The sequence below is a fragment of the Streptomonospora alba genome (assembly GCF_000826685.1).
Classification (GTDB): domain Bacteria; phylum Actinomycetota; class Actinomycetes; order Streptosporangiales; family Streptosporangiaceae; genus Streptomonospora; species Streptomonospora alba.
The window spans coordinates 1-57671 of record NZ_JROO01000043.1; the positions used below are offsets into that span (position 1 = coordinate 1).

General features: G+C 71.6%; 46 protein-coding genes and 3 tRNA genes (1 of these 49 running past the window's edge). 24 read left to right on the forward strand and 25 right to left on the reverse strand.

From position 1 onward, the window contains the following. The 8 genes from LP52_RS21030 to LP52_RS21065 form a co-directional block, all read right to left on the reverse strand. Positions 1–189: polyketide synthase docking domain-containing protein (locus LP52_RS21030; protein WP_040276097.1), on the reverse strand; the 189-nt coding region annotated here is incomplete at its 3' end. 102 nt (positions 190–291) lie between these two features. Next, positions 292–9945 (reverse strand): type I polyketide synthase, encoded by a 9654-nt coding sequence (locus LP52_RS21035; RefSeq protein WP_202966149.1) that lies wholly within the window; start codon positions 9943–9945, stop codon positions 292–294. A 589-nt stretch (positions 9946–10534) separates the two neighbouring features. Beyond that, positions 10535–11797 carry a styrene monooxygenase/indole monooxygenase family protein gene (locus LP52_RS21040; protein ID WP_040276098.1) on the reverse strand — a complete coding sequence of 421 codons (1263 nt, stop codon included), beginning with the start codon at positions 11795–11797 and terminating at the stop codon, positions 10535–10537. 61 nt (positions 11798–11858) lie between these two features. After that, positions 11859–12416 carry a GTP-binding protein gene (locus LP52_RS21045; RefSeq protein WP_040276099.1) on the reverse strand — a complete coding sequence of 186 codons (558 nt, stop codon included), beginning with the start codon at positions 12414–12416 and terminating at the stop codon, positions 11859–11861. Between the two features lie 13 nt (positions 12417–12429). Beyond that, positions 12430–12789, reverse strand: a complete 360-nt coding sequence (locus LP52_RS21050) for a DUF742 domain-containing protein (RefSeq protein ID WP_084723379.1) — start codon at positions 12787–12789, stop codon at positions 12430–12432. Positions 12790–12837: 48 nt separating this feature from the next. Beyond that, positions 12838–13263, reverse strand: a complete 426-nt coding sequence (locus LP52_RS21055) for a roadblock/LC7 domain-containing protein (protein ID WP_040276100.1) — start codon at positions 13261–13263, stop codon at positions 12838–12840. An 81-nt stretch (positions 13264–13344) separates the two neighbouring features. Then, positions 13345–14778 carry a sensor histidine kinase gene (locus LP52_RS21060; RefSeq protein ID WP_052810096.1) on the reverse strand — a complete coding sequence of 478 codons (1434 nt, stop codon included), beginning with the start codon at positions 14776–14778 and terminating at the stop codon, positions 13345–13347. A gap of 605 nt (positions 14779–15383) precedes the next feature. Then, on the reverse strand, positions 15384–16430 hold the full coding sequence (locus LP52_RS21065; RefSeq protein ID WP_040276101.1) for a LacI family DNA-binding transcriptional regulator: 1047 nt from the start codon (positions 16428–16430) through the stop codon (positions 15384–15386). Positions 16431–16706: 276 nt separating this feature from the next. Between LP52_RS21065 and LP52_RS21070 the strand changes: the two genes are divergently transcribed. The 9 genes from LP52_RS21070 to LP52_RS21110 all read left to right on the forward strand — a co-directional run bounded on the left by LP52_RS21070 (position 16707) and on the right by LP52_RS21110 (position 28536). After that, complete coding sequence (locus tag LP52_RS21070) at positions 16707–18227, forward strand: sugar ABC transporter ATP-binding protein (protein ID WP_394298220.1); 1521 nt, start codon at positions 16707–16709, stop codon at positions 18225–18227. Further along, positions 18224–19333, forward strand: a complete 1110-nt coding sequence (locus tag LP52_RS21075) for an ABC transporter permease (RefSeq protein ID WP_084723380.1) — start codon at positions 18224–18226, stop codon at positions 19331–19333. The genes LP52_RS21070 and LP52_RS21075 overlap by 4 nt, the downstream gene beginning before the upstream one ends. Beyond that, positions 19323–20396 carry an ABC transporter permease gene (locus LP52_RS21080; RefSeq protein WP_040276102.1) on the forward strand — a complete coding sequence of 358 codons (1074 nt, stop codon included), beginning with the start codon at positions 19323–19325 and terminating at the stop codon, positions 20394–20396. Before LP52_RS21075 ends, LP52_RS21080 begins: the two co-directional genes overlap by 11 nt. A gap of 61 nt (positions 20397–20457) precedes the next feature. Beyond that, positions 20458–21531 (forward strand): rhamnose ABC transporter substrate-binding protein, encoded by a 1074-nt coding sequence (gene rhaS, locus LP52_RS21085; protein ID WP_202966150.1) that lies wholly within the window; start codon positions 20458–20460, stop codon positions 21529–21531. A gap of 88 nt (positions 21532–21619) precedes the next feature. Next, on the forward strand, positions 21620–21937 hold the full coding sequence (locus LP52_RS21090) for an L-rhamnose mutarotase (protein ID WP_040276103.1): 318 nt from the start codon (positions 21620–21622) through the stop codon (positions 21935–21937). A 127-nt stretch (positions 21938–22064) separates the two neighbouring features. Next, a complete protein-coding gene (gene rhaI / locus LP52_RS21095) occupies positions 22065–23231 on the forward strand; it encodes an L-rhamnose isomerase (RefSeq protein WP_040276104.1) in 1167 nt (388 codons plus the stop codon). 2 nt (positions 23232–23233) lie between these two features. Then, positions 23234–24688, forward strand: a complete 1455-nt coding sequence (locus LP52_RS21100; protein ID WP_040276105.1) for a BNR repeat-containing protein — start codon at positions 23234–23236, stop codon at positions 24686–24688. Between the two features lie 37 nt (positions 24689–24725). Continuing rightward, complete coding sequence (locus tag LP52_RS21105; protein WP_040276106.1) at positions 24726–26780, forward strand: bifunctional rhamnulose-1-phosphate aldolase/short-chain dehydrogenase; 2055 nt, start codon at positions 24726–24728, stop codon at positions 26778–26780. 298 nt (positions 26781–27078) lie between these two features. Next, the gene (locus LP52_RS21110) at positions 27079–28536 is read left to right on the forward strand and encodes a rhamnulokinase (RefSeq protein WP_040276107.1); all 1458 of its coding nucleotides are present in this window, start codon (positions 27079–27081) and stop codon (positions 28534–28536) included. 79 nt (positions 28537–28615) lie between these two features. On the opposite strand, the gene LP52_RS21115 is transcribed toward LP52_RS21110, so the two are convergent. Then, on the reverse strand, positions 28616–29248 hold the full coding sequence (locus LP52_RS21115) for a TetR/AcrR family transcriptional regulator (protein WP_040276108.1): 633 nt from the start codon (positions 29246–29248) through the stop codon (positions 28616–28618). A 206-nt stretch (positions 29249–29454) separates the two neighbouring features. Here LP52_RS21115 and LP52_RS21120 point away from each other — a divergent pair, with 206 nt between their 5' ends. After that, positions 29455–30630, forward strand: a complete 1176-nt coding sequence (locus LP52_RS21120) for an acyl-CoA dehydrogenase family protein (protein WP_040276109.1) — start codon at positions 29455–29457, stop codon at positions 30628–30630. A 61-nt stretch (positions 30631–30691) separates the two neighbouring features. Here the strand turns inward: LP52_RS21120 and LP52_RS21125 are convergent, their stop codons facing one another. Together LP52_RS21125 and manA are read right to left on the reverse strand one after the other, a co-directional pair. Continuing rightward, complete coding sequence (locus LP52_RS21125; protein WP_040276110.1) at positions 30692–31066, reverse strand: FKBP-type peptidyl-prolyl cis-trans isomerase; 375 nt, start codon at positions 31064–31066, stop codon at positions 30692–30694. A 93-nt stretch (positions 31067–31159) separates the two neighbouring features. Next, the gene (gene manA, locus LP52_RS21130; protein ID WP_040276111.1) at positions 31160–32347 is read right to left on the reverse strand and encodes a mannose-6-phosphate isomerase, class I; all 1188 of its coding nucleotides are present in this window, start codon (positions 32345–32347) and stop codon (positions 31160–31162) included. A 474-nt stretch (positions 32348–32821) separates the two neighbouring features. Here manA and LP52_RS28505 point away from each other — a divergent pair, with 474 nt between their 5' ends. Together LP52_RS28505 and LP52_RS21135 are read left to right on the forward strand one after the other, a co-directional pair. Beyond that, positions 32822–32884 carry a hypothetical protein gene (locus LP52_RS28505; RefSeq protein ID WP_238581035.1) on the forward strand — a complete coding sequence of 21 codons (63 nt, stop codon included), beginning with the start codon at positions 32822–32824 and terminating at the stop codon, positions 32882–32884. A gap of 126 nt (positions 32885–33010) precedes the next feature. Then, on the forward strand, positions 33011–33817 hold the full coding sequence (locus tag LP52_RS21135; RefSeq protein ID WP_238581028.1) for an ISAs1 family transposase: 807 nt from the start codon (positions 33011–33013) through the stop codon (positions 33815–33817). A 116-nt stretch (positions 33818–33933) separates the two neighbouring features. Here LP52_RS21135 and LP52_RS26820 read toward each other — a convergent pair whose 3' ends face one another. From LP52_RS26820 to LP52_RS27460, 3 genes are read right to left on the reverse strand one after another with little or no spacing between them, the layout of a single operon-like run. Beyond that, positions 33934–34596, reverse strand: coding sequence for a glycosyltransferase (locus tag LP52_RS26820; protein WP_084723381.1), 663 nt, complete (start codon positions 34594–34596; stop codon positions 33934–33936). Next, complete coding sequence (locus LP52_RS27455) at positions 34578–35078, reverse strand: hypothetical protein (protein ID WP_157036419.1); 501 nt, start codon at positions 35076–35078, stop codon at positions 34578–34580. Before LP52_RS27455 ends, LP52_RS26820 begins: the two co-directional genes overlap by 19 nt. A 10-nt stretch (positions 35079–35088) precedes the next feature. After that, positions 35089–35859 carry a hypothetical protein gene (locus tag LP52_RS27460; RefSeq protein WP_157036420.1) on the reverse strand — a complete coding sequence of 257 codons (771 nt, stop codon included), beginning with the start codon at positions 35857–35859 and terminating at the stop codon, positions 35089–35091. 1216 nt (positions 35860–37075) lie between these two features. On the opposite strand from LP52_RS27460, the gene LP52_RS21145 reads away from it, so the two are divergent. Beyond that, positions 37076–38572, forward strand: a complete 1497-nt coding sequence (locus LP52_RS21145) for a GntP family permease (protein ID WP_040276113.1) — start codon at positions 37076–37078, stop codon at positions 38570–38572. A gap of 32 nt (positions 38573–38604) precedes the next feature. Here the strand turns inward: LP52_RS21145 and LP52_RS21150 are convergent, their stop codons facing one another. Beyond that, positions 38605–39324 carry a FadR/GntR family transcriptional regulator gene (locus tag LP52_RS21150; RefSeq protein ID WP_040276114.1) on the reverse strand — a complete coding sequence of 240 codons (720 nt, stop codon included), beginning with the start codon at positions 39322–39324 and terminating at the stop codon, positions 38605–38607. A 118-nt stretch (positions 39325–39442) separates the two neighbouring features. On the opposite strand from LP52_RS21150, the gene LP52_RS21155 reads away from it, so the two are divergent. Continuing rightward, positions 39443–39979: a gluconokinase gene (locus LP52_RS21155; protein ID WP_040276115.1), complete on the forward strand. Its 537-nt coding sequence runs from the start codon at positions 39443–39445 to the stop codon at positions 39977–39979. A gap of 26 nt (positions 39980–40005) precedes the next feature. Here the strand turns inward: LP52_RS21155 and LP52_RS21160 are convergent, their stop codons facing one another. After that, positions 40006–40884, reverse strand: coding sequence for an IclR family transcriptional regulator (locus LP52_RS21160; RefSeq protein WP_084723386.1), 879 nt, complete (start codon positions 40882–40884; stop codon positions 40006–40008). Positions 40885–41373: 489 nt separating this feature from the next. Beyond that, positions 41374–41955, reverse strand: coding sequence for a TetR/AcrR family transcriptional regulator (locus LP52_RS21165; protein ID WP_040276116.1), 582 nt, complete (start codon positions 41953–41955; stop codon positions 41374–41376). Between the two features lie 95 nt (positions 41956–42050). Here LP52_RS21165 and LP52_RS21170 point away from each other — a divergent pair, with 95 nt between their 5' ends. Further along, the gene (locus LP52_RS21170) at positions 42051–43616 is read left to right on the forward strand and encodes an MFS transporter (RefSeq protein WP_040276117.1); all 1566 of its coding nucleotides are present in this window, start codon (positions 42051–42053) and stop codon (positions 43614–43616) included. Between the two features lie 100 nt (positions 43617–43716). Here LP52_RS21170 and LP52_RS21175 read toward each other — a convergent pair whose 3' ends face one another. The 3 genes from LP52_RS21175 to LP52_RS21185 form a co-directional block, all read right to left on the reverse strand. Beyond that, positions 43717–44685, reverse strand: a complete 969-nt coding sequence (locus LP52_RS21175; RefSeq protein WP_052810099.1) for a LysR family transcriptional regulator — start codon at positions 44683–44685, stop codon at positions 43717–43719. A gap of 450 nt (positions 44686–45135) precedes the next feature. Beyond that, the gene (locus LP52_RS21180; protein ID WP_052810100.1) at positions 45136–45897 is read right to left on the reverse strand and encodes a GntR family transcriptional regulator; all 762 of its coding nucleotides are present in this window, start codon (positions 45895–45897) and stop codon (positions 45136–45138) included. Between the two features lie 399 nt (positions 45898–46296). Further along, entirely contained in the window at positions 46297–47517 is a 1221-nt protein-coding gene (locus tag LP52_RS21185) for a molybdopterin molybdotransferase MoeA (protein ID WP_238581029.1), read from the reverse strand. A gap of 201 nt (positions 47518–47718) precedes the next feature. On the opposite strand from LP52_RS21185, the gene LP52_RS21190 reads away from it, so the two are divergent. From LP52_RS21190 to LP52_RS21200, 3 genes are all read left to right on the forward strand, one after another. Then, positions 47719–47790 (forward strand) — tRNA-Gly (locus LP52_RS21190). A gap of 41 nt (positions 47791–47831) precedes the next feature. Beyond that, positions 47832–47902 (forward strand) — tRNA-Cys (locus tag LP52_RS21195). A gap of 14 nt (positions 47903–47916) precedes the next feature. After that, positions 47917–47993: transfer RNA gene (locus LP52_RS21200), tRNA-Val, on the forward strand. Positions 47994–48089: 96 nt separating this feature from the next. Here the strand turns inward: LP52_RS21200 and LP52_RS28510 are convergent. Continuing rightward, positions 48090–48269: a hypothetical protein gene (locus LP52_RS28510; RefSeq protein WP_238581030.1), complete on the reverse strand. Its 180-nt coding sequence runs from the start codon at positions 48267–48269 to the stop codon at positions 48090–48092. A gap of 596 nt (positions 48270–48865) precedes the next feature. Here LP52_RS28510 and LP52_RS21210 point away from each other — a divergent pair. Next, positions 48866–49765, forward strand: a complete 900-nt coding sequence (locus LP52_RS21210; protein ID WP_052810101.1) for a phosphotransferase enzyme family protein — start codon at positions 48866–48868, stop codon at positions 49763–49765. 1 nt (position 49766) lies between these two features. Here LP52_RS21210 and LP52_RS27465 read toward each other — a convergent pair whose 3' ends face one another. The 3 genes from LP52_RS27465 to LP52_RS21225 form a co-directional block, all read right to left on the reverse strand. Then, positions 49767–51143: a hypothetical protein gene (locus LP52_RS27465; RefSeq protein WP_157036422.1), complete on the reverse strand. Its 1377-nt coding sequence runs from the start codon at positions 51141–51143 to the stop codon at positions 49767–49769. Between the two features lie 196 nt (positions 51144–51339). Further along, complete coding sequence (locus LP52_RS21220; RefSeq protein WP_040276120.1) at positions 51340–52230, reverse strand: phosphotransferase family protein; 891 nt, start codon at positions 52228–52230, stop codon at positions 51340–51342. Between the two features lie 12 nt (positions 52231–52242). Next, on the reverse strand, positions 52243–53040 hold the full coding sequence (locus LP52_RS21225) for a hypothetical protein (protein WP_157036423.1): 798 nt from the start codon (positions 53038–53040) through the stop codon (positions 52243–52245). Positions 53041–53975: 935 nt separating this feature from the next. Here LP52_RS21225 and LP52_RS21230 point away from each other — a divergent pair. After that, positions 53976–55400 carry a cytochrome P450 gene (locus LP52_RS21230; RefSeq protein WP_238581031.1) on the forward strand — a complete coding sequence of 475 codons (1425 nt, stop codon included), beginning with the start codon at positions 53976–53978 and terminating at the stop codon, positions 55398–55400. 71 nt (positions 55401–55471) lie between these two features. Here LP52_RS21230 and LP52_RS28515 read toward each other — a convergent pair whose 3' ends face one another. After that, positions 55472–55759 (reverse strand): hypothetical protein, encoded by a 288-nt coding sequence (locus LP52_RS28515; protein WP_238581032.1) that lies wholly within the window; start codon positions 55757–55759, stop codon positions 55472–55474. 329 nt (positions 55760–56088) lie between these two features. Here LP52_RS28515 and LP52_RS28520 point away from each other — a divergent pair, with 329 nt between their 5' ends. The 4 genes in view from LP52_RS28520 to LP52_RS27470 are tightly spaced (at most 52 nt apart) and all read left to right on the forward strand, a layout consistent with a single transcriptional unit that may run on beyond the window. Continuing rightward, a complete protein-coding gene (locus tag LP52_RS28520; RefSeq protein WP_238581033.1) occupies positions 56089–56478 on the forward strand; it encodes a cytochrome P450 in 390 nt (129 codons plus the stop codon). A gap of 24 nt (positions 56479–56502) precedes the next feature. Then, positions 56503–56637 (forward strand): hypothetical protein, encoded by a 135-nt coding sequence (locus tag LP52_RS28785; RefSeq protein WP_274518830.1) that lies wholly within the window; start codon positions 56503–56505, stop codon positions 56635–56637. After that, positions 56634–57209, forward strand: a complete 576-nt coding sequence (locus tag LP52_RS21240; protein ID WP_040276121.1) for a hypothetical protein — start codon at positions 56634–56636, stop codon at positions 57207–57209. Before LP52_RS28785 ends, LP52_RS21240 begins: the two co-directional genes overlap by 4 nt. A 52-nt stretch (positions 57210–57261) precedes the next feature. Continuing rightward, positions 57262–57671 carry the 5' end (the start) of a cytochrome P450 family protein gene (locus LP52_RS27470; RefSeq protein WP_040276122.1) on the forward strand. Its footprint extends 967 nt past the window's final position, so only the first 410 of its 1377 coding nucleotides appear in the window; it begins with the start codon at positions 57262–57264; its stop codon lies off the right edge, out of view.

Sequence of the window (57671 nt, forward strand, 5' to 3'; positions counted from 1 at the left end):
CGGCGAGGCCACACCCCCCGGCAGCCGGCAGCCGATCCCCACGATCGCGATCGGCTCCGCGGCGGCGCCGGTGAGCCGGCGGTTGTCCTCCTTGAGTCGCTCGTTGTCCTTCAGCGCCGAGCGCAACGCGGCGACGAGGCGTTCGGTGGCCTGCGGCTGCGACCGGTCGTGGGTGTTGGACGCGTTCATCGCGGACCTTCCTTGTCGTACGAGCGTGAGGGGCGGCGTCTGTCGACGGGGCAGGCCGCCGGCAATGGAGGGTGCTTTTCGGCCGCAGCGGCGCTACGGGCGTCAGCGCAGTTCGTCCTCGGTCAAGGCCAGGCCGACGAGGTCGTCGACGCTCATGGACTCGATCTGCGCACCGTCGTCGGAGACGGGAGCTTCTCGAGCCGCTCGTGTTTCAGGTCCGGTGCGGGCCAGATCGAGCAGCGATCCGGCGATCCCGCTCTCGCGCAGCCGGTCCAGGGGCACGGTGCGCACCGCGTCCAGCAGTCGGGTGAGAGTGTCTTCGCCGCCGCCCTGGCCGGCATCCGCTCCTTCGGCGGCCGAGACCGGTACCGCGGCGGCCGGCGGCGCGGGCTCGGCGCTCCCGCGCTCGTCGGGGCGCAGGCGGGCGGCGAGCTGGGCGGCGAGGGCCTGCGGAGTGGGGTGGTCGTAGAGCACTGTGGCCGGAAGCCGCAGACCGGTGGCGGTGTTGAGGCGGTTGCGCAGCTCCACCGCGGTCAGCGAGTCGATGCCGGCCTCGGTGAGCTGCTTGTCGGGGCGCAGCGCGGTGCCCGAACCGTGGCCCAGCACGGCCGCGGCGTGCTCGCGCACCAGATCCAACAGCGCGGCCCGCAGCTCGTCGGCGGGCAGATCGGCCGACACGAACTCCGACCGGTGCGCGGCGGTGCCGGCCGGGGCCTGCGCTGCGGCGCGGCGCGCACGGTTCCCGCTGCGCGCGTCCTGGGGCTTGTGCTCCGAGAGTCGGGCGGGCACCAGGTGCGGGCGGTCGAGGGCGAGAGCCGCGTCGAACAGCTCCAGTCCGCGCGCGGTGCTCATCGGCTCCACGCCGAGGCGGCGCATGCGGGCGAGTTCGGCCGCGCCCATCCGCCCCGTCATCGTGCTGTCCTGCTCCCACAGGCCCCACGACAGTGAGGTCGCCGCACGACCGCGGGCGTTGCGGTGGTAGGCGAGGCCGTCGAGGAAGGCGTTGGCGGCGGCGTAGTTGGCCTGCCCCGCGCCACCGAGCGTGCCCAGGGCCGAGGAGAACAGCACGAACGCCGACAGGTCGGCTCCGGCGGTCAGCTCGTGCAGGTGCCAGGCGCCGTCGACTTTGGGGGCGAGCGCCCGGTCCAGCTGCTTCGGCGTCAGCTCCCCCAGGGTGGCGTCGTCGAGCACGCCGGCGGCGTGGACCACGGCGGTCAGCGGCCGCGCCTGGGGGATGTCCTCCAGCAGCTCGGCCACCGCCGCCCTGTCGGTGACGTCGCAGGCGCGCACCTCGACCTCGGCGCCGAGCCCGGTCAGTTCGCAGACCAGGTCCATGGCTCCCGGGGCCATGGGCCCGCCCCGGCTCGTCAGCAGCAGCCGCCCGGCCCCGTGGGCGGCGACCAGATGCCGGGCGAGGGCGGCGCCCAGGGTTCCGGTGCCGCCGGTGACCAGGACGGTCCCCTCGGGATCCAGCGGTCGGGGCAGGGCGAGGACGGTCTTTCCGACCGTGGCGCCCTGCTGCAGTTCGCGCAGCGCAGCCGGCGCGTCGTGGAGGGCCTTGCGGCGCAGCGGCGGTTCGGGCCCCAGGCGCCCCGCCTCCAGCAGGTCGACGACCTCGCCGAGTATCCGCTGGATTCGCGTGGCGGGCACATCGGGCAGGTTGAAGGGCAGGTAGGCGCGTCCCGGATGCCGGGCCGCGACCTGCTCGGGGCGGCGCAGGTCGGTCTTGCCCATCTCCACGAACCGCCCGCCTTGGGCCAGCAGGCCCAAAGACGCGTCGACGTAGTCTCCGGCCAGCGCGTTGAGCACGACGTCGACACCGCCGGAGGCCGCGAACCGCTCGGCGAACTCCCGGCTCCGCGACGAGGCGATGCGGGAGTCGTCCAGTCCCATGGCCCGCAGCAGCGGCTGCTTGGCCGGGGAGGCCGTGGCGAAGACCTCCGCACCCAGGTGGCGGGCGAGGGCGACGGCGGCGGTGCCCACTCCCCCGGCCGCCGCGTGCACGAGCACGGACTCGCCGGGCCGCACCCGGGCGAGGTCCACCAAGGCGTAGTAGGCGCTCAGGTAGGCCACGGGTACCCCCGCGGCGTGCGCGAACGACCAGTCCCGGGGCATCGCAGCGATGTGCGTCCGCTCCGCGACCGCCTGCGGGCCGAACGCGCCTTCGAACATTCCCAGCACCCGGTCGCCGACCGCGAGGTCGTCCACCCCGGGGCCGACCTCGGTGACCACCCCGGCGCCTTCGCTTCCCATACCGGTCTCGCCGGGCAGCAGCCCCAGCGCCACCACGACGTCGCGGAAGTTGACTCCGGCGGCGCGCACGGCGACGCGGACCCGGCCGCGGCCGAGGGGCCCCTGCGCCCCGGGCGCCGGCTGGGGCCCGACGGCGTCCAGGGAACCGGGCTCGGCCACGTCCAGGCGCCAGGGGTCTTCCTTGGGCGGCGCGGCGGCGGGCGCGGCGGCCGGGACCAAGCGGGGGACGTAGATCCGGCCTCCACGCAGCGCCACCTGCGGTTGCCGCGTCGCCGCGGCGCGGCGCAGCACGTCGGCCGGGTGGCCGGCCGCGTCGTCGTCGACCAGTACGAACCGGCCCGGGTGCTCGCTCTGGGCCGTGCGCACCAGGCCCCACGCCGGGGTCTGGTGCAGGCCCTCAAGCCGGTCCGCGGCCGTCGCCGCCACCGCCCCGCGGGTGCGCAGCACGAGCACGGAGCCGGCGAACCTGGCGTCCTCGACCCATTCCCGCACCACGGCCAGGACCCGGTGGGCGACCTTCGTCGCGTCCCGGTGCAGCTCGAAGCGATCGGCGCCGGGGCACTCCGCGACCACGGCCGAGGGCGGCGGGGCTCCCGCGTCCAGCGCGCTCCGCAGTTCGTCGAGGTCGGCATAGGCGGTGTCGGCGGCCGAGGAGGCCGCGAGGCGGCCGGCCACCCCCAGGAACGCCCAGGCCGGCTCCTGATCGGGGGCCTGCGACGCGGGCCCCTCCGCGGCGGTCCATTCGAACGCGTACAGCTCTCCGGCCCGCGACAGAGGGGCCTCGGGCATCGGCCGCAGGGTGACCCGGTCGAGTTCCGCGACGAGGGCGCCCTGGGGGTCGTACATGTCGACTGCCGCGCTCGCGCCGTCCCGAGGCGTGATCCGCACCCGCAGGGAGGTGGCGCCGACCGCGGCGATCCGGAATCCGGCGACGGTGTGCGGCACTCGGGGAGGACCGTCTACGGGCGCTGCCGCGGCCAGGGCCTGCAGTGCGGCGTCCAGCAGAGCCGGGTGCAGGCCGAATCCGTGCGCCGCCTGGCGGTGCTCCTCGGGCAGCGCGACCTCGGCCAGGATCTCGTCCCCGCGCCGCCACAGGGCGCGCAGGCCGCGAAACGCCGGACCATAGGCGTGGCCCCGTGCGGCCAGGGTTTCGTAGGCGCCGTCCACGTCGACGGGGTCGGCACCGGCAGGCGGCCAGGCCCCAAGACCGGCGGCCGCGGCCCGTCGCTCGGCATCCGGCGCGGCGGCAGGACGCAGGCTGCCGCTCGCGTGGCGCCGCCAATCGCCGTCGGTTCCCTCGGGCCGGGAGTACACGCCCACGTCGCGGCGCCCCTGCTCGTCGGCGGGCGCCAGCACGACCTGGAAGGCCGCCCCGTCGGCGGCGGACTCGCCCAGGACCAGCGGCTCCTCCAGGACGAGTTCCTCCAGGTCCGGGCATCCCGCGCGGTCACCGGCGCACACCGCCAGGTCGGCCACCGCTGCACCGGGCAGCAGCACGCGTCCGCCCACCGCGTGGTCGGCCAGCCACGGCGCCTCGCGCAGCGCCAGCCGCCCGGTGCAGACGGCACCGCCGTCCGCGAGGTCGACGACGGCGCCCAGCAGCGCGTGACCGGTGCCCGCTTGCCCGAGGGAACCGGGGTCGGCGTCGGTGCGCGGCTGGGCCAGCCAGTAGCGCGTGCGGTGGAAGGCGTAGGACGGCAGGTCGACGCGGCGTGCGCGGCCGCTCGACGCCAGGGCCCCGAAGTCGACGGGTACACCGCGGACGAAGGCCTCGGCGAGAGAGGCCAGCAGCCGGCGCGGCCCGCCCTCGTCGCGGCGCAGGGTGCCCAGGGCCGCGCCGTCGGCGTCGCCGGCGGCCAGGGTGTCCTCGATGGCCGCGGTGAGCACCGGGTGCGGACCGGATTCGAGGAACAGGCCGTGTCCGGCGGCGATGAGCGCCTCGACGGCGGATCCGAACCGCACGGGCTCGCGCAGGTTGGCGTACCAGTAGTCGGCGTCGAGCGCTCCGCCGTCGAGTTCGGCGCCGGTCACCGCCGAGAAGAAGGGAACCGTGCCGCTCCGCGGCGCGATACCGGCGAGGTCGGTCCTGATGCGTTCGCGAGCGGACTCCACGTGCGGGGTGTGCGACGCGTAGCCCACCTCGATCATCCTGGCGCGCACCCCTTCGGCCTCGGCTGCGCCGACCAGCTCGGCCACCGCCTCGGCGTCTCCCGCGACCACCGTGGCGGCGGGGCCGTTGACCGCCGCGATGTGGGCGCGGCCGGTGCGCACCGCCGTTCGCTCGGCCGTGCGTTCGGGCGACTCGCCGAGGAAGCCCATGGCACCGCCGCCGACGAGCTCGCCGACGGCGCGGCTGCGCAGCGCCACGACCGCGGCCGCGTCCTCCAGCGACAGGGCGCCGCTGACGCAGGCGGCGGCGACCTCGCCCTGGGAGTGGCCGACCACGGCCGCCGGTTCCACCCCCGCTGAGCGCCAGACGTCGGCGAGGGCGACCATGACGGCCCACAGCGCCGGTTGGACGACGTCGACCCGGTCGAGGGAGGGAGCGCAGGGCAGCCGGCACAGTACGGCGCCGAGTGAGAAGTCGACGTGGGGAGCCAGTGCCTGCTCGCACTCGGCGATGCGCGCCCGGAAGACCGGGGAGGAGGTCATCAGCTCGGCGCCCATTCCCGGCCACTGCGCCCCCTGTCCGCCGAAGACGAAGACCGGTGCGCCCGGCCGCTCGGCGCTGCCCTGGACCACCAGCGCGTCCCCCGCCCGGCTCGCCCCCTCCTCCAGCGCGGCCAGCCCGCCGCGGAAGCCGGCGTGCTCGGCGGCCAGGACGACGGCGCGGTGCGCGAAGTGGGTGCGGTGCCGGGACAGGGTCAGACCGATATCGGCCGCCCGCGCGGCGGGATCGCGCTCCAGGGCGCTGCGCAGCCGTGCGGCCTGGGCGCCGAGGGCGTCCGGGGCCGCGGCGGTGACCGGCCACGCGACCAGGTCGGTCTGCAGCCACGGGTCCTCGGCCGCGCCCTCCGGCTCGGGGGGCGCGCCGGGCGAGATCGCCCGCGCGCCCGGCGGCGCCGCCGGTGCGCCGGCGGCGAAGTCGTAGGCGAGTTCGCGCGGGGGCTCTTCGATCAGCACATGGGCGTTGGTGCCGCTGATCCCGAAGGAGGACACGCCGCCGATCCGCACCCCGCCCCGGCGGTCGGGCCACGGCCGGGGCCGCGCCAGTGCGGGCTCGACTCCCAGGCCGCTCCAGTCCACCAGCTCCGAAGGCCCGCCGCCGGCTCCCGGCATCGCGGGCACCATGCCGCGGCCCATTGTCCCGACCAGGCTGATCACGCCGGCGACACCCGCCGCCGCCTGCGTGTGGCCGATGCCGGCTTTGACCGAGCCCAGAACGACACCGGGTCCGGCGGCGCCGTAGACCGCACCCACGGCCCGCGCCTCGATGGGGTCTCCCAGCCTGGTGCCGGTCCCGTGGCCCTCGACCACGCCGACCGCCTCCGGACCGATGCCGGCGTCGGCCAGCGCCGCGCGCAGCACCCGTTCCTGTGCCCTGCCGCTGGGGGCCGACAGCCCGTTGCTCGCGCCGTCCTGGTTGACCGCCGAGCCGCGCAGCACGCCCCACACGGTGCGGCCCGCGGCGGCCGCGTCGGCGAGCCGCTCCAGCACGATCAGCCCCGCGCCCTCGGACCACCCCGTGCCGTCGGCGCCGGCGGAGTAGGGCTTGCAGCGGCCGTCGGGGGCGAGTCCGCGCTGTGTGCTGAACTCGGTGAACACCCCGGGGGACGCCATCACCGTGGCCCCGCCGACCAGGGCGATCTCGCACTCGCCGCGCCGCAGCGCCTGCATCGCCTGGTGCAGCGCCACCAGCGAGGACGAGCACGCGGTATCGACCGTCACGGCAGGGCCTTCGAAGCCGAAGGTGTAGGCGATCCGCCCCGAAGCCACGCTCGCCAGGCTGCCGGTGAGCAGGTGCCCCTCCGATCCCGCTACGGGCTCGTGCAGCCGGGGCCCGTACTCCTGGACCATGGCTCCCACGAACACGCCGACGGAGCGGCCCCGCAGCGCGGAAGGGCGGATCCCGGCCCGCTCCAGCGCCTGCCAGGCGGTCTCCAGCAGCAGCCGCTGCTGCGGATCCATCGCCTGCGCCTCGCGGGGGGAGATCCCGAAGAAGCCCGCGTCGAACTCGTCGGCGTCGTGGACGAAGCCGCCGCGGCGCACATGGCTGCGGCCGGGAGCGCCCGGGTCGGGGTCGTAGAGACCGTCGAGGTCCCAGCCGCGGTTGCCGGGAAACTCCGAGGTCGCATCGGCCCCGGCGCTCACCAGGTCCCACAGCTTCTCCGGTGTGTCCACGCCGCCGGGCAGCCGGCACGCCGCCCCGACGATCGCGATGCGGTCGCCGGCCTCGTCCGAACGCCGGGCCTCGGCCCCCGCCCGAACGGCCCCGGGCCGCGCCGGCTGTTCATCCCGCAGCCGGAAGGCGACCTGGTCGGGCGTCGGCGCGTCGAACAGCAGCGTCACCGGCAGGTCCCGGCCTGTCGCCCGCGTCAGCCGGTTGCGCAGCGCGACGGCGAGCATGGAGTCCAGCCCCATGTCGTGGAAGCTGGCCGCGGTGTCGACGGCTTCGGGCGAGTCGTGGCCCAGTACGGCGGCGGTTTCGGCCTGGACCAGCCGCAGCAGGGCGCGGTGTGTATCGGCGCCCTCGTGGGCACCGGCTGTCTCGGGCCCCGCAGCGCGCGCCGGGCGTTCCTCCTCCGCCGACGCCGCGGTACCGGCCTCCGGGGCCTCGGGCCCCAGCCCGAAGGCGCGGTGCCGGAAGGCGTAGGTGGGCAGCTCGACATGCCGGGGCGCGGCTCCCAGCATCGCCTGCCAGTCAGGTTCGATCCCGTTGACGTGCAGTCCGGCGACGTACTCGGCCGCCGCACGTTCTTCGGCACCGGAGCGCAACCCGGACAGGAACGCCGCGCCGCCTTCGCTTCGGGCCTCCTTCCGCTCTTCGGCGCGGGCCGCGACGCAGTCGCGTGCCGCCTCGGCGATCCCGGAGCCGGGCCCGAGCTCGCAGAAGACGCGCGCGCCGCGCTCGTGCAGCGCCGCGACGCCGTCGGCGAGGCGCACGGCCTCGCGGGCGTGGCGGGCCCAGTGCTCCGGGTCGGCGAGTTGCTCGGGTCCGACGACGCCGCCGGTGAGCCCGGAGACCGGTTCGGGACCACACGCCGGTCGGACGTCCAGGCCGCGGGCCGCGGCCAGCAGGTCCTGCACCGCCCGCTCGGTCCGGGGAGCCGGCAGGATTCCGCCCGGAGTCGGGTCGGGGGCCTCGGCGCCGTGGGCGGCCAGCAGCCGCACAGCCCGGACCGTGCTCTCCCGGTCTCCTGAGAGGACCACCTCCCCCGGGCCGCCGACCGCGGCGACGGCGACCCTGCCGTCGAGTCCTTCGGATGCCAGCAGCGCGGCCGCGGCGGCGGCGTCGGCACCGACGCCGGCGTGAACGGCGTCGGCAAGCCCGTCGAGCTCGCGGGCCCCGGCGGCCACCAGCGCGCAGGCGTCGGCGAGCGGGAGCATCCCGGCGGCGTGAGCGGCGGCGGCCTCACCGGTGAGGGAGTGGCCGGCGACGAAGTCCGGACGCACTCCCCAGGCCTCCAGCAGCCGGTAGAGCGCCGTGCCGACGGCGAACAGGGCGGGTTGGGCCCACCCGGCGCGCTCCAGCAGCGCGGCCTGCGCGCTGCCCGGCCTCGCCCACACCACATCGCGCAGCGGGCGCTCCACGAGCGGGTCGAATCCGGCGCAGACCTCGTCGAAGGCCCTCGCGAACGCCGGGTGGTGCGCGTGCAGGCGCCGCCCCATCCCCGCGTACGGCCGTGCCAGACCGGAGAAGAGCATCGCGGCCCCGCCGCCGCGGGGCATGCCTCGCCGCACGGTGGCGGCGGTGGATCCGCGGGCCACGGCCGCGAGCCCGCCGGCCAGCTCCTCGCGGTCGGCGGCGACCACGGCGGCACGCCGGGCGAGCGGTGAGCGGGTGAGAGCCAGCGCGGCGGCCAGCTCCGGCAGGTCCGCGTCGGCGGCGTCGGCGACACGCGCGCCCAGCTGTTCGGCCTGCCCGCGCAGCCCCGCACCGCCGGCCGCCGAGAACACGAAGGGCAGCGGAACCGGATCGGTCCCGCGGCCGGCGCCGCGAACGCGGACGGCGCGGCCGGAACCGGTCTCCCGGCGCGTCCCCTCCGGGGCGGCCAGCACGAGGTGGCAGTTGGTTCCGCCGATCCCGAACGAGGAGACCCCGGCGACGGGTCTGCCTGCCGCCCGCGGCCAGTCCGCGCGTTTCAGCTGGACACGCAGCCCGAGCCGGTCGAGTGCGATGTCGGGGTTGGGCGCGGTGAAGTTGAGGCTGGGTACCAGCTCGGCGTCGCGCACGCCCAGGGCCGTCTTGATCAGCCCGGCGATCCCCGCTGCCGCGCCGAGGTGGCCGATGTTGGTCTTGACCGACCCCACCGGCAGCGGATCGTCCGCCGCCCGCGCCGCGCCCAGGGCCGTGCCCAGGGCCGCCGCCTCGACGGGGTCGCCGGTGGGCGTCCCGGTGCCGTGCAACTCGACATAACCCACCGCCGCCGGGTCGATGCCGGCGTCGCGGTAGGCCTGGTGCAGCACGTCCTCCTGTCCGTGTCGGCCCGGCACGGTCAGGCCGCTGGTGGCGCCGTCGCTGTTGACCGCGCCGCCCAGGAGTACGGCATGGATGCGGTCGCCGTCCGCCAGGGCCGTCGGCAGCGGCTTGAGCACCACCGCTCCCCCGCCCTCGCCGCGGACGAAACCGTTGGCGCGTGCATCGAAGACGTAGCAGCGCCCGTCGGGCGAAAGCGCCCCCAGGCGTTGTTCGCCCGCGGCGCTCTCGGCCGCCAGATTGAGATGGACGCCGCCGGCCACGGCCAGCTCGGATTCGCCCCGGCGCAGGCTCTCCATCGCCAGCTGCACACTTACCAGCGAGGAGGACTGCCCGGTGTCGACGGCCAGGCTGGGGCCGTGCAGACCCAGCGCGTAGGAGACCCGGTTGGCGATGACCGCGCGGCTGTGCCCGGTGAGGGTGTGCGCGGTGGCCGCGCCGGGGCCTCGGCGGTGCCAGCGGGCGGCGAAGTCGTCGCTCATCGCGCCCACGAAGACACCGGTCCGGGTGCCGTGCAGATCCCGCACGGGAACGCCGGCGTTCTCCACCGCCTCCCATGCCAGCTCCAGCATCAGCCTCTGGCGGGGGTCCATGGCGGCCGCCTCGCGCGGGGCGATCCCGAAGGGCTCGGGGTCGAACGCGTCCGCGTCGACGAACCCGCCCGGGAGCGGCCCACCGGCGGCCTGAGGTGCGGTGGCGGCCCGTTCCGGCGGCGGGTCGGCGATGGCGCTGCGGCCCGCACGCAGCAGTTCCCGGAACCGTCCCGGGTCGGCCGCGCCGGGGAAGCGGCACGACATGCCGATGACGGCGATGGCGCGTGCGCCGGCCGCGGTGCTGCGCGGATCGGCCGGATGCGAGTGCGTCACCAGATCCCCCTGCTCGTTCGCCCGTCCCTCAGCGCGCTGCGCACGGGAATGCGCACACGCTGCTGAATCGGCTTCCACCTGCACATGCGCTGCGCATCGGAGTTTTCCGCGTTCGCCGAAACGATCTCGGCGTCAGACGTTCTGCGCCACCCGCCGGCGGCGCGCGGCACCAAAAGGGAAGCGGAGGCTTACCACGAAGACACACCCCGGAAACGGGGCGGCGATTCTTCCTGGACAGGCGCGGTAAAGGGGTGGGGAAGGTTCGGCGTGCCCTGTGCCATGGCTGTGCCTCGCGGTCGACGGGAAAACGGTACGCAAGAAGACCAGACCAAATGCCGCATACGGCCTCAGATGACCACATGCGCCACTTAGACGACGCAACAGAGTGATCGTAGCCGGACCCCATTTCTTCGGCAATAGCAGCAATGTTTCGGACGCAAACGCCGATTCACCGACAAGATCACAAAAATGGCCATGGCTATAAAAGATGCTGGTGTGACACAAGAGACGTTCGGCCCGGATCCTCCGCGGGGAGGCCTCCGGGCCGAACGGCCGATGGTGCTCTTTCCGGTTGTGTCCGGGCGGCGGTTTACTGCCGACCGTCGTGCGCTGCTGCGACCTCCGCCAGGTACGCGCGTGCGAGCTCGGGGTCGTAGAGCCAGTCCTCGTAGTCGGGCGGGTAGTCCCAGCCCTGGATCCAGCGGTCACCGATTTCCGGGTAGCTCGCGGCGGCGCCGAGGAGTTCCTGGAAGTGCGCCGGAAGCTCCTGGTCCCAGAACGTGGACTGGAGCTCGGCGAACCGCTGCACCGGCAGCCCGTACTGCCAGAACCGCTCGAAGGCCCCGGAGAGGAACGCCTCGTCGAACGGGCGATCGCCGTGCTCCACGATGCTCTTCAGGTAGCTGCGCGCGCACCGGGTGGAGTGGTTCCATCCCTGACCGACGAAGGGGTCCATGGTGATCACCACGTCGGCGATGCCCAGCACGAGACCGCCCGAGGGCAGCACGCCCACGGGATTGCGCACCTGCGGCGTGAAGTACTCCACCAGCGTGCTGTTGCCGTCGACCAGCGCGGCGTTGCGCACCCGCTCGTAGTACTCCGGAGCGTACTTGCGCAGCAGGTCCTGCATCCGCCGCCACTGCTCCTCGGGCTGGGGCCGGTCGGGCCAGGCGTCCATCGGGCCGCCGCGCTTGTCGCCGAGGAAGAGCGAGTGGCAGGGGCCGTCGGTGGTCAGGAACGGCACGAAGATCATGTTTCCGGCGTCCGCGGTGGACGCCGCCCAGCCGATGTTCTCGCTCTCGCCGGGGTCGGGCAGCACGTCGTAGATGTTGGCCTGGGCCACCACCCGCGGACGCGCCCCGCTGAACCGGCTCGTGTCGGCGTCGAACAGCGCACCCAGTTCACCGGAGCCCACCGCGACCACGATCAGGTCGAACATCCGCGAGAAGTAGTCGAGGTCGGTGAGCGTCACGCCGTGGATGACGACCTTGCCGCCGGAGTCCTCGAAGTACTCCAGCCAGTCGGCCATCTTGATCCGCCGGTCGATGGAGACCGTGTACCGGTCCCCCTTGCCCGTCCTGCCCTTCAGCGCGACCGGGTCCGCGCCCGGCGGATAGAGGTGGATCTTGAAGTCCGTCATCCGCGGGGCCTGGCCGGTCCAGAAGTCCAGGTGCAGCTCGCGTTCGTAGTCCAGGGCGGTCGGGAAGGTCACCTGGGTCACGGAGGGCCTGCCGGTACGGATCTCCTTCGAGCTCTGCCCGGTGATCACCGTGACGTCGTAGCCGTGGTTGAGCAGGCCGTGGGCCAGATGGAGACCCGAGTGCCCGGCTCCGACGATGAGGATCTTGCGCATCTAAGTGGTCCTTTTGGCGAAGTCTGCGGTATGCGCCGACCGGGAGGAGGCGGCGCTGCGGTCACCCGACCGGCGCAGCGGCGGCGTTGTTCGACAGCGCGTACCGGAGCAGCGTCTTGAGCACCGACCCGCTGGAGGAGCGGTCGCGGGCGTCGAAGTCGAGGATGGGAACGTCGCTGCTCACCTCGAGCGCCTCGCGGATCTGCTCGGTCGTGTATTCGAGCGCGCCGTCGAACTTGTTGAGCGCCACGACGTAGGGGATGCGCCGGTTCGTCTCGAAGTAGTCGACGGCCTCGAAGCTGTCGGCCAGCCGACGGCAGTCGACGACCACCACCGCGCCCACGGCCCCGCGCACGAGGTCGTCCCACATGAACCAGAACCGCGCCTGGCCCGGCGTGCCGAACATGTAGAGGATCAACTGCTGGTCGACGGTGATGCGGCCGAAATCCATTGCCACGGTGGTCGTGACCTTCTGCGGCGTGGCCGAGGTGTCGTCGTGCGGGACGCTCGCCTCGGTCATCACGGCTTCGGTTGTCACCGCCGGGATCTCCGAGACCGAGCCGACGAGTGTCGTCTTCCCCGCTCCGAAACCGCCGGCGATGACGATCTTGGTCGACATCTTGGTCTGGATGTCACTGGAAAAGTCGTTCGAGACCACGAAGCGCCCTCTCGAGAACCTGGTTTTCGGACGGGCTGTCGCCCGTGATTGTGGGATGGATGTATACGACCCCCAGTTCGGCGAGATCACTCAGCAGCACCTGCGTCACGCCGAGCGGGATCTTCAGCTCCGCCGACACCTCGGCGACCGAGCGCGTCTCCCGGCACAGCAGGTAGATCCGCTGCGACTCGGGCATGAGGTTCGCGGGAGCGTCGTTGCTCGGATCGGCGGTGGAGACGAGCGTCTGCACCATGAGGGGGTGGCGTGATCGGGTCCGCCCGCCCGTGAACGTGTAGGGGCGGATGCGCGAGCCCCTTCGCTTGCGGTAGCTCATGACTGTGGCAACCTCTTCATTCGCTCCCGGCCTGCCCGGCCGCCGGCTCTAGTTCCCGATCACTTCCCGCAGCTGGGACCGCAGCTGCGGGGTGAGGGCGTGGCCGACGTTCTCCACCAGCCGGGTCATCTGGTAGGCGACGATCTTCATGTCCGCCGACGGCGTGGTGAGGACCGCCAGGCAGGAGCCGTCGCTGATCGACATGACGAACAGGTGGCCGCGCTGCATGCGCACGATCAGCTGCTCGCACTCGCCTTTGGCGAACAGCTTCGCGCCGCCCACCGCCAGGCTGTGCATTCCGCTGGCGATGGCCGCGAGCTGCTCGGCGTGCTCCTCGGGAAAATCCTGAGAGGAGGTCAGCACCAGGCCGTCGGAGGAGACGACGACCGCATGGTCGACTCCGGGGACGTCGGCGACGAAGTTGTTGATCAGCCACGCGAAGTTCTCTGCGGTCACGGCTATCTGGTTGTCCATCGCTATGTTCCAGCTCTCTCGCTCGGCGTGCGGGGGTCGGGGACCGGAGGCGCGGGGCGCCGGCGGGCGCACCGCGGCGCGTCACGGCCCGTCCGCGCGGCCGTCCTCGCGGGCGGCGGCGCGCTCGCCCTCCATGAATCCGTCCAGCTCGTCGCGGATCCGCTCGGCTCTCTCGGTGGCGTCTTCGGCGGGCGGGGGACCGGGCGGCTCCTCGGCGGGCATCATCCGCAGCGGCGACGTGTGGGCTGTTCGGCGCGGCAACCCTGCGGAGGTGACCGCTGACGTGGCTTCGCTCTGGCGCGGGCCGCTCGGGGCGGCCGAGGCGCCGGTGTCGCCGGCGGTCTCCTGGGGTGCGGGATCGGCGCGGTGGGCACCGGGCTGGGCCGCGCCCGCGGAGGGCTGCGGAGCGGCGCCCGCCATCGCGGGCACCGCCTGCTGCGGCACCGCCGGCGCGGGGGTGGGTCCGGTGGCGCTCAGCAGCGCGGCGGGGACGACCGTGTAGGCGTTGACGCCGCGGAAGGCGCGGGCCTCCAGCTGCACCCGCAGGCCGTGGCGGTGGGCGATGCGGCTGGCGACGTAGAGCCCCATGTGCCGCATCACGCGCTTGTCCAGTACCGGGGTGCCCGCCAGGCGTGTGTTGATGTCGGCCAGCTGGTCCTCGGGGATGCCGATCCCCTCGTCCTCGACCACCACCAGCAGCGCGCCGTCGGGCATCATCTGACCGCTGATGACGACCTGGGCGTGGTCGGGTGAGTGGGTGGTGGCGTTGTCGAGCAGCTCGGCCAGCAGGTGGCTCAGGTCGTCGGCGGCCTCTCCGAGGACGAAACGGTCGGGCAGGCGGCCGAGCTGCACGCGGCCGTAATCCTTGATCTCGGACGTGGCGGCGCGGGCGACGTCGAGCAGCGCCACCGGCTCGATGCCGGAGTCGTCGCTCTCCTGGTCGGCGAGCACCAGCAGGTTCTCGCCGTTGCGCCGCATACGGGTGGCCAGGTTGTCGATCTCGAACAGCTTCGCCAGCAGGTCGGGGTCTTCGGTGGAGTCCTCCAGGCTGCCGACGATGTCCAGCAGCGACTCCACCATGGTCAGGTCGCGCATCGCCAGACCGGCGAGCGCCTCGGTGAGCAGGCCGGGGTCGGGTGGGGGCTCGGGCACGTGGACGGGCTGCGCCCAGGCGTTGTACCGGTGCGTGGCGCCGGGGGCGCCGTGCGCGGAGCCGTTGTAGGCAGGGCCGCTCCACTGGCCCGGTCCGACCGGGTGAGGGGCGGCCCGGTGGGTAGCGGGAGCCTCCGGTCGCCAGGGGGCGGGCCCGCCGGCGGCGGGTCCCGGTGCGGGTGCCGCGGCCTGGGCCGGGGTGCCCGGCTGGAGCCGCACCGGCTGCGACTCCACCTCCCGACGGCCCATTCCCAGTCGGCGAAGCAGCCGCCGGAAGCGCCCTCCGCGGGCGGGTGAGTCGTCGTATGCGGTCATACGCGTCGGCCGGTCGTCGCGGCCGGGCGGTGAGGGCGGCTGCGCCACAACACGCCTCCTCGAATCGTCTCGGTGACCGGGGGATTCCGGCCCTGAAACGGCACCGGAAACACGTCGGCGGCCTGGGACCGCCGATCGCCTCGGTGCCTTGGTCGCGCGCCGCCGCACACAGAGAACGCTCCTGCCGGGCAATTCGGTTCGGCGCTCGCACCGGCGGGGGCGGCCGCTGCGACACCTCACCCCTGAACAGGAGGTTCGTCGAGTGGATCGGAAAATCCGCGCGAAACCAGGTCATGTGCAGGTCTCACTTTTCGTCGGGATCGTCAAGTCCCTCCGAATCAACGGCGAGCCTAGCAAAGGGCAACGACGAAAACAGTGAATCCTGGAAAACGCCGCGAAGATACTTCGGGCGCACTGCCTGCGTTGAATAATCCGGCGCATGCGCAATGCCCGCTTCATGTTTGCATCGCCCGAATAGGTGCGGTTACCGAAAAGCGCGGTTCACCTCGTTCGGTGAACCGGCGTCCTGTTAGGGACTTTCGGCACTACGGCCCCGCGCACGCCGCCCGCGTCCCGCGATCAGCGAGAACGAGAGAAATGAAAGCAGGGACGGCGCCGGGCGGACACCCCGCCACGGCCGCCGGGCGCGGCGGCTACGGCCGGTAGGCCGCCGTGGATCCGCGCACGACCAGCTCCGGGGCGAACCGCAGGCGCTCGTGGCGGTGGTCGGGATCGCCGAGCTCCGACAGCAGCAGCTGCATGGCCGCCCGACCCAGCTCGTACTTGGGCTGGCCGACGGTGGTCAGCCCCGGGTGCACCAGCGCGGCGAGGTCGACGTCGTCGTAGCCCACCACCGACAGGTCGCCCGGTGCGCTCAGTCCGCGCCCCCCCAGCCCTTTGAGGACACCCACGGCCAGCTGGTCGTTGGTGCAGAAAACCGCCTGCGGGCGGCGCTTGGGCCCGCCCGCCAGGACCTCCTCCACGGCCTTCTCGCCCGATTCGGCGTTGAGCTGGGCGGTGCGGATGACGCGCACCGCCTCGTCGGGATCGGATCCCGCCTCGGCGACGGCGGCGCACAGGCCCTCCAGCCGTGTGCGGCACTGCTCGAGGTCGGCGGGGCCGCCGAGGTAGGTGATGCGTTCGTGGCCGAGGTTGATCAGGTGGCGCCCGGCCGCCAGGCCGCCGGCGTGGTTGTCGACCGAGACGCTGCAGGCGGTCTCGCCGGGCACGTCGCCGATGTCCAACAGCACGCCGGGCACCCCCTGCTTGCGCAGCCACAGCAGGTCCTCGGTGTCGTTGTCGACGGGCATGATGACCGCGCCGGCGGCACGCTGCTCGGCCAGCAGCCGCATGGAGCGGCGCTGGCGGGCCGCCTGCTCAGCGGAGTTGAGCAGCACCACGGCCAGCCCTTCCTCGCCGGCGGTGTCCTCGACGCCGCGGGCGACCTCGGCGAAGAACGGGTTCGTGACGTCCAGAACGAGCAGGCCGACGGAGTCGCTGCGCCCCGAACGCAGATTGCGCCCGGAGGAGTTGCGGACGTAGTCGAGCTCCTGGACCGCGCGCTCGACGCGGCGCCGGGTGGACTCGGCGACACGCTCGGGGCGGTTGAGGACGTTGGAGACGGTGCCGGGGGACACACCGGCGCGCGCCGCCACGTCGTTGATGCCGACTGGCCGGTTGGTGCCTTCGGTCGAGGACAACGCTGCTCTCCGCGGTACTCGGGCGGCTCGTAGGCCGCTCATGCTCACAGGTTTATTAAAACGTGTCAACGTTCCGTCTCAGACTACTCTCCTGAGTCCGCCGGGGTACAGAATAACCACATCCGGCACGTCACCACACAAACACGGAGCGACGGCGACATTTCCCTGCAACCCTCTTGACACACGACCTGTGACCCACCTAACGTCCCACTTCATTGAAACGTTTTTCAACGCGCGCCGCCCCCTCGCGGCGCTCGATCGTCGAAGGAGGACGCCGTGGACCGTCACCCACCACCGGCTCCTCCGCTCCTGTCGCTGGCGGGGGTGTCCAAGTCCTTCGGGACGGTCCACGCCCTCCAGGACGTCTCCCTTGAGCTGCGTGCGGGCGAGATCCACGCGCTCTGCGGCGAGAACGGGGCGGGAAAGTCGACCCTGGTGAAGGTCATCGCCGGGGTGCACCGTCCGGACACCGGGCACGTCGAGGTCGGGGGCCGACCGACGGCGTTCGGCGCCCCCGCCGACGCCCAGCGGGCCGGCGTCGCGGTCATCTACCAGGAACCGACCCTGTTCCCCGACCTGTCGGTCGCGGAGAACATCTTCATGGGACGCCAGCCGCTGAGGCGCGGGCGCCGCATCGACAGGCGCGCCATGCGCGAGGCCGCCGAGGGCCTGTTCGCGCGCCTGGGCGTGCACATCGACCCGGACCGGCCCGCCCGCGGGCTCTCCATCGCCGACCAGCAGCTCGTCGAGATCGCCAAGGCGATGTCCTTCGACGCGCACGTGCTGGTGATGGACGAGCCGACCGCGGCGCTGTCGGGCGTGGAGGTCGAGCGGCTGTTCGCCGTGGCGCGCTCGCTGCGCGACGGCGGCGCCGCGGTGCTGTTCATCTCCCACCGCTTCGACGAGGTCTTCCAGCTGTGCGACCGCGTCACCGTGATGCGCGACGGCGGCTACGTCTCGACCGACCCCGTGGCCGAGCTGACCGTCGACGACCTTGTACACCGCATGGTGGGCCGGGAGGTCTCCGCGCTGTTCCCCAAGCAGGAGGTCGCCCCCGGCGAGACGGTCCTGGAGGTCGAAGGACTGGGCCGCGCCGGGGTCTTCGCCGACGTGGGATTCTCGGTGCGCGCCGGTGAGATCGTCGCGCTCGCGGGGCTGGTCGGCGCCGGGCGCAGCGAGGTCGTGCGGGCCGTCTTCGGCGTCGACCGCCACGAGTCCGGCACCGTGCGCGTGGCCGGCACCACGCTGCCCAACGGCCGTCCCGCCGCCGCCATGGCCGCCGGTGTCGCCCTGGTGCCCGAGGACCGCCGCCAGCAGGGCCTGGTGATGGAGATGTCCATCGAACGCAACGCCACACTGACCCGCCGCTGGTCGCTGAGCCGGCTGGGCCTGCTGCGCCGGCGCGACGAGCAGCGGGCGGCGGCCGCATGGGCCGAGCGGCTGCAGCTCAAGGCCGGGCGGCTCTCCGACGCGGTCACCACGCTCTCCGGCGGCAATCAGCAGAAGGTGGTGCTGGCCAAGTGGCTGGCCACCGAACCGCAGCTGCTCATCGTCGACGAACCCACCCGCGGCATCGACGTCGGGACCAAGGCGGAGGTGCACCGGCTGCTGTCCGAACTGGCCGGCCGGGGCATCGCCGTGCTGATGGTCTCCAGCGAGCTTCCGGAGGTGCTCGGCATGGCCGACCGCGTGCTGGTCATGCACGAGGGCCGCATCACCGCCGAACTCGCCCGCGGCGAAGCCACCGAGGAGTCGGTGATGTACGCGGCGACAGGACAGGAAGGCAGGGCGGCGTGAGCGGAACCGAGGAGACCGGCGCACCCGCGGCGGGCACCGCGGCGCGGACCGGCCCGCCGGGCGCCGCCGCGGGCGAGGCCGCGCCGCAGCCGCCCAAGGAGCACGGCGCCGGCGACGGGCGCGCCGGCCGGCGCATCCGCCAGGTACGCGAGCTGGGCATCCTGCTCGCTCTGGCGCTGCTGGTGGCCGTGACCACGCTGGCCAATCCGGGGTTCCTCTCCGGGCAGAGCGTGCGCGACCTGCTGCTGGGCGCGACCCTGCTGACGATCCTGGCCGTGGGCCAGTCGATGGTGCTGATCACCCGCAACGTCGACCTGTCGGTGGGCTCGGTGATGGGCCTGTCGGCCTTCGCCGTGGGCGTCACGTTCGTGTCCTTGCCCGGACTGCCCACCCCGATCGTGATGGCGATCGGTGTGCTGGTGGGCACGCTCTGCGGCGTGGTCAACGGCGTGCTCGTGGCCGCCGCGCGCGTCCCCGCGCTGGTGGTGACCCTGGGCACGCTCTACATGTTCCGCGGGATCGACTACTGGTGGGCCGGGGGGCGGCAGATCAACGCCGCCGACATGCCCGACGGGTTCCTGGGGCTGGCCCGTATCACCCTGTTCGGTATCCCGCTGCCCGCGGTGGTCGCCCTGGCGGTGGTGCTCGCGGCCGGCTGGTACCTGCGCAACTACCGCAGCGGACGCGAACTGTACGCCGTGGGCTCGGAGCCTGCCGCGGCGCGCCTGGTCGGCATCCCGGTGGACCGCCGGGTGTTCGCGCCGTTCGTGATCAACGGGTCGCTGGCGGGCCTGGCCGGCGTCCTCTACGCGGCGCGGTTCGGCACCCTGGACGCGACGGTGGGCACCGGCCTGGAGCTGGAGGTCGTGGCGGCCGCCGTGGTCGGCGGTGTGGCGATCTTCGGCGGCAGCGGCACCGTCTACGGCGCGGCGCTGGGCGCACTGCTGCTGTCGACCATCGACGCCGCGCTGCCGATGCTGCAGGTCGGCTCGTTCTGGCAGCAGGCCGTGGTCGGCCTGCTGATCCTCGTCTCGATCGGACTGGACCGGCTGCTGGCGGTGCGCGCCGCCCGCCGCCTGAGAGGAGGTGGTTCCCGTGGGGCCTGAGGTCGACGACCCGACCACGAGCGCCGCTGCGGCTCCGCCGGAGCGGCCCGCGCCCACGGCCCGAGTCGGCGCCGTAGGCTCCGCCGGCTCGGCGCTGCGATCGCTGCTGCGTACACGAGAGGCGTCGATCGTCGGCGTCCTGGTGGCGTCGGTGCTGGGCGCCTCGCTGATGGTCGACGGGTTCGCCACCGGCCGCAACGCCGGGTTCCTGATCCTGGACGTCACCGCCATCGCGCTGATCGCGCTGCCGATGACCCTGGTCATCATCACCGGCGAGATCGACCTGAGCGTGGCGAGCACACTCGGGCTGACCAGCGCGGTCATGGGCCAGCTGTGGGTCGCGGGCCTGCCGCTGGAAGCGATCGTGCCGCTGTGCGTGCTGCTGGGATCCGCGTTGGGCGCGCTCAACGGGCTGCTGGTGACCGTGGCCGGGCTGCCGTCGCTCGCGGTGACGATCGGGTCCATGGCGATGTACCGGGGACTGGCCTATGTGGTGCTGGGCGACCGTGCCGTCGCCGACTTCCCCTTCTCCTGGACCGGCGGTGCCACCGCGCGGCTGCCCGGAACCGACGTCCCCTGGATCGCGCTGCTGATCGCGGTACTGGCGGTGGTCTTCGGGATCCTGCTGCACGCCACCCCGGTCGGCCGATCGCTGTATGCCATCGGCAGCAACGACGAGGCGACCCGGTTCTCCGGTATCTCGGTGCGCTGGACCAAGCTGTGGCTGTTCGTGGTCTCGGGCACGGTCGCGGCGGGTGCCGGCGTGTTCTGGACCCTGCAGTACGGCAGCGCACGCGCCGACAACGCGTTCGGGCTGGAGCTGTCGGTGGTGGCCGCGGTGCTGCTGGGCGGTGTGTCGATCTTCGGCGGCCGGGGCGCGCTGGTCGGCGTGCTGGCCGGCGTGCTGCTGCTGGGCACCATCCGCAACGCCCTCATGCTGGCCGACGTCTCCTCCGACGTGCTCGACATCGTCACCGGCCTGCTGCTGGTGGTCTCGGTGGTGCTGCCCACCACCCTGGCCCGCGTGCGCGAGCGCCGCCCCCGGCCGGCGCCGCCCTCCTAGGGGCCGTCCCCAACGGCCCCGGCCCATCCGCTCCCCCGCGCAGAAGGAAAGTGAACCCATCATGAGACAGCGCATCCGCTACGGCGTCACCGCCGCGGCCCTGGCCGGCGTCATGCTGGCGGCCTCGGCCTGCGGCGGCACCACCCGCGGCGAGGACGACGGCTCCGGAGGCGGCTCGGGCGGCTCCGGCGAAGCCGACCCCGACGCCGAGATCCCCGAGGACCTGGCGATCAGCTTCCTGCCCAAGCAGCTGAACAACCCCTACTTCACCGTCGCCGACAACGGCGGCAAGGAGGCCGTCGATGAGCTGGGCGGGGAGTTCAAGGAGGTCGGCCCCTCCGAGGCGAACGCCTCTTCCCAGGTCAGCTACATCAACACGCTAAGCCAACAGGGCAGCGACGTCATCGCGACGGCCGCCAACGACCCCAACGCGGTCTGCGGCGCGCTGAACCAGGCCCGCCAGGCGGGCAGCGTCGTGGTCACCTTCGACTCCGACGCCGATCCGAAGTGCCGCGACCTGTTCATCAACCAGGCGACGTCGGAGGACCTCGCCACGGTCCAGGTCGAGATGATCGCCGAGCAGATCGGCGGCGAGGGCGAGATCGCCTTCCTCTCGGCCACGCCCAACGCCACCAACCAGAACGCGTGGCTGAAGCTGATGGAGGAGGAACTGGCCACGGACGAGTACTCCGACATCGAGGTCGTCGACACCGTCTACGGCAACGACGACGACCAGAAGTCCTTCAACGAGATGCAGGGCCTGCTGCAGACCCACCCCGACCTGGCGGGCGTCGTCTCCCCCACCACCGTGGGTCTGGCCGCGGCCGCGCGGTACCTGGGCTCCTCCGACTACAAGGGCGAGGTGGCGCTGACCGGCCTGGGCACGCCCAACCAGATGCGGGAGTACGTCAAGAACGACACCGTCGAGGAGTTCGCGCTGTGGGACCCGGCCGACCTGGGCTACCTCGCCGCCTACGCCGGCGCCTCGCAGGCGGCGGGCCGCATCACCGGTGAGAAGGGCCAGACCTTCGAGGCCGGGCGGCTCGGCGAGTACGAAATCGGCGCCGACGGCGAGATCGTGCTCGGCCCGCCCACGGTGTTCAACAAGGACAACATCGACGACTACGACTTCTGACCGGCCCGGAGCCGGGGCCGTGCGCGGGGGCGCCGCCTTCTGCCGTGCGCGGCTCCGGCCGGGGCCCGCGATCCGAGGGAGGACGGCGATGCAGCGGGTCTGCTTCCTGCTCAAGGTCAAGCCCGACCGCCTCGAGGAGTACCGGCGGCGCCACGCCGAGGTGTGGCCGGAGATGAAGGCCGCGCTCAGCGAGGCGGGCTGGCACAACTACTCGATCTTCTGCCGCGACGACGGGCTGCTCGTGGGCTACGTGGAGACCGAGGACTTCGCGGCCGCCCAGCAGGCGATGGCCGCCACCGAGGTCAACGCACGCTGGCAGGCGGAGATGGCCCCGTTCTTCGAAGGCCTCGACGGCCGCCCGGACGAGGGGATGGTGCCGTTGACGGAGGTGTTCCACCTGGACTGACCGACGCCGCTCCGCCCCCGCATCCTCCCTGGCGCCGCCGGACGTTCCCGCTCATCGCCTGCTCTTCGGGACAGCGGAACGATCGACCGGAACTTGAATCGTTACAACCCCCAAGGAGCCCTCCGACATGACCGACAACAGCGTCGTCAAGGCCGCGCTGCGCAAGCAGGCCATCGAGCTTCCGTCCTGGGCGTTCGCCAACAGCGGCACCCGCTTCAAGGTCTTCGGCCAGCCCGGTGTTCCGCGCACGCCCCACGAGAAGATCGCCGACGCCGCGCAGGTGCACCGCTACACCGGCGTCGCCCCCAGCGTGGCCCTGCACATCCCCTGGGACACCGTCGACGACTACGGCGAGCTGGCCGCCTACGCCCGCGAGCAGGGCGTGCGCATCGGCACCATCAACTCCAACGTCTTCCAGGACGACGACTTCAAGCTGGGCAGCGTCGCCAACCCCGATCCGGCGATCCGCGCCAAGGCCTTGGATCACCTGCTGGCCTGCGTCGACGTCATGGACGCCACAGGCTCGGCCGACCTGAAGCTGTGGTTCGCCGACGGCACCAACTACCCGGGCCAGGACGACGTGCGGGTCCGCCAGGACCGGCTGGCCGAGGCGCTTGAGGCCGTGCGCGACCGGCTGAGCCCCGACCAGCGGATGCTGCTGGAGTACAAGCTCTTCGAACCGGCCTTCTACACCACCGACGTGCCCGACTGGGGCACCGCCTACGCCCACTGCCTCAAGCTCGGCGACCGGGCCCAGGTCGTGGTGGACACCGGCCACCACGCGCCCAGCACCAACATCGAGTTCATCGTCGCCTTCCTGCTGCGCGAGCACAAGCTCGGCGGCTTCGACTTCAACTCCCGCTTCTACGCCGACGACGACCTGATGGTGGGCGCGGCCGATCCCTTCCAGCTGTTCCGCATCATGTACGAGGTGGTGCGCGGGGGCGGGTTCGAGCCGGAGGAAGGCATCGCCTTCATGCTCGACCAGTGCCACAACATCGAGCCCAAGATCCCCGGCCAGATCCGCTCGGTGCTCAACGTCCAGGAGGCCACCGCCAAGGCGCTGCTGGTCGACGCCGAGGCGCTGTCCGCCGCACAGCGCGCGGGCGACGTGCTTGGCGCCAACGCGGTGCTGATGGACGCCTACAACACCGACGTGCGCCCCCTGCTGGCCGAACTGCGCGCCGAGGAAGGGCTGGACCCCGACCCCATGGCCGCGTTCGCCCGCTCGGGCTACATGGAGGCGATCGCCGCCGAGCGCGTCGGCGGCCAGCAGGCCGGATGGGGGGCCTGAGCATGGCGATCGCAGTGAGCACCGCCCGCCGCCGGCTGGCCGCGGCCGGCCTGGCCGCGCTCGTCCCCCTCACCGCCGTCGGTGCCGCCACCGCGCCCGCCGCCGCCGACACCGGGGCTTCCGGCGCCCCCGGCGCCGAACTGGTGCGCGACAGCGTGCTCGACGAGCAGGGCCTGTACTTCGTCTCCTACGACGGAATCGTCAACAACAACTCCTTCCAGCAGGAGGGCATCCTCACCCACGACCGCTACCAGTACGCCGCCTGGTACACCGCCGACCGCACCGCGGTGGTCGCCCGCCGCCCGGCCGGGACCCCCGCCGCCTGGCAGACGGTCGAGCTGCCGCACAAGCTCAGCGTCGACGACTCCCACAACGTCATCGCGATGGGCGTCTCGGCCGAGGACGGACGGCTGCACATCGCGATGGACACGCACAACTCGACCGTGTACTACCTGCGCTCGCAGGCCGGTCTGGCCGACGGGCGCGGCGCCTGGAAGGCCGAGGCCTTCGGCGAGGTCCAGCGCAGCCTGGAGGGGATGGATCCGGGCGGCGTCACCTACCCCCGGTTCGTGCCCACCCCCGACGGCGGGCTGCAGCTGACCTACCGCACCGGCGGGTCGGGCGACGGCGTGCTGGAGCTGGCCGAGTACACCGGCACGGACTGGCGAAGTGTGGGCGCGTGGTCCTCGGCCGAGGGCGACTACAGCGCCAACGGCGCCACGAGCACCACCCGGAACATGTACCTGCACGGGATCGGCTACGACGCCGACGGACGGCTGCACGCCTCCTTCACCTGGCGCGAGACCGCCGCCGGCGGCGACCTCCTGTGCGACCCGGGCGGCCTGGCCAACCACGACACCGGCTACGTCTACAGCGACGACCGGGGCCGCACCTGGCGCACCGACGACGGCGGTCTCGCCGCCGAAACCGGCACCGGCAACCGCGTCTCGGTCGACACCCCCGGCCACGTCGTCGACCCCCTGGACGTCGACCACGCGCTGATGAACCAGGAGTCCCAGGCCGTGGACTCGGCGGGCGACCCCCACGTCATGGTCAGCTACGTGCCCGGGCGCTTCACCCAGTGCGTCACCGACTTCATCGGCCAGCGCGAGCAGTGGGCGCGCCCGTTCCACATCTTCCGCGACGATTCCGGCGCATGGCACAAGACCGAGCTGCCCGAGCGGGTGGGCGCCTTCGGCCGCTCCCGCCTGGTGCTGGGGGCCGACGACGACGCCTACGTCGTGATGCCCGGCGGCAAGATCCTGGCCGCCACGGCCGCCTCCGACTACAGCGACTGGCGCACCGTCTACGACGGCTCCGCGATCGACGCCTTCGGAGAGGTCCTGGTCGACGACTCGCGCCTGGTCTCCGACGGCCGGCTGTCGGTCTTCTACCAGGAGCCGAGCACCGGCGAGGCGCCCTCGCCCGTCCACGTGGCCGACTTCGCGATCAACTGAGCCGAGCCGAGCACATCAGCGAACTTCAGGGGACGACATGACTGAGCAGACGACCCACGCACAGGTCGCGGCGCTGCTGGAGCGCTCGCACCGGCTGGGCTCCGATCCGCGCAACACCAACTACGCCGGCGGCAACGCCTCCGCCAAGGGCACCGCCACCGATCCGGTCACCGGCGAGGGCACCGAGCTGATGTGGGTCAAAGGCTCCGGCGGCGACCTGGGCACGCTCACCGAGGCGGGACTGTCGGTGCTGCGGCTGGACCGGCTGCGCGCCCTGCCCGGGGTCTATCCGGGCGTCGAGCGCGAGGACGAGATGGTCGCCGCGTTCGACTACTGCGCCCACGGCAAGGGCGGTGCAGCGCCCTCCATCGACACCGCCATGCACGGCCTGGTCGAGGCCGCCCACGTCGACCACCTGCACCCCGACTCCGGTATCGCGCTGGCCTGCGCGGCCGACGGCCCGAAGCTGACCGCCGAGTGCTTCGGCGAGAAGGTGGCGTGGGTGCCCTGGCGGCGCCCCGGTTTCCAGCTGGGCCTGGACATCGCGGCGATCAAGCGCGACAACCCGCAGGCCATCGGGGTGGTCCTGGGCGGGCACGGCATCACCGCCTGGGGCGAGACCTCCGAGGAGTGCGAGGCCAACTCGCTGGAGATCATCCGCACCGCCGAGCGCTTCATCGCCGAGCGCGGCGCGGACCGCCCCCACCCCTTCGGATCCGTGGTCCAGGGCCGCGAGCCCCTGCCGGAGGCCCAGCGCCGTGAACGCGCCGCGGCGTTGCTGCCGGCGGTGCGCGGGCTGGCCTCCACCGACCGGCCGCAGGTGGGCCACTACACCGACAGCGATGCGGTGCTGGACTTCGTCTCCCGCTCCGAGCTGGAGCGGCTGGCGGGGCTGGGCACCTCGTGCCCGGACCACTTCCTGCGCACCAAGGTGCGGCCGCTGGTGCTCGACGTCGCCGCCGACGCGCCGATCGAGGAAGCGCTGGAGCGGCTGCACGAGCTGCACGCCGCCTACCGGGAGGAGTACCGGGCCTACTACGAGCGCCACGCCGGGGCGGACTCCCCGCCCATGCGCGGCGCCGACCCCGCGATCGTGCTGGTACCGGGCGTGGGCATGTTCTCCTTCGGCGCCGACAAGCAGACGGCGCGGGTGGCCGGCGAGTTCTACGTCAACGCCATCAACGTGATGCGCGGAGCGGAGACCGTCTCCGCCTACTCCCCCATCCCCGAGTCGGAGAAGTTCCGCATCGAGTACTGGGAGCTGGAGGAGGCCAAACTGCGCCGCAAGCCGGCGCCCAAGCCGCTGGCGACCCGGATCGCACTGGTGACCGGCGGCGGTTCGGGCATCGGCCGGGCCACGGCCCGCCGCCTGGCCGCCGAGGGCGCCTGCGTGGTGGTCGCCGACCGCGACTCCGACGCCGTGGCGGAGGTGGCCGACGAACTGGGCGGCGCCGACACCGCGGTACCGGTGACCGTCGACGTCACCGATCCCGAGCAGATCGCGGCGGCGCTGCGGGAGGGCGTGCTCGCCTTCGGCGGGGTGGACCTGGTGGTCAACAACGCGGGGCTGTCGATCTCCAAGCCGCTGCTGGAGACCACCGAGGAGGACTGGGACCTCCAGCACCGGGTGATGGCGCGCGGGTCCTTCCTGGTGGCGCGGGAGGCCGCGCGGGTGCTCACCCGCCAGGCCATGGGCGGCGACATCGTCTACATCTGCAGCAAGAACGGGGTGTTCGCGGGCCCCAACAACGTCGCCTACGGGGCGGCCAAGGCAGACCAGGCCCACCAGGTGCGGCTGCTGGCCGCCGAACTGGGCGGGGAGGGCATCCGCGTCAACGGCGTCAACCCCGACGGGGTGGTGCGCGGCTCGGGCATCTTCGCCGGGGGCTGGGGCGCCCAGCGTGCCGCCGTCTACGGCGTGCCCGAGGAGGAGCTGGGCGCCTTCTACGCCCAGCGCACCCTGCTCAAGCGGGAGGTGCTGCCCGAGAACGTGGCCAACGCGGTCTACGCGCTGACCTGCGGGGAGCTCAGCCACACCACGGGCCTGCACGTCCCCGTCGACGCAGGCGTGGCCGCGGCCTTCCTGCGCTGAGGCGCGCGGGCGGGGCGGGCTCACCGGGACCGCGGTCCGGCCGCCGCGCCGACCGCGGCGGCCGGAGTCCGGGCGCGCCGAGCGCCCGCTCCGCAGACGCCGCGGGGCGGGTGAGGTTCGCGGGGAACCCCCTGATTCCCGTCAACCCTGCGCGCGACCGCCCCGGCCACCCCGGTCGCCGGTCTGTGGACCACGCCCGCCCCTCCCGCTCTCCACCGGCCGAATCCCGCCCTCGTCTGTACCGCCCGTCACCGACCGCCCCGCGGCCCGCCGGCCGCTCCACCCGGAAAGGCCTGCCGTGTCCCCCTCCGACGTCTTCGCCGCCGTCGACCTCGGCGCTTCCAGCGGGCGCGTCGTCGTCGGCCGCATCGGCCCCGACGAGCTCGCGCTGACCGAAGTGCACCGCTTCCCCAACCGGCCGCTGCGCCTGCCCAGTGGGCTGCACTGGGACATCGGCGGCCTCTACCACGGGATGCTCGACGGGCTGCGCGCCGCCGCACCCCATGCGCCGCGCTCGGTCGGCATCGACTCCTGGGCCGTGGACTACGGCCTGCTCGACGATGGCGGCGCTCTGCTGGGGCTGCCCCACCACTACCGCGACTCCCGCACCGACAGTGTCGCGCCCGCGATGGTCGAGCGCCTGGGCGCCGCGCAGCTCTATGCCCGCAACGGGCTGCAGTTCCTGCCGTTCAACACGATCTTCCAGCTCGCCGCGGCCCAGGGGGCGTCCCAGCTGCGCTGCGCGGCCTCGCTGCTGCTCGTCCCCGACCTGCTGGCCTACTGGCTGACCGGCGAGCGCGGGGCCGAGGTCACCAACGCCTCCACCACCGGCCTGCTCGACGTCGCCACGCGGCGCTGGTCGCCCGAGCTGGCCGAGGCCGCAGGTATCGACGCCTCGCTCCTGGGCGTCCTGCGCTCCCCCGGCGAGCGCATCGGCACCCTGCTGCCCGGGCCCGCCGAGCACACCGGACTGGACGCGGGCACCGCTGTGGCCGCCGTCGCCTCGCACGACACCGCCTCGGCGGTGGCGGCGGTCCCCGCGCGCACCGAGCGGTTCGGCTACGTCTCCTGCGGCACCTGGTCGCTCGCGGGGCTGGAGCTGGACGCACCGGTGACCACCGAGGAGGCGCGCGGCGCCAACTTCACCAACGAGCTCGGCGTCGACGGCACCACCCGGTTCCTGCGCAACATCATGGGGCTGTGGCTGGTGCAGGAATGCCTGCGCGAGTGGGGCCTGGACGACTCCGCGCTGCCCGGGCTGCTGCAGGAGGCCGCCGCCGCGCCGGCGTTCGCCGGCCTCATCGACGCCGGCGACCCGCGCTATCTGCCGCCGGGCAACATGCCCGCGCGCATCGCCGCCCACCTGCGCGAGACCGGCCAGGCGGAGCCGGCTGACCGCGGCGCGCTGCTGCGCTGCGTCCTGGAGAGCCTGGCGCTGGCCCACCGCGACACCTTGCGGCGGGCGTGCGCGCTGTCCGGCCGCGACATCGAGGTGGTGCACCTGGTGGGCGGGGGCGCGCGCAACGAGCTGCTGTGCCAGTGGACCGCCGACGCGCTGGGCCTGCCGGTGGAGTCCGGCCCGGTGGAGGCCACGGCCATCGGCAACCTCGCGGTCCAGGCGCGCGCCGCCGTCCCGGGCGCCTCCCAGTCCGACCTGCGGCACCTGATCCACGCCACCCAGCGGCCCCGCCGCTACGAACCGGCCCCCGACACCGCCGCGTGGGACGCCGCGGCAGCACGCCTGGGCCTGGAGTAGCTGCCTGCGCCCGCCGAAATCCCGTTGATCTTGTACTCACGGTGAGCGACAGCGATTTCCAGTGACGGTAGGTACAAGATCAACGCGGGTTGAGGCCGGCGAAGGTCTGGTCGAGGCCGTCGAGGAACGCCGACAGCGCCAGCTCGAAGCTGTCGTTGTCGATCTCGGCGGCGTGCTCGGAGAGCCGGTGGGCCTGGGAGAGGTTGGGGTAGCGGTCGCGGTAGACCTGCACGTCGGCGTCGAAGCCGCGGGCGAATGAGTTCATGGCCGCTCCCACGACCAGGTACTTGGTCGAGGCTCCGATCATGGTGGCGTGGCGGGCGGGCCAGCCGGCCGCGACCAGGCCGCCGTGCACGGCGTCGGCGCGGCGCAGCGCTGCCTCGCGGCGGCCCGGTCCGGCTGCGATGACCGGCACGAGGTTGGGGTGGGCCGCCAGCGCGGCGCGGTAGGAGCGCGCCCAGACCGTCAGACCGCGGCGCCAGTCGCCGGTGTCGAAGCCCGAGACGTCGACCTCGGCCATGGTCTCGTTGGCGATGTCGGCGAGCAGGTCCTCCTTGGTGCGGTAGTGGCTGTAGAGCGACGCCGCCTGGACGTCGAGCTCCTGGGCCAGCCTGCGCATCGAGAGGCCTTCCAGGCCGTCGCGGTCGACGAGCGCGAGCGCGGCCGTGCGGATGCCGCTCACACTCAGCATCGGCGTCCTGGGTCGGGCCACGCTGTCCTCCCGTCGTCGGCTGCCGCCGCTCGGGGCGCGGCGGCCCTGTCTGGAGCGATCCTGCCACGTCCCGCCGATGCGCGCAGGCCCAGCGTCGATGGCGGCAGGCCCGGCGGCGCTGTGGTTCGGACCGCTTGCGCCGGGGTGCGGGCAGCGCTTACGCTCAAAAACCGAACACCGTTAGGTAAACGTAGGAGCGGGGACACATGGTCGACTTCGGACTGAGCGAGGAGCAGCGGGAGATCCGGGCGTGGGTGCGCACCTTCGTCGAGCGCGAGATCATGCCGCGCGAGAACGAGGTGCTGCGCCGCGAGCGCGAGGGCGGCGCACCGGGCCTCAACGCCGACGAGGTGCGCGAGCTGCGCGAGCTGGCCCGCAAGTCCGACTTCTGGGGCGTACAGACCCCCGTCGAGTACGGAGGCATGGGCCTGGACGCGGTCTCCGCCGCCATCATCGAGACCGAGCTCGGCCGCACCTTCTTGACCTTCAAGTTCGGCGGCGAGGCCGACAACATCCTCTTCCACTGCGACGAGGAGCAGAAGCAGCGCTACCTGCTGCCCACCATCGCCGGCGAGCGCCGCTCCTGCTTCGCCATCACCGAGCCCGGCGCCGGATCCGACGCCAAGGCGATCCGCGCGCGTGCCGTCAAGGACGGCTCGGACTGGGTGATCAACGGGGAGAAGACCTTCATCACCGGCGGCTGCGAGGCCGACTTCGCGCTGGTCTTCGCCGTCACCGACCCCGAGCTTGGCGCCGACGGCGGCGTCACCTGCTTCCTGGTCGACCGCGAGGCGGGCTGGACCTCCGAGCCCATCGACACCATGGGCGAGCGCCGGCCGGCCGCGCTGTTCTTCGACGACGTCCGGGTGTCCGAGGCCAACGTGCTCGGCGAGGTGGGCAAGGGCTTCGAGCTCGCCATGCAGTGGATCGGCAAGGGCCGCTACCTGCTGCCGGCCCGCGCGCTGGGCGGCTGCGAGCGGATGATGGACATGAGCATCGACTACGCCAAGACGCGCTCGACCTTCGGCGCTCCCATCGCCGAGCGCCAGGCCATCCAGTGGATGATCGCCGACTCCCAGACCGAGATCGAGGCGCTGCGGCTGCTGGTGCTCAACGCCGCCTGGCAGGTCGACCAGAACCGCGACTCGCGCCACGCCCAGTCGATCGCCAAGCTCTTCGGCGGCGTCAAGGCCAACGAGATCGTCGACCGGATGATGCAGATCCACGGGGGCATGGGCTACACCCGCGAGCTTCCCCTCGAGCGCTGGTACCGCGACCTGCGACTGCTGCGCATCTTCGAGGGCACCGACGAGATCCAGCGCCGCACCATCGCACGCGACCTGATCAAGGGCCGCGTCAAGGTCGGAGAGACGCTGCGCTGACCCCCGCCCTCCTCCGGCGGTCCCCCGGGGCCCCGCCGGCCGCCGCGGCGGCCGGCGGGGCTCAGCTCACGCCGACCAGGTCGACGACGAAGACCAGGGTCTCGCCCGGCTTGATGACCCCGCCGGCGCCGCGGTCGCCGTAGGCCAGGTGCGGCGGGATGACCAGCCGGCGGCGGCCGCCCACGCGCATGCCCAGCACGCCCTGCTCCCAGCCCTCGATGACCTGGCGCCCTCCCAGCACGAAACTCAGCGGCTCGCCGCGGTTCCAGGAGGCGTCGAACTCGCGCCCGGTGGACTGGGAGACGCCGACATAGTGCACGTCGACGGTGGATCCGTGACCGGCCTGCGTGCCCTCCCCGACAGCCAGGTCGGCGGCCTCCAGGTCGGCCGGCGGCGGGCCGGGGCCGACATCGACTCGGGGGCGTTCGAGCGTCATAAAGCCACTCCTCGGCGTACGTGTGACGGACGTCTCAGCGTACCGGGAGGGCCTGCACGGGCGCATCGGGGCCACCCCCCGCCGCCGACACGCCTACGCGTCCAGGTCGCCGACCGTCGCCGCCACCAGGTGCCCGTGCCCCCGCACGGTGACCCGTCCGCAGCAGGCCGGCACGAACACCGACTCGCCCCGGCGCAGCGCCAGCACCTCGCCCGACTCCGCGACCAGGTCGGCGGAGCCCTCCAGGCACAGCACGACCGAGGGGACCCCGCTCTCCAGCCGCGTGCCGATCTCTCCCGGCCCGGCGGTGGACAGCGCGAAGTCGCCGACGCCGGGGCGGAACTCGGTGCGCCCCCCGGTCGGCATGGGCCCGGTGAAGGGGATGGGCAGCACGGAGAAGTCCACCACCGCCAGCACCTCGGCGGTGTCGACGTGCTTTCCGGTGAGCCCGGCGCGCAGCACGTTGTCGGAGCCGGCCATCACCTCCACGGCCGTGCCCCGCAGGTAGGCGTGCACGTTGCCCGCCGGCAGGAACAGCGCCTCGCCGGGGCGCAGGCTGACGCGGTTGAGCAGCAGCGCCGCGACGGCGCCGGGATCGCCCGGATAACGCTCGGCCAGTTCCACGACCGTGTCGTGGTGGGCGCCCGCGCCCAGGCGCTTCCACTCGGCCACGAAGTCCCCCACGAGCCGCTCGCGTCCGTCGCTGTCCAGGGTCAGCAGCCGGGTCAGGGCGGCGCGCAGCGCGGCGTGCACACCGGTGCGCCCCAGGTCGCCGCGCAGCATCCCGGCGAGCTCGCAGCCGAGGCCGTCCAGGTCGGCGCGCGCCGCGGCGGGGTCGCGAAAGCCGCACAGCGCCTCGAACGGCTCCAGCGCCAGCACCAGCTCGGGCTTGTGGAAGGGGTCGCGGTAGTTGCGGTGGGGCGCGGTGACGGGGATTCCGGCCGCCTCCTCGGCGGCGAAGCCCGCGCGGGCGCGTCCCGCGTCGGGGTGGACCTGCAGCGACAGCGGCTCCTCGGCGGCCAGCACTTTCAGCAGGAAGGGCAGGCGCTCGCCGAACCGCTCGACGGTGCGCTCGCCCAGCATCTCCTTGGGAGCGGCGGCGATGAGCTCGTCGAAGGAGGAGCGGCCCTGGGGGGTGACGACGGTACTGGGCGCGCCGGGATGAGCACCCAGCCACAGCTCGGCCTGGGGCCGCCCGTCGGGTTCGACGCCCAGCAGCCGGGGGATGGCGGTCTTCGCCCCCCAGGGATACGGGCGTACCTGGTTGATCAGCCTGTGCATCCGCCCCGCTCTTTTCGTTCTCCTCCACCGGCCGCACCGTCGGTGACAGTCTGGTCGACCGGGCGCCGCCGCGTCAGTCCGGCCTGCCCCTCGACCGGGGTGGTGCCCGCACCACCCGCACGCCGCGCCGCGCGAATCCAACGTATCGAATCGCCCGGTGTCGTACTTGACGTCCCCGGCAGGGCGGGCGAACGTACCCAGCGACAGACAGGGCGATTGCATAGTCGGGGGCGGGGCGTGACCGGGCTGGTCACAGCCGCGTGACGATCCGGAAGAAGCTCCCCCACACAACAACGGAGCCCCGATAGAAGAGCAGGGACTTCCACATCTCCGGCTCAACAAGAGGACTCCGTTGCCCCTGCAGTCTGCCACGCGCGCATCCGCCCTGTCGGCTCCTACCGCTACCACCGCGCACAGGGCGAGGACCAGGACCCCCGCGATCGGCGAGGACGTCGCCACCCGCTCGGATGCATCCTGCTCACCGCCCTATGCGCGGTGGTAGCCGGAGCCCGGTGCCTGGAGGCGATCGGCCAGTGAGCGACCAGCGCACCCCAGCACACCCTGGCCCGGCTGGGCGCCCGCACCACCAGCCCGGCCCTGGACCTGCGCCAAGCACCCAGCCCCGCCACGATCCGCCGCGTCGTCACCGCGCTGGATCCGGCCGTGCTCATCGGACCCAGCGCCGTCGAGGACGCCGCCGTGCTGATCGTAGGCGGCACGAGCCTGCGCGGCTCGGCCACCGCCGACAGCCCGCCCGCCCACCTGTTGGCGGCGATGACCGCCGGCGGCCACACCGCCGCCCAGGTGTGGATGGGCGACAAGACCAGCGAGATCGCCGCCGTGGGCGCCCTCCTCGCCGGGCTCGATGTGGCCGGACGGGTGATCAGCGCCGATGCGCTGCACACCCAGACCTCCACCGCCCGGCACCCGGTCGGGCGCGGCGCCGACTACCTGCTGACCGTCAAGGCCAACCAGCCCACACTGTTCACCCGGGTCAAGGCGCTTCCGTGGGCGCAGGCGCCGGTGTTGGAGGCCACTCGCGAGCGCGCGCACGGCAGAACGGAGGTGCGCACGGCCAAGGTGCTCACCGCGCCGCGGATCGCGTTCCCGCACGCTGCTCAGGTGGTGCGGGTGCACCGGTGGGTGCGCACCGCCTCCACGGGCCGGGTGAGACGCAGCTATGCCTACCTGGTCACGAGTCTGCCGGCCGAGTGCGTCACGGCCGGGGAGTTGGCGCACCTGGTGCGCGGCCACTGGCGTATCGAGGCCCGCCACCACGTCCGCGACGTGAGCTTCGGTGAGGACGCTTCGCGGGTGCGCACGGGCAACGCACCGCAGAACATGGCGCTGCTGCGCGATACCGCGATCGGGCTGCTGAGCGGGCTGGGGTTCGCGAGCGTCCCCGCGGCCTACCGGTGGGTGGGCTACGACTGCTTCACCCGCCCGCTCGATCTCCTCGGGATCGCGTGACCAGCACCTGCGCCAGCCGGTTCAGAGAATGAAATCGCCCTGAGCGACAGAGAGGTGCGTCGAACCCAGCGAATAGCAGATGAGCGCCGCAGGCGCCAGCCTGCGCCGGAGGACCGTCAGCTTCGACGAAGAAGACGCGTTATCTGCTGGGAAAACAAACCAGAGACAACGCCTGGGCTGTAAAGACTCCTCATTTCTTTCATTGCTGCCAAACCGACACGACTTCCGGCTTGCGGATTCTCGAATAAGTACCTCATAATGCTACGCAAATGCTCAATAGAGGGCTCTGCCCATTTCTGGCCCGCAAAGGCCTCCCACTCCTTGGCTGCATCGTCATGGACATCAATTATTTTGCAGTCCACCAAGAACGAGTTCCCGTCTCTCATGTACTCAGTATTTCCACTCCAGTTTGTGGCGACAACAGGCAAGCCCATCGCCATTGCATCAGAAATCGGTCGACCCCACCCCTCTCCGCGCGTCGGAAGCACGAATGAATCAGATACCGCATATAAGCGGAAGAGATCCAAACGATTCAATCGGGTCTCCAACAAAACCACCTTGGGAAGTCTCCTCCTTCGGCGATCAGAGAATTCCTCCATAGTCCTCCTTAGAGACGACCTCTTTTTCTTGTCCAGCACATCGCATCGCAAGATAAGAACAACGTCTTCATGGAAAGAGAACTCGTCAAAATATGCCCCAAGCAAGATGTCCCACCCTTTCCTCCATTGCCAGTTGAATATAGACAGAAACTTATATCCATTTACAGGAATGCACTCCATCGGGCGACTTGGGCCCCCGAAAAGTCAATAAAGTCGACCGGTTCCGGAATCACGACTATTTTCTCACTCGGAATCCCTGCAGCCGCATAGGTCTGGGCATTGAACAGACTTGGCACCCATACCTCGTCGACACTGTAAGACCGTTCGACCCAGACAGAAGGCAGCTTAGCGGTTTCGAACATCGAACGCCATATGGCTGGCCCGCGGAAACTATCCGGCCAGGGAGAAGTCCACGGCAAATGAAAAATATTGAGGAAATCCGTGACCAGGGAAGGGTCAAATGAGGGCTCTAAATCCTTCCTGTAATACTCTGGAACCCTGCCCGCGTTTCCTGAGTTGGACAGCGGCTCAATGCAAGTTCCGAAGCCCAGACTGCGCAGTCCACGCAATACTATACGGGCCTCATTTGCGTACCCACTTTCGTCTGCCAACGGACCCCACCAGCGCACGCCCGGAGCATCGAAGCCTTCCTCCCGGGTCACGATCGATCCTTCATCCGTCTATTTCCTCGATCGATCTCAGTCTCCGTGCTTCCTCTCGAAAATCTTGTGAATATTCGCAATCTCCGACCGCATCCATGAAGCGCGCTTTCTGCTCTAATATGTTTATGGACAAGTACTGAGAATCCAGTCTCGCCCCAAAAGCAGCAGCAGATACAATCTGTTCCCATGCCGAGTCAAGTTCACCGGTCGCAGTCAGCAGGTTCCCGTAGTAAATTAGCCTGAGTGCACGGTTATGGTCGGGACGGACTGCAGTCACCCTCAGGAAATCTGAATTATACATGAACCGAATTGCCTCGTGCGGCCCTGATCTCCATGAAACTATCTCGATGGCACGATGCAAACTTTCCATGAGGGCGTCGTCGGGATCGGTTTGGTGCCGGAGCTCCGAGTAGGCCTGCCGTTGATTGTTAAATGCTCTGTCCGTCAGCCGACGGGATGCACCGTTCTTTTCGTTCCTGAATTGGATGAGAGTGAGGTGGTTCAGCCCTTCGCAGAGACGCGCTGCGGCAACTGAACTGTCGTGAGAGGAGCGAACCAATTCAGAATATATTTTTACCGCCTGATGAACCCAAACAGCAGCTTCACTTCTACACCTCAGGCGCATAATCCGGCCGAGCAGCAAGGATGCCTCTGCCATGAGTTCAAGGTTTTGGGGAACCGGGTCCACACAAGCCCTTTGGATTCCATCGATTGCCCGCAGGACGCTTTTCTCGGCTTCGTGAATACGACTCCCCATATTCGCTAACTCGCGGGCCTCCATCAGGTCTCCCGAGAGTCGACGCCGCAGAATTCTATCTCGTATCATCCTGTACTCCCTATTCCACTTATCTGAGACGCCAGCAGCGCTACCTCCGTAGTGAACTCAGTCCGATTTATGTTCTCGTGGACGATCGCTCCATCAATTTTTGAGACAGGATGATGATGAAGGATCTGTGCATCGATAACTACCACGAATTCACCCTGCCCCAGACTTGGAAGATGCCTTCGTACTTCAACAGGACTCCCTACAAGGGAATAAACTCTAAGTTTGCACCAAACATTCAACATAGCACCTGACCCGAAGTTCCTCAGAACGATCCCTTGCATTCTCGGGTCAGCATAGATCGCCGGTGCCGCATACAGATAGGAGCGCGCCTGCTCCTTGGTATATCGGAGGGCGATCCAAGATATAGTAAGCGCCACTAGAGATACGCCGGTGCTCACATAAGCGGCAATTTCAGGGGCCACGAAACTTCCAGAGATCGCAGAGGAGAGCGAGGAGGGCGGCGCGGTGCGCTCAACTGTCTTTCAGCCTGCCCCCTCGGACAAGATCGGAACAACTTCGGGTCTCCCCCACCGAGGTAGGAGCGGTGCTGTAGGGACTTGTAAAGTCTACGATAAGAGCTGTTCTCACCACCATGGATTCCATCGCAGAAACCGTCGCATGGACGAACCCCATTCGCCTCGCTGAATAACTCTGTTCACCGTGGGCATAATTCTCCACGAGCTTCTCATGACTTGTTTGCATGGACGGGTAGGTTTTTGAGCCGGTCGGAGGAGGAGTTGGACGGCGCCCGACGTACCCACCCTGACTTGTTGCGGACGGGGCAGCCTGGTGTGCCGCGTCGCCGAGGGCGGGCCGACACGCGGTCGTGCCAGCGGACGGAAGCTGGAGGAGCCGCTGAAGGTCTCCGGCGGGCGGGTGGCGTTTCGCCTGCGGCCGTTCCAGATCCTCACCCTGCGCCTGGCGCGCGGCCAGGCACCGCCGCGATCCGTGGGACACACCCGCGCCGGATCCGGGTAGCGGGCCGAGGGCGCCGGACCGGACCGCGGTTCGGCGCCTTCGGCGAGGCCGCCGCTCAGGGTCCCGCAGCGCACGCGCATAACAATTCCGAACGGGGAGGATCACACAGGCTCACAAATGGTATTACCATTGCCGCCAGTCTCCGGCGCACGTCACACCGCGCGCCGCCCCGTCCCCATTCCCGGAGGAACCCGTGGAAGCGATAGACCCCGCCTACGGCACCGTGCCGCTGCTGCTCATCGCAGCGGGCGCGATCGCCGCGCTGCTGATACTCGTGATCTGGGTGCGGCTGCACGCCTTCGTCGCGCTCACCCTGGTCAGCCTCGGCGTCGCGCTGGCGACCCGCATCCCGCTGGACCAGATCGTGCCCACCATGCTCGACGGATTCGGCGGCACCCTCGCGAGCGTCGGACTACTGGTCGGCCTGGGCGTGATGATCGGCCGGCTCCTGGAGATCACCGGCGGAGCCGGGGTGCTCGCCCAGGCGCTGATCAGCGCCTTCGGAGAGCGACGCGCGCCCCTCGCATTGGGCGTGGCCTCCCTGATCTTCGGCTTCCCGATCTTCTTCGACGCCGGACTGATCGTCATGCTGCCGATCGTCTTCAGCGTCGCCCGCCGCCTCGGCGGCTCCGTGCTGCTCTACGCGCTGCCCACAGCGGGCGCCTTCGCCGTGATGCACGCCTTCGTGCCGCCCCACCCCGGCCCCGTGGCCGCCGCCGACCAGATCGCCGCCGACATGGGCGTCACGCTGATCGTCGGCCTGGTCCTGGCCGTGCCCACCTGGTACATCGCCAGCTACCTCTACTCCCTCTACGCCGGCAAGCGCATCTACCTGCCGGCACCCGCCGAGTTCGGCAACGCCGACCCCGCCGACCCCGCCGAGGCGGATTCGGGTTCGGGCTCCTCGGCCTCCTCCGGCTCCTCCGGGCTCCCTGCCGAGGGCACCGCCACCACGGCGACCGCGAGCACGACGCGCACCAGCGCGGAGCGGGTCCCCGACGACGCGCCGCGCCTGGCCACGGTGCTGGGCATCCTGCTGCTGCCCATGCTGCTGATCTTCGCCAACACCGGCATGACCACCCTGACCACCACCGGTGCCCTGCCCGAGGACGCCACCTGGGTGCAGGCGCTGATCCTCATCGGCCAGACCCCCGTCGCACTGCTGATCACCACCCTGGTGGCCATGCCTGTGCTGGGCCGGGGCCGGTTCACCCGCCGGCGCGTCGAGCAGATCGTCAACGGCGCGCTGGGGCCGGTCTGCGCGATCATCCTCATCACCGGCGCCGGCGGCATGTTCGGCGGCGTCCTGCAGGCCAGCGGCATCGGCGAGGCGCTGGCCTCCAGCCTGGAGTCCACCGGCATGCCGGTGATCCTGGCCGCGTTCGTCATCGCGACGTGCCTGCGCGTCGCCCAGGGCTCGGCGACGGTCGCGCTGACCACCACGGCGGCGCTGGTGGCACCGCTCATCGCCGCCTCGCCGGACCTGAGCACCATCGACCTGTCGCTGATCGTCGTGGCGATCGCCTGCGGCTCCACGGTGCTGTCCCACGTCAACGACTCCGGGTTCTGGCTGGTCGGCCGCTTCCTGGGCATGGACGTCAAGACCACGCTGCGCACCTGGACGGTGATGGAGACGCTGATCGGCACGGTCGGATTCGTGCTGGCGGCGCTGCTGAGCCTGGTGCTGTAGGGACGCCGGCGCCCTGGAGGACGCGGTCGCGCTCAGCCGCCGCCGGCGGTCTCCTCGTCCTCCAGGGCGGCCACCACCTCGTCGACGATCGCGCGCATGGCGGCCCGGGCCACATCGGCCAGGCCGCCGCTGATCGCCTCGGCGACGTGGGTGTGCAGGTTCAGGGCCTCGGGGCGGGGCTGCCTGGGCATCAGGTGGTATTCGGTGCGTCCGGTGAGGACCTCCGAGACCACGCCCGTCAATCCCGCGAACATCTCGTTGCCCGACATCTGCAGGATGCGCCGGTGGAACTCGACGTCCAGGCGCAGGAAGGCCTCCAGGTCGCCGCTGCGCCCGGTGGCGACCATGCGCCCGTTGAGCTCGGTCAGGCTCGACCGCTCCTCCGGCGAGCCGCGGCGGGCGGCGAAAGCGGCCGCGGGGGGCTCGACGGCGGCGCGCAACTCGGTCAGCGAGCGCAGCTGGTCGATGCGCCGCGGTCCGGCCAGCCGCCACCGGATCAACTGGGGGTCGTAGACGCTCCACTCCTCGGGCGGGCGCACCGTCACGCCCGTGCGCGGACGGCTGACCACCAGGCGCATGGACTCCAACACGCGCACGGCTTCGCGGGCCACCGTCCGCGACACCCCGAAGCGGTTGGCCAGCCGGTCCAGGGTAAGAACGGATCCGGGCTCGTACTCGCCCGCGGCGATCGCGGGCCCCACCTCCGCGAGGACGCGGTTGTGCAGGGTCCGGTGATCGGGGGCGGCGCTCATCTGTCTCCTTCGACCTGCCCGGCGGCGGGCCCCGGCCCGACGCACAGCGAAGCTTCATTGGTAACACTATTAGGGCGCGCACTGGGCGCGTTCACAGATCCGAACACGGGAGCAAGGAATGGCACACGGCACGCACTTCGTCGTCATGGGCGTCTCCGGCACGGGCAAGAGCACCGTGGCCGAGCCCGTGGCCGAGCGCCTGGGACTGGCCTTCGCCGAAGCCGACGACTTCCACCCGGAGTCCAACGTCGCCAAGATGTCGGCCGGTACCGCGCTCACCGACGAGGACCGCCGGCCGTGGCTGGAGGCGCTCGCGGCGTGGATCACCGAGTACGACCGGCGCGGCGAGTCGACGATCATGGCCTGCTCGGCGCTGAAGCGGGCCTACCGCGACACCCTGCGCGCCGCGGCACCCGACGTCCGCTTCCTGCACCTGGACACGACCATCGAGGTCATCGCGGCGCGGCTGCGCGAACGCAAGGGCCACTTCATGCCCGAGACGCTGCTGCGCTCCCAGAAGGCCACCCTGGAGCCCTTGGCCGACGACGAACCGGGCGCCACGCTCGACATCACCCCTCCCGCGGAGGAGGTCATCGAGCGCGCCGCCCGGATCGTGGCCGCCGCTGTGGGCTCCGAACCCGGTTCGCGAGACTGAGTCGGCGGCGCGGGACGTGATCGGTGTCAGCTGCCGGCGGTTTCCATGTGGCCCATGCGGATCGAGACCTCCATGGCGGCCTTGCAGACCGCCTCGCCGATGGCGGGAAGCTTGTCCTGCTCCATCCGGTAGGAGGGGCCGGAGGCGCTGAGGGCTGCGATGACCTCACCGGTGAGCCCGCGGATCGGCGCGGCGACCGCGTTGAGGCCCACCTCCAGCTCCTCCAGGGCCGTGGCGAAACCCCGTTCCCGGATCTCGTCGATCTCGACCTGAAGGCTGTCGGCGTCGGTGATGGTGTGCGGTGTGAGCTGCTCCAGGTGCCCACGCAGCACCCGACGCTGGTCGGGCAGCCGCATGTGGGCCAGCAGTGCTTTGCCGGTGGAGGTCGTATGCAGGGGGTTCTGCCTGCCGACCCAGTTCTGGCTCACGATCGCCGATGCCCCGCGGACCTGGTCGATGTTGACGACCATGTCCCCGCTGGGTATGGCGATGTTCACCGTCTCTCCGAGATCGGCGGCCAGGTCCTCGCAGACGCGTCGGCTCTGCTGGGTCAGATCCAGCCCGGCCGCCATGGTCCCGGCGAGCCGGATTATGCCGAACCCGAGCTGGTACTTGCCCCGCAGCCCGGGCTGCTCCACGAGTCCGCGCCGCTCCAGGGCTCCGACGAGCCGGAACGCCGTGGACTTGTGCACGCCCAGCTCGGCCGCGATCTCGGTTACCCCGGCCTCACCGTGCTGAGCGAGTATCTCCAGAACAGTGATCGCCCTGTCGACCGACTGGACGGGCGCGCCGTTGCTACCCGATCCCGACTTGGTCGACTCCGCTTCACCGCCCGACCCCCGCTCGACCCGGTCCGGGCCAAGGGTGCTTTGACTCTTTCCTGCGCGGTGGTCGTTGGAAGCCATGGAGACCACGATAGTGGTCAAACCTGGACAGACCCTGGACACGCCCGACCGACCGGATGTTTTTGCAGGTCAGGACTCTACTCACGGGTCAACTGAGAACCCGGGCGTAGCGGCTGACCCGCCCAGCGCGCCGAGGTGCACCGACCGCTTCGGCCACGCCCGCCGCTCCCGGCCCGCGGGGTCGCGGGCGCCCGGTCCCCGCGTCGCACGGGTGTGTTCGACGGGTCCCTCCGCAGCGATCGGCACCCGCCCCCGACCCGGCGGCGTGACGCGCGACGGGCTTCTCGGCGCGGGGCGCTGCGGTAGGGACGCCTTTACTCCTACTCCCCTACTCCCCTCCTCGGCGGCTTCGCCGGTATCGCCCGGCGCCAGCGGCTTCGCCATAGTGCCTGGCGAAGCCTCCGGAGGACGTCGCGAGGGTGAGCCCGCCCGTCACCCGCCACCGCCCTCAGCGGCCGCGCAGCAGCCCAGCGGCCGATCGAACGCGCCTTACGCCCAGGCACCCTCGGAGCCGTCGCCGGCTCCGCCCGAGGACCTGGCCGCGTCGGCCCGGGCAGTGAGTCGGTCCAGAACCCGCTCCAGCAGGCGCGGGTCGGGCTGGGGCAGCCCGGCGATCGCCGAGAGGTACAGGCCGTCGCCGACCAGGCGGATGGTCTCGGCCAGCACCGGATCGCCCAGCTCCTCGTGCAGCAGCCGGGACCACTGCTCGAACATCCGCCCGATCAGTTCCGCGGCCTCCGGAGGGACTCCTTCTTTGCTGCGCAGCGCGGCGATGACGGACCAGTAGAGCTCGGCCTCCGCCACCGTCCCGGGCACGGAGGTGCGCAGGAAGAACCGCGCGACCCCCTCCGGGCTGTCGCGCGCTGCGGCGAACTCCTGCTCGGCGCGCTCCGCCAGCCGCCGAACCAGCCCGGTCATCATGGCGCCCTTGCTCGGGAAGTGGTAAAGCAGCCCGCCCTTGGACACCCCCGCCGCGGCGGCCACCGACTCCAGCGTCACCGCCGAAGGGCCCCGCTCGATCAGGACGCCTTCGAGCGCGTCGAGGATGCGGTCCCGCGTCGTCGAACTCACACCCCGACTGTACTGCGGGCGCGGTACTGTACCGTCTGGACGGTACAGTCGATGGGTGCGGCGACGGCAGGCGACCGCGGAAAGCCGAGGAAGTCATGGCAACCGCCGACCGGACCGACCCGGTATGCGGCGCCCCCGCCGACAGCGGGCGGCCGCGCGACTGGGCCGCCCTGGCCGTACTGGTCCTGCCCGTGCTGCTCATATCGGTGGACATGACGGTGCTCGGCTTCGCCGTCCCCTACCTCAGCGCCGACCTCTCCCCCGGCTCCGCACAGCTGCTGTGGATCGTCGACGTCTACTCGTTCGTGCTGGCCGGACTGCTGGTCACCATGGGTTCCCTGGGCGATCGCATCGGCCGCCGGCGGCTCCTGCTGGCCGGCTCCGCCGGATTCGGCGCCGCCTCGCTCCTGGCCGCCTACGCCCCCACCGCCGAAGTGCTCATCGCCGCACGCGCCCTGCTGGGCGTGGCCGGCGCCACGCTGATGCCCTCCACGCTGTCGCTCCTGCGCAGCATCTTCACCGACGAGCGCCGCCGCCTGCTCGCCGTCGCCGTATGGGCCTCGGGCTTCTCCGCGGGATCGGCGCTCGGTCCGATCGTGGGCGGATGGCTGCTGGAGCGCTTTCACTGGGGTGCGATCTTCCTGATCAACCTGCCGGTGACGGGGCTGATCGTGCTCGCCGCCCCGCTGCTGGTCCCCGAATCGCGCAACCCCGGTGCGGCGCGCCTGGACGTGCCCAGTGCGCTGCTGTCGCTGGGCACCGTGCTGCCCGCCGTCTACGGGATCAAGGACCTAGCGGAGCACGGCTGGTCCGCCCCGGCCGGGCTCGCGATCGCCGCGGGGCCGGTGCTCGGCGCCGTTTTCGTTCGCCGCCAGCTGCACCTGCCCGATCCGATGATCGACGTGCGGCTTTTCGCGGTACGCCGGTTCAGCGCGGCGGTGGGCACCAACCTGATGCTCGTCTTCGCCATCGCCTCCTCCCTCTTCGCGCTGACCCAGTACCTGCAGCTCGTCGAAGGCCTCAGCCCGATCCGTGCGGGCCTGGCGCTGGTTCCCGGGCTTGTGCTCTCGGTGGCGGCGAGCTTCGCCGCTGTGTCGCTCTCGCGGCGGCGGAGCCCGGCGACGGTGGTGGTCTGCGGACTCGCCTTGATCGCCGCCGGGTTCGTCCTGACGGCCATGGTGCCCGGCCGCGACGGCGCGCTCCTGGTGGCGGTGGCGTTCGCCCTGCTCGGCACCGGGATGGGGCTCGCCGAGACGCTGACCAACAGCGTGGTGCTCACCGCTGCCCCGCCGCAGCGGGCGGGTGCCGCATCGGCGATCTCCGAAACCGCCTACGAGCTGGGCGGCGCGCTGGGCGTGGCTCTGCTGGGCAGCGTACTCACCGCCATCTACCGGCATCGGCTGGGCGAGGTGGCCGGTGTCCCCGAGGGGGCGATGGCCGAAGCCGCCGAGACGCTGGGCGCAGCGGCGGCCGCCGCCGAAGGGCTCGGCCCCGGCGCCGCCCAGGCACTGATGGGGGCCGCCCGCGAGGCGTTCACCGACGGCGTGCGGCTGACCGGCGCGCTCGCGGCCGCCGTGGTCGTCGCGGCGGCGGTGTTCGCCGGCTCGCTGCTGCGCGAGCGCGGCTCGGCGTCCGCAGAGCGCGCGCCGCGAAACCGCTGAGCGCCCGGACCGTCGGTGAGAGCCGGACGAGCGGCAGGGCGACCGAGTCCGATCCGGGCGCATCGCGGCGGGCGCGCGCGGACCGCGACACCGGGTGGAGTCAGCCGCGACTGGAGGCCCGCGGCTCAGGCACCAGGCCTCCGGTGCGGCTCATGCCGGGCAGCGCCGCGTCCAGCTCCCGCTGCAGCGGGACGGTGCGGGCGAAGGCCGACAGCTCGGCGGCCAGCACGGGCTCGGGGCGCCGCTCGGCGATCGCCAGCTCCACCCCGGTGGGCTCGGCGGGTTCGGCAAGCGGCACCGCCCGCAGCCCTTCGCCCATCCCGCCGGAGGCGAGCCATGAATGGGTGAGCACCGCGCAACCGCCACCGCGGCCGATGTGCTCGAACAGGGCCGGCAGCGAGTCGACCTCCACCCGCACCGCCGGCTCCTCGCCGGTGGCCGCGGCCACCGTGTCGGCCACCCGCGGCCACAGCGGGTCGGGCAGCAGCCGGCACAGCGGCACGTAGGCGAGCTCGCTCCACTCCACGGCCACTCCGTCGGCGAACCGGCCACTGTCGGCGGTCAGCAGAACGGGCCGCTCCCGGTAGAGGACCGCGCGGCCGCGCGAGCGCGCCGGGTCCAGCTGCGTACGCACCGTGCCGCAGTCGAGACCGCCGCCGTCGGCCAGCCCGCGCTGGATCTCCGCAGCGGACATGCTGCGCACGCTCAGGGCCACCCGCGGGTGGCGAGCGCCGAAGCCCGCCGCCGCCTGGCCGAACACGGCGGCCGCTTCGGGCAGCACTCCCACCCGCAGCGTTCCGATATGTCCGTCGCGCACGGTTTCGACGTCGGCGGCCAGGTGATCGCGCTCGTCCAGGATCCGCATCGCCCAGCGCAGCACGCGCTCCCCTTCGGGCGTGAAGCCCTCGAAGCGGTGGCCGCGCCGCACGATCGGGACGCCCAGCTCGGACTCCAGCTTGCGGATGCCGGCGGAGAGCGCCGGCTGGGAGACGTGGCAGGCGAAGGCGGCCCGCGCGAAATGCCGCTCGCGCGCCAGGGCGACGAGGTACTCGAACTGCCGAATCAGCATCCCCGTTCCCCATTCGCATGCGATGTCGACCGGGACCGGACCCAGGGGTTGTCCGGCCCCGGCGGCGGCGAGGGCACCGGGCGTCGACCGACCCCGGCGCCATACGCGCCATCGCTACCCCTCCAGCGGGAGAGGTCGAACATACATTGTGGTGCCTGGGACCACATCCGCGCCAGGGATGGGGAGAAATCACCCGACTCCGGCGGTGCGGCCACCGGCTCGGCGGTCGGCCTGGAGCCCGCCGGCGCCCGATTCCGGCCCGGGCCGCGCACAAGCACGCCTGCGGCCCTGCGGCGAGCGCATGGCAGCACACGCCTGCGACGTGGGCAAACCGCAGCACGGCGGCGCTACGCCGCCTCCAACGGGCCCGGCCACCCGGCCGCCACGGCCGCCCCGGCCCGGCCCGGCTCGGTCAGCGGCGCATCGGGACGCAGCCCATGGCCCGAGGGCTCACATCCCCGCGGCCCGGCCCGCGGTGCCGGTCGCCTCGCCCTCGCCGACCGCTTCCTCACCGACCGCGTCCTCGTCAGCGCCCTCGGCGACCTGGTGGTGGTAGGCGACGCGGGTGGTCTCGGTGTGCTCGCGCATCAGGGCGGCGGCGCGCTCCTGGTCGCCGGCCTCGATCGCCGCGATGATGGCCTCGTGCTCCTCCCAGGACTCGCGGCCGCGCCGCTGCACCACGAGCCCGTGGTACCAGCGCACCCGCCGCTCCACCTGGGCGGCCAGTCCTTCAAGGACCCCGTTGCCCGCGAGCTCCACGATGCGGTGGTGCAGCGCGGCGTTGCTGTCGACCATCGCGTCGGTGTCGCCGCGCTCCAGGCCTTGGACGCCCTCGCGCCACAACTCCCACAGCCGCTGGGTGCCCTCGGAAGTCGCGGAGCCGGCGGCGAGCCGGGCGGCCTCGGTCTCCAGCAACGAGCGCACGGCCAGCAGCTGGTCGGCCTCGCTCTCACTGGGCTGGTGCACGAACGCGCCGTAGCCCGGACGCAGATCGACCCAGCCCTCGTTGCTGAGCCGCTGCAGCGCCTCACGGACCGGCTGGCGGGAGACCCCCAGCTGCTCGGCGAGCTCGTTCTCGACGAGGTGGCGTCCGGGTGGCAGCCGCCGCCGCGTGATCAGCTCCAACAGCGTCTCGTAGACGCTGTCGCGCAGCGGGGCGGGGCGCTGCACCGGGTTGGCCAGCACACCTTTGTCGAGATGGGACGAGGTCATGGGTCCGCGGCTTTCGTCGACTACAAGCCCTTGCGAGTAACGGGTTCTGCGGACCCGAGTCTAGGCCAGGAGCGGGTACCCGAAGCCCCGCCGAGACCCCCCGTGCTCCGGCCGCCGGGAACTCGGAGGCGGTCGCGGCACGGTGCCGTCCGGCCCGCCCCCGGTCACCGAGCCGTAGGCGGTTCCCGTTGCCCCTGCCAGCCACAGAGCCGCTGGCGGCTTCCGCGGCGCGGCCGGACCTCCTCGAACGGCCGGACATTCCTGAGCCGACGAACCGCGGGGCGTTCGGTCCGCCGTGGACCCGCGGGGCCGGACGGTCGGCGAACCCGTCGGCCCGCGGGCGGCCACACCGGCCGGTCGACAGGCGCGCCGGCCGCACCTTCCTCGGCCGACCGCCCCTCAGCGCGGCAACCAGAGCAGGCCGGCGTAGGGCCCGCTCCAGCCGGGCGGGATGACGGCGTAGGCGTCGGCGAGCGCGGCGCCGCGCAGGCTGCCGGGACGGTCGTAGCCCACGGGCTCGGCCTGGCCGCCGGAGACGCGTACGGCCACGAGCCGGGTGTCGTGGGCATGCGGTTCGACCGCGCCCTTGACCCGCATCGAGGGCGGCAGCACGCCGTCGGTGTCGGGGGCGCCTGCCATGGCGCGCAGCGCGGGCAGCAGCAGGGTCGTGGCGGCGGCGAGGGCTGCGTTGGGGTTTCCCGGAAGGCCGACCACGACCGTCCCTGCCTCGCCGAGGTCGCCGGGAGCGCCGGTCCCGCCGAGGGAGGCGAGCAGCTGCGGGTGTCCGGGGCGGCAGGCGACGCCGTCGACCACGATCGTCGCGCCGACCTCGGCCAGCGCTGCCCTGAGGTGGTCCGCCGGGCCCTTGGACGAGGCGCCGCAGACCACGACGACGTCCGTGCCCTCGCCTCGGGCCGCCCGGAGCGCGGCCGCCATCGATTCCAGCGCATCCGGTAGGAATCTCGGCTCACCCGCCGGTTCGGCGCCGACCGAGGAGACGATACCGGGCAGCATCGGACCGATGGCGTCGCGCACCTGCCCGCGCCCCGGACGCCCCGACGCGGCGATCTCGTCTCCGGTGACCAGCACGGTCACCCGAGGGCGACACACGAGCAAGGTGTCGTGGCCCAGCGAGGCGGCCAGACCGATCAGCGCGGGAGTGACCGTGGTCCCGCTCGGAACCACGGTGTCGCCGACGAGGGTGTCCTCGCCAGCGCGGCGCACGTGCTTGCCGGCGGCGATCTCGCCCCGCACCCGGCTTCCGGCGCCGCTTCCGTCACCGGCGCAGGTGGTCGCGTGCTCGTATGGCAGCACCGCGTCCGCGCCCTCGGGGACCTGGGCTCCGGTGGCGATCTCCACGGCCTGCCCGGGGCTCAGCCGCCCGACCGCGTCGGCGGCACCCGCCAATATCCGGCCCGCCACGGACCACTCGGGCCCGGGCCCGGCCACCGCGTAGCCGTCCATGGCGGCGGCGTCATAAGGCGGAACGCCCACAAGCGCCGTCAGTTCATGGGCGAGGACCGCGCCCAAGGCGTCACCGAGCGCGACGGCCCGCCCGCCGGAGCACCCGCTCCGCGCCCCGAGCCGGCGCGCCTCCTCGCGCGCCTGTGCCCACGGCATCACAGCGTTCCCGCAGCGGACCATCGCACTCCTCCGGCTAGTGCCGACATATCACCCCTGACACGCCCCCTGTATATCTGCAGTCCCCGGACGGCCGGCTGTCAACCCGGCCGCTGGTTTGCCGTGTGCCGACTTTCCGCTAAAGTTCTAACTGCACGACGGCGCAGGCCGCCCCCACCGGGGACCGGCGCCGGATCGTACGCGGACGTGGCTCAGTGGTAGAGCATCACCTTGCCAAGGTGAGGGTCGCGGGTTCGAATCCCGTCGTCCGCTCGGAGACACCCTGGGGGTTGCCTTCACCCCTGCATGAGTCCGGTGGAGTGGCCGAGAGGCGAGGCAACGGCCTGCAAAGCCGTCTACACGGGTTCAAATCCCGTCTCCACCTCTGGTACCACCCTGGGGCGGTTAGCTCAGTTGGTTAGAGCGCTACCTTGACACGGTAGAGGTCACAGGTTCGAATCCTGTATCGCCCACCAGCATCACTGGAGGTCAGAGGCCGTTCATCGGTCTTTTTCAGTTATCGCGGGCTTCGGCGATGGAGCCGATCTGGAGACGATCTTGCTCCGGCTCCGTCACGAAGCCCGTTTCTCATCGGGTGCACGGTAGTACTCACCCAGCCGTGGAGCCGTCTCCACGATCCACTCGCACTCGGCCGGTTTCACCGCCTGCACGCTCCGCTGCCAGCGCTCCTCCAGCACCGTGCGCACCTGCTCCTTCATCGCCGGCGTCACGTGCTCATACACGTCGCCCATCCCCCGCATGCGATGCCCGAGGCGGGCGGCCCGTACGACTTCGGGCACCCCGTCCTCGGCCAACCATGTGCGGTGGGTGTGGCGGCCTTCGTTGAAGGTGAAGCCCGGCAGGAGCGGTGCCCGCAGCCACGCTTCCTCACTCTCCGGATTCCCGTCCCAAGCCGGGCGCCAGAACCGGGTGCGGAAGTTGCCGCGGCGCAGTTGCCCGCCCCGGGATCCGGTGAAGACCGCCCCGCCCGGCTCCGCCTCCTCCAGCAGGTCGGTGTAGAGGGCGTCGAGGAAGTTCGCAGCGCAGCCTCCACCGCGGTCGGCATTGCGCGCCCAAGCTGTTCATGCCGGGCGGCGATGCCCTCCACCATGCTGCTTCGCAGCGCCTCAGGAGCCCGGTTCGATTCAGCCGTCGCGTCCTCGAAACCAGGTGAATTAGTTCGGTGCGTAGTCACACGGTGACCCTCCCATGGGTTTTCGGGGTGCAGCAGGGCACGCTGCGGGGCATCGCAGGGCAATCTGGAGCGGCTCGTCGCCGGTCCTACACCCGACTCCCTAGGGTTATAGCCGCTGCCTTCGACGGCGGTGGTGCGGGAAGGAGCCGAGAGATGGCCGATGGCGCCGAGGGGCCACTGACGCAAGAGGCGGCACTGGATGTCGCTTCACAGGCAGGCGCGGAACTGGGACTCGTCGCCGCCGAGCGCCGCGTACTCGGGCCGGTCGGGGCGAACGCTTCGGTACTGCTGCCGAACGAAGCGCTCGTACTGCGCATTACCGCCAAGGCCAACGCCGAGCGCATGCGCCAGGAGCTGGATGTGGCGGCGTGGCTGAACGACTCCGGTGTCCCCGCCGTACGTCCGGCACGACCTGTGCCCATGGGCGTTGCGGGCCGACTGGTTTCGGTATGGCACGAGGTCCCCGACCCGCGCATGGCCGACAGCGCCGAACTGGGTCGTGCGCTGCGCCGCCTGCACTCCGTTCACAGCCCGGATGAGGTGCATCTTCCGATTCTGGAGCCGCTGCGCGGAGCCGAGCACTACCTCGAGGCGGCCACCGGCATCAGCGCCGAGTCACGCGCATACCTGCACTCTCGCCTCGAACAGCTGCGCCAGGCCTTCCGAAGCGTGGAACCGGCGTTGCCCCTCGGTCCGGTCCACGGCGATGCCCACCGCAAGAACTTCGCGTCCACCCCCGGTGGCGAAGTCGTCGCCATGGACCTCGAGCGGGTGTCCACAGGCCCGCGTGAATGGGATCTGGTCGTCGCTGCGGTGTACAACGAGCTGGGTTGGTACACCGACAGCGAGTACACCGCCTTTGCCTGTGCCTACGGCTATGACGTGCGCGACTGGGAGGGCTATGACACCCTCGCCGACATCCGGAGGCTCCGCATGACCGCCTGGCTCAGCTCCCGCACCGGCCGCGAACCGCGGCTCGTTCCCGAGGCCGAACACCGCATCGCCACCCTGCGTTCGCGCCCCCACCGCTTCGACTGGACGCCCGGCGTGTGACCTACTGAGCCCCCGCCGGAGAGTCGCGGGTCCGCTTGCGGAACATGCGCACTGCGGATGCGTCGGCATAGGGCTGCAGACTGTCGTCGAACCGGCGGACATAGCTCTTGACCCGTGCCGACCGCATCGGAGCTGCATCAGCCACGACTTCGCCGGCGATAGCGCAGGCAGCGTCGACATCGCCGGCTCCACCCATCGCGTAGGAGCCGGCGAGGATCAGGCCCGCGAAGGTGCGGCTACGTCGATATTCCCTCCGTGCGCCGCTCCGGCTGGCTCGGGCGTGGCGACGCGCCGCTTGCGCATGTCCCAGGTCGTGGAAGCAATGCGCGAACTCGTCGTTGACCTCGGCCTCGTCGAAATATCCCAACCACTCGGGTTCCTCAGCGGCGTCACTGGAGGCAAACAAGTGCTCCATCCTGCCCAAGGCCTGGGTACATGCCCGCTCCTCCCCCAGCGACGCCAGCGCACGGGCCTCCATGGCCGCGAACATCGCCTCGCCCCCCGGGGTCACCCCGCCATTGGCCCCCACCTGCGCGCTGCGTGCCAGGTCCAACGCATGGCGGAACTGCCCTCGGAAGTTCGCTTGGTGGCTCAATAGAACCAGCGTCTTTCCCGCGAGAGCCGGATCTCCGGCCCATCGGGCGAAGTTCAGCGCCTGCACGAAGTAGCGGCGTGCCAGCGTGTAGTGCCCGGCGTCGTAGGCCATGGCCCCCGTCTTGTAGGTGAAGCGCGCCGCCGCAGAAAAGAGCGCTCCGCCCACTGCGGCGGTGTAGCTCCCCTTCAGGAGCGGTGCTACCTCGCTGTGTAGGTACTGTACGGCGGCGACGCGGGCGTGTCCGCCTCCGAACTCGTGATCGAGCGCTTCGAACAGATCACACGCACGATTGACGGCCGCGACGTCATCCTCACCGACCCGTGCTGTTCCTTCGTGCCTCTGGGGCGGCTCCGTATTCGACGTTGTCAGCCACCGTAGAGCCACCGTGCTCACGTCGGGCTCCGGCGGACCTTCTCCTGATCCCTCGGTTTCGAACTCGAGATCTGCTGCCCACAACGTTCGCGCCGCCTCAGCCGAGGCGTCCGAGGACTCACCGATCTCCGCCGACGACCGGTGACGGTCTCGCTCCTGGCCACCTGTCGAGGCCGGCGCACCGCTCGATCCTGGACTCACCGTCCGACCACGGGGTACCGGATGAAACCCGAGGTCTCCGTCGCTGTCGGCCCCGAGCACGGCTTTGAGCCCGGAGCGGTAGGCGGCGCTGGGCCAGCGGACTTTGCCGCGCTCGTAACGGGCGATGGCGTGGGCGTCCAATGCATAGCGCTTGCCGGTGGCATTCCACAGGTAGTCGTTGACTGCCTCGGCCAGTTCGCTTCGGCTCATCGCTTCCCCTGGCGCCGAAGGTGAAGGACACCCCTCACGCGCCCTCCGAAGCCGGTGATTGAGTTCCACAATCAGCTCCTCGTGCCCGTCGGCTTTCAGGGTAACGAGACGCCCTGACCTCAGGCCCGATCTTCGACCATGCTCGGTGGCTTCCCACGCCGAAGGCAGCAGATGGCTGCTGCCACTTCCGTCCGCTTCAAAAGGCGTTCCAGGTCCATGGACGGGGGACGTGGCCGCGCAGGCAGCGGATGCGGTGCCGGGCCTCCTCCGCGGCGCCGGGACGGGATTCGGCCTTGCTGAGGGTGAAGCAGACCCAGCGCAATTCTTGGATCTCCGCGAGGGTCCGGAACCCCGGCGCGGTGGTCACGTCATAGCCGCCGTAGGCGGTGACGAAGGCGTTGTAGTCCTCGTCGGCGATCCGGGCGAAGTCGGTATAGTCCACGGCCAGGGAGACCAGATCGGCGTCCCGCGGGCCGAGGGCGACCTTCTCAAGGTCCATCACGATGGGCGTCCCGTTGTCGGGCACGGCCACGTTGCCTTGCCAAGCATCACCGTGAATCACACTGCAGCTTCCCACAGCGCCAAGCCCCTGGTACTGCTCACGAAGATCGGCAAGGCGCCGAGTCAGCCATGCTCGATCTTGGGGATCCAACGCCTGGGCGGTACTGATGTGGTCGGGATCGATGCCGGCGAACGGATCGAACCGAGGCAGCCGCAGCTCTTCGGGTATCGGCAGGCTGTGAATGGTGCCTAATACAGCACCGAGCTCGCCCGGTGTGGCGGGCCGGTGCGGTGGCAGCAAACGCCACCAGGTGACCGGGCGACCACCGATGACAACCGGCTGGGGAACGCCGGCAAGAGCGTGAACGACCGGCACCGCGCAGCCTTCCAGCCAACGGGAAACGTCCACTTCGCGCTCGGCGACAACGCAGATCCCGGGCCGCCCGACGCGGGCGACGACGCGATCGGGCAGCCGGTACAGGACGTTGGCGCCGTCGCGGATCAGTTCAGCGCCGTCGGCGTTGATACCCGCAGCGCGTGCCGCAGCGGTAAGGACGGCACTGGCATCGAGGGCGTGGAAGCTCACGCGCAGATCGTCTCAGGTGTTCTCGGTCGCCACGGCAGCGACGTCGCGGACCAGGTCGGCGACGTCGCCGTCGCGCGTATGCGGTCGGGCGGCCCGTTGCAGGCCGTGCAGCTCGTTGGTGATCCGTGTGGACCGCAGCGCTTCGGCGTCGGCCACGGCTTGCCGTCCAATCGGTACCGCCTCGTGCGGGTCGCCCACCTCCATCAACAGCGAAGCAAGGCGCACGCGGGAGAACACGCGCGAGCGGGGGTAATGGGATTCGTGCAGGGAGATGGCACTACGAATGCGGTGTGCGGCCAGTTCGGGGCGGCGGGTCTGCAGTGCGAGGGGGATCAGGGCTTTGCCGGTGCTTCCCTGGTGCTCGGCTTCGTCGTAATAGCACAGCCAGGGGGGATCGTGCTCCGGTGCGCGATCGGCGAAGCAGGCATCCGCCCGGTCGATGTCGGCGCGGATGTCGCGGGCGGCAGCGGTCAGCGCGAGCACGCGTGCTCGTAGGGTCCATAGCATTGCCCGGGCGGTTGCGGAGAGGCGGTCATCGCGGACCTGGGCCAGCTCGATGAGTGTGAGGGCGTCATCGAGCTCGCCGAGATAAGCCGCCTTGCGTGCCATCTCAGCAAGGGTGTTGGCGCGCAGTGCCCAGGAACCGGCTTGCTCGGCGCACCACAGCGCGAAGCGGAAATACCGGTCCGCCGCGGCGAAGTTGGCGATGTCGAAGGCGGAGTAGGCCACTACACTGCTCAGGTTTCCCACCGCCTCATACATCGCCGTGCGGACGTCATTAGCGGCGCGCGCCTCCAACAGGGCGCCCACCCAGCGCAGCTGGGAGGACGCGGCCTCGCAGCACAGGCCCCGCCGAAGACGTTCTCCGACATGGCGATGGCTCGGGTGGCGCCACGCACATACTCGACATCCGTCCAACCCACCCGGGCGGGAACCGGTGTTTCCACTGCTGTGTCCGCCAGGAATGCAGCCGGGGACTGTCCGAGGTCGAGATGCCCCCCGATGCCGACCGAGGTTGAATGCAAGGGGGCGGCTCCAGAGGAACCCGGGCGGTCCGGCGTAGGTTCATCTCCCGATTCTTCAGAGGCCCCGTGCCCGGTGACCAGCGACCGCCTGCCAGCGGCCGGCGATCCGAATCTCCCGCTCTCGTTCGCTCCAGGCTGGGGAGGCGACGCGGTGCTGCTGCCTCTTCGGGCGGGATGAAAACCCAGATCCGCATCGCGGTCCACAGCAAGGACGGCTTTGAGACCTGCGCGGTAGACGGCGCTGGGCCAATGCACCTTACCGCGCTCGTAACGAGCGATGGTGTGTGCGTCCAGCGCATAGCGCTTGCCGGTGGTGCGCCACAGGTACTCGTTGGCCGCCTCAGCCAGCTCCGAACGAGTCATTGCCTCTCCCGGCGCCGAAGGCGACGGGCATGCTTCCCGCGCCGCACGAAGTCGGGAGTTCGGTTGATCAGCGGTCATTGCGTTCCCTCATAGCCGCGTGGTCGCTTCCGGCAAATTGCCCTTGGATGCCCTTTTGTCTGCCCTGCCGAATTCGGTGCGTTGGATCGACGCTTGGCGTCTATGACACCACAGGACGGCGGCCCCACGACGGACGGAGGTCGCGCAAGTTCAGCCCTCGGAACGCCGGCGGCGCTCGCGCTGCCAAGCGCTTTTCATTCATCGCAGTACTGTTCCCCTTTTCCTCCTCCCTGGCCAGGACGGCGCCGCCCTCGGCTGGCCAGGAACGGGGTGGCGGTAATGGAGGACCGCATTCCCCGCGCCGAGCCGTCCGAGCGTTCAGTGCCGGTGTCCGACCTGCACACCGCAGGCACTCCCATCTACGCCGACGCGCTCGACGAGGACCTGCCCGCGGTCCTCGAGAAGCTCCGCCAGAGGTACGGGGCCCTCGCTCCCGTGCAGGTCGCCCCGGGCGTGGGCGCGTGGGTGACCCTGTCCTATGACGTCAGCCTCGACGTCTTGCGCGACCGGGTGCGCTTTCCGCGTGATCCCCGCCGCTGGCGCGAGGCGCGCGAGGGCCGCGCCACCCCCGAGACCGTGCCGGGGCCCTTCTGGTACTTCCGCAACGCCTTGGCCTCCGACGAGCCGGACCACTCCCGCTACCGCAGCGTCATCGTCGACGCGCTGACCCGGATCACCCGGGACGGCACCCGGCTGGCCATCGCCGACATCGCCGCGGACCTGCTCGCCGCACCGGGTGCAGCCGGGCGCATCGACGTGGTCGCCGACTACGCCTTCCGCCTGCCGCTGCTCTTGCTCAACCGCTACTTCGGCTTGGACGACGCCCACGGGCGGGAACTGACCGAACTCATGCGCCGCGTGTGGGACGGCGGCGCCGACGCAGAGCAGGCGCGCATGGACCTGTTCGGCTACGCCCAGGCCGTCACCGCCGCGCGGCGAGCCCAGCCCGGCGCCGACGTCGTCTCGCGCATGATCGCCCACCCCCACGGGTTGGATGAGGAGGAGGTGGCCCACCAGCTCATCCTCGTCATCTCCGCCGCCCACGACCCGCTGATGAACCTCATCGCCCATACCGTCCACGTGCTGCTGACCGATCGCGAGATACGTGCGGACGTGGCCGGGGCGCGCACCCGCATCGACGAGGCGATCGACACGGTGCTGTGGCGCTCGCCGCCGATCACGCTGCTGCCGGGCCGCTACGCGGCCCGCGACATGGAGGTGGCCGGCGCCCGGGTGCGCGAGGGCGACTGCCTGATCATCGGCTACGGCCCCGCCCACGCCGACCCGCAGGTCGCCCCGGGCATCGACACCGCCGCGCTGTCGGGCTCGCGCGCGCACCTGGCGTTCGGCGCCGGGGCCCACCAGTGCCCGGCTCACAACCTGGCGCGCCAGATCGGCATCGACGCCGTGGCCGCCCTGCTGCACCACATGCCCGACCTGCGCCTGGCCGTGGCTGCTGAGGATCTGGTGCGGCGCCGCTCGCCGTTTGCCCACGGCCTGCACGCGCTGCCCGCCGCGTGCACGCCCACCCAACGCGATGCCGACTCCTCCCCGTTGTTCTCCTCTGCTGGAGGTGCCCCGTGCCCGCACGCCCCGAGCCCATCGTCCTGGTCCCCGGACAGGCCCACGCCCAGGCACGCGAGCTCCACGCGGCCGGCCCGCTGGCGCGCGTGGTGGTGGCGGATCTTCAGGTTTGGGCGCTGACCCACGACGCGCAGCTGCGTGCCGCCCTGGTGGATGGGCGTTTCCGCCGCAACTGGCGCGCCTGGTCGGCCTTAGCCCAAGGCGCGGTGCCCGCGGATCACCCGGTGGCGGCCATGGTGGGGCTGGACAACATGCTCACCGCCGACGGCGCCGACCACCGGCGCCTGCGCGGACTGATCTCCCAAGCCTTCACGCCCGGCCGGATCGCGGCTTTGCGTCCCGCGATCTGGGGGCGGGCCGAGAAGCTGGTGGAGGAGCTCGCCCTCGCCGCAGGGCCGGTGGATGTGAAGGCCGCCTTCGCCTACCCGCTGTCCCAGCAGGTCTTCGGGGACCTGTTCGGCATCGGCGACACCGACCACGGCCGCATCCGCGCGATGGTCGACACCGCCTTCTCCACCGCGCCCCCGGACGAGGTGCGGGCGATGCGGGCCGAGGTCGACGCCTACCTCGACGAGGTGATCGCCGCCAAACAGGACGCGCCCGGTTCCGACGTGGTCTCGGCGCTCGTCGGGGCCCGTGAGGGCGGCGAGGGGCTGACACCCGCGAGCTGCGCGACACCCTGTGGCTGCTGCTCACCGCCGGCTATGAGACCACCGCCTCCGCGCTGGCCAACGGCATCGAAACCCTGCTGGGTTCCCCTGATCAACTCGCGCGGTCGTGTGCGGGCGAGGCGGCCTGGCTGGCGGCCGTGGAGGAGATCCTGCGCGCCGCGACCAGCGTCGCCACGCTGCCGTTCCTCTTCGCGTCCGAGGACGTCACCGTCGCCGGCCACACCATCGCCGCGGGTGAGGCGGTGCTGCTGTGCTACCTGGCCGCCAACCGCGACCCCGCCCGTTACGGCGAGGCCGAGGCCCTGGATCTGGGAGCGATGCGGCCTCGCCACCTCGGCCTGGGCCACGGGCCCCACGTGTGCCTGGGGGCCGCGCTGGCGCGCGCTGAGCTGGAGATCGGCCTGTCCACTCTGTTCGCCCGGTTCCCTCGGGCCCGCCGGGTCGAGCCCGCCCCGCCGCGGCTGGGGTCGGTGTTCATCAACTCCCCCGCCGCGCTGCCGGTGCATCTGGAGCCCGCCGCCGCATGACCCCCTCGACGCAAGGAGCACGCAATGGTCTACCCCGCACGAACCGTCCCCGGTTCCGCCTCCTCGACGCGGACCCCAACGGCCGCCGCCGCGGACCAGGAGCCCATGGTGCTGCCGGTCGCGATCGGTAGCGGCGCAGGGCTGGCGGGTGCCCAGTGAACGACATCGACATCGCCGGCGTCGTGGCGCGTCTGCGTCGTGATTACCCGCAGTGGACCGTCACCCACCACGCCACCGCGGCCGCCCCGGGTGGGATCTTCCTCGCCCGCCGCCCGGTGCCCACCGACGACGGCACCGAGGCCTTCGCCGCGGCAGCCTCTGACGAGCAGGAGATGCGTCGGCGCCTGGACATCCAGGAGAGCCTCATCCAACGCTTGATCAGCCTCAGCCGCGGCGGCTCCCTCGCCCTGGACCACGATGCCGAGGTCGCCGCGGTGATCGCCGACCTGGAGGACGCTCACCCGCGCTGGCGCCTCAGCTACGAGATCGGCTCCCTAGGCGCAACGTTCACGGCCCGGCGAACTCTTCCCCCGCACCATGCCGACCTGGGGCTGTTGGAGACCGTGACCGCCCCGAGCGCGCAGGAGCTGAGCTGGCGTCTGGCCTCCCAAGACGCGCAAATCGCCGCCGTGTCCATGGCTGAGGGGCCCGAGGCGGATCCCGCCGGGAGCCTCACCGACACCGTGGCCGGCTTCGAGGACCTGCTCCGCCGCGCCGCCGGCGAAACCTGACCCGAGCCCTCGACACCCGTCCGGCCCTCCCCCTGACCAACTGGTGCCCCTGATGACGATCGAACCCTTCCCGCTCTACGCCCACACCGGCCCACCCGCCGAGCTCTGGCCCAGCCTGCGCGCCCGCTACCCCTCCGGTATCGCCCCGGTCATGCTCGACCCCTACACCCGGGCCTGGCTGCTACTCAGCTGGGAGACCAACAAGCAGGTGTTCCGCGATCCGCTGGAGGTCTACTCGGTCGACCCACGGTGGTGGCGCGAAGGCACCGACGGCACCGTGCCCGAAACCTCGGGGCTGAAGGCCATCTACCGCCCCCGCGACAACGCCCGCCACCACGACGGAGCCCGCCACCGCCACTACCGCCAGGCGCTGGAGAACGCGTTGGGCGCGGTCGACCAACGCCGACTGATCGCCGAGGTGGACGAAGCGGCCGACCTACTCGTCGCGCGCTTCGCTGCCCG

Coding starts and splice junctions, on each gene's coding strand:
- LP52_RS21040 (WP_040276098.1), bottom strand. CDS start 11,797: ATGCGCAAGATCCTCATCGTCGGAGCCGGGCACTCGGGTCTCCATCTG.
- LP52_RS21045 (WP_040276099.1), bottom strand. CDS start 12,416: ATGTCGACCAAGATCGTCATCGCCGGCGGTTTCGGAGCGGGGAAGACG.
- LP52_RS21050 (WP_084723379.1), bottom strand. CDS start 12,789: ATGAGCTACCGCAAGCGAAGGGGCTCGCGCATCCGCCCCTACACGTTC.
- LP52_RS21055 (WP_040276100.1), bottom strand. CDS start 13,263: ATGGACAACCAGATAGCCGTGACCGCAGAGAACTTCGCGTGGCTGATC.
- rhaS (WP_202966150.1), top strand. CDS start 20,458: ATGAGACAGCGCATCCGCTACGGCGTCACCGCCGCGGCCCTGGCCGGC.
- LP52_RS21090 (WP_040276103.1), top strand. CDS start 21,620: ATGCAGCGGGTCTGCTTCCTGCTCAAGGTCAAGCCCGACCGCCTCGAG.
- rhaI (WP_040276104.1), top strand. CDS start 22,065: ATGACCGACAACAGCGTCGTCAAGGCCGCGCTGCGCAAGCAGGCCATC.
- LP52_RS21100 (WP_040276105.1), top strand. CDS start 23,234: ATGGCGATCGCAGTGAGCACCGCCCGCCGCCGGCTGGCCGCGGCCGGC.
- LP52_RS21105 (WP_040276106.1), top strand. CDS start 24,726: ATGACTGAGCAGACGACCCACGCACAGGTCGCGGCGCTGCTGGAGCGC.
- LP52_RS21120 (WP_040276109.1), top strand. CDS start 29,455: ATGGTCGACTTCGGACTGAGCGAGGAGCAGCGGGAGATCCGGGCGTGG.
- LP52_RS21125 (WP_040276110.1), bottom strand. CDS start 31,066: ATGACGCTCGAACGCCCCCGAGTCGATGTCGGCCCCGGCCCGCCGCCG.
- manA (WP_040276111.1), bottom strand. CDS start 32,347: ATGCACAGGCTGATCAACCAGGTACGCCCGTATCCCTGGGGGGCGAAG.
- LP52_RS26820 (WP_084723381.1), bottom strand. CDS start 34,596: ATGGAGTGCATTCCTGTAAATGGATATAAGTTTCTGTCTATATTCAAC.
- LP52_RS27460 (WP_157036420.1), bottom strand. CDS start 35,859: ATGGAGGCCCGCGAGTTAGCGAATATGGGGAGTCGTATTCACGAAGCC.
- LP52_RS21150 (WP_040276114.1), bottom strand. CDS start 39,324: ATGAGCGCCGCCCCCGATCACCGGACCCTGCACAACCGCGTCCTCGCG.
- LP52_RS21155 (WP_040276115.1), top strand. CDS start 39,443: ATGGCACACGGCACGCACTTCGTCGTCATGGGCGTCTCCGGCACGGGC.
- LP52_RS21160 (WP_084723386.1), bottom strand. CDS start 40,884: ATGGCTTCCAACGACCACCGCGCAGGAAAGAGTCAAAGCACCCTTGGC.
- LP52_RS21170 (WP_040276117.1), top strand. CDS start 42,051: ATGGCAACCGCCGACCGGACCGACCCGGTATGCGGCGCCCCCGCCGAC.
- LP52_RS21175 (WP_052810099.1), bottom strand. CDS start 44,685: ATGCTGATTCGGCAGTTCGAGTACCTCGTCGCCCTGGCGCGCGAGCGG.
- LP52_RS21180 (WP_052810100.1), bottom strand. CDS start 45,897: ATGACCTCGTCCCATCTCGACAAAGGTGTGCTGGCCAACCCGGTGCAG.
- LP52_RS21185 (WP_238581029.1), bottom strand. CDS start 47,517: ATGCCGTGGGCACAGGCGCGCGAGGAGGCGCGCCGGCTCGGGGCGCGG.
- LP52_RS28510 (WP_238581030.1), bottom strand. CDS start 48,269: ATGGGCGACGTGTATGAGCACGTGACGCCGGCGATGAAGGAGCAGGTG.
- LP52_RS21210 (WP_052810101.1), top strand. CDS start 48,866: ATGGCCGATGGCGCCGAGGGGCCACTGACGCAAGAGGCGGCACTGGAT.
- LP52_RS27465 (WP_157036422.1), bottom strand. CDS start 51,143: ATGAGCCGAAGCGAACTGGCCGAGGCAGTCAACGACTACCTGTGGAAT.
- LP52_RS21230 (WP_238581031.1), top strand. CDS start 53,976: ATGGAGGACCGCATTCCCCGCGCCGAGCCGTCCGAGCGTTCAGTGCCG.
- LP52_RS28785 (WP_274518830.1), top strand. CDS start 56,503: ATGGTCTACCCCGCACGAACCGTCCCCGGTTCCGCCTCCTCGACGCGG.